Here is a 56,022-nt window from a genome sequence, read left to right as displayed (position 1 = left end):
TCTTCAGATGCGCCGACAGCACCGATGCGGCGATCGCCAGGTCGTACATCGACCCGCCTTTCGGCAGCGTGGCCGGCGACAGCCCGAGAGTGAGCCGCGACATCGGCCAGCTGTTGCCGCAGTTGGTGATCGCCGCCCGGACCCGGTCCCGCGACTCCTGCAGCGCCGCGTCGGGTAGGCCGACCAGATGCACCCCCGGCAGCCCCGAGGTGATGTCCGCTTCGATCTCCACCATGACGCCGTCGAGGCCGCGGATGGCCACCGAGTAGGCCCGTCCCAGCGCCATCAGCCGATACCTTTCAGATGCACCAGCTCCGGCTCCCGGCCGCCGAGACGTACACCGACCACGTCGATCCGCACATCGGGCCAGTGGGCGTTCTGCTCGGCCAGCCAAACACTGGCCAGCCGACGCAGGCGACGGGCCTTCTCGGGCGTCACCGCTTCCTCGATACCGCCGAACTCGGTCGTGGTGCGGGTCTTCACCTCGACGAAAACCACCGCACTGTGGTCCCTTTCGGTGGCGATGACGTCGAGCTCACCCCACCGGCAACGCCAGTTCCGGGCCAGGACCGTCATTCCGAGCGAGATCAGGTGATCGACCGCGAGTTGTTCACCGAGTGCTCCGATCTCGGCGCGGGTCATGCGTGGTGGTGTGTTCATGCCGTCACGGTGGCCGGAGCCACCGACAGATCACGGGACGAAGACCCCCGGATCCGGCGCCCGGAAGACAGTTATGCACAGTGCGCGATTCATCCACAGGACGGCCCGCGTGCTGACCGCCGGCGGCTTCAGCGCTGCGAAGCGGTGGGGTCCCACAGCCCGTGCGCCGAGGAATCTTCGACTTGCGTCTCGTAGATGGTCACCTTCATTTCGATGACGTCGAGGCAGTGCTGAAGGCTGGCGAGTTGCGCACGGACGTGGGCTTCATGTCGCCGTAGGAGCTCCAGGCGCTGGACTTCGTTACCTGGCCCTTGGCGTACCAGGGCGGCGAATTCGGCGAGCTGGGCAAGCGGCATTCCGGATTCGCGTAGTCGGACGCAGATCTCCAGCCAATCAATATCGGTTTGCGTGTAGCGGCGGCGGCCGGAGCTTGTTCGCGTGAGGTCACTGACGAGTAGGTTCTCGCGTTCATAGAACCTGAGGGTGTGGACACTCAGGCCGGTGCGTTCTGCCACTTGCCCGATCGTAAAAGTCTGTGTCATAAGAATATTCATCCCCAGAGGTTGACCTAGAGCGCACTCTAGATTCTAGCGTGGCGGCATGACTGCAACCACCACACAGCAACCGATCCTGTCTGGGTTTGGACATGAATCGACCAGCCAGGACGTCATGGCCGGCGTGGACCTCGCCGGCGCCGTCGCTGTCGTCACGGGCGGCTATTCAGGCCTGGGGTTGGAAACCACCACCCATCTGGTCCGGGCAGGAGCGCACGTCATTGTGCCGGCCCGTCGCGTGAACACCGCCGCTCGCGCCGTCGACCATCTCGGCGACGCCGTGACGGTGATCGACGCTGACCTTGCCGACCTCGATTCGGTGTCCAGGTGCGCGCAGCACATCCGCGATACATGGACTCAGATCGACCTGTTCATCGGTGCTGCCGGCATCATGGCCACTCCCCTGCGGCGGGTTGGTCAAGGCTGGGAGAGCCAGTTCGCCGTCAATCACCTCGGCCACTTCTCGTTGGTCGCGGAACTGTGGCCCGCGTTGGCGCGCGGAAGGGCCCGTGTGATTGCGTATTCGTCCGCCGGCCACCATATTTCGGATATCCGGTGGGATGATCCACATTTCACCACCGGCTATGACAAGTGGCAGGCCTACGGTCAGGCGAAAACGGCCAACATCCTGTTCGCATTGCACCTGGATTCACTCGCGGTGGGTACGGGCGTACGCGCGTTTTCTCTGCATCCGGGTTCCATCCTCACTCCATTGCAACGCCATCTCGAGTCGGCCGAAATGGTCGACCGCGGCTGGATCGACGAGCAGGGCAACGTCGCAGACCAAACGTTCAAGACCGTGTCCCAGGGCGCCGCAACCGGTCTTTGGGCGGCGACCAGCCCACAGCTGGCAGACCGGGGTGGTCTGTACCTCGAGGATTGCGACGTCGCAGGCCCGGCCGGCGCGGACGGTACCGGGCTGAAGTCCTACGCGATGGACCGCGACAAGGCAGCCGAACTGTGGGACCTCAGCGTGGCGCTGACGGGCCGTGACCTGAACTGACATCTGCCCTCGGCCGTCGTTGCGCAACCAGGCGACCATCGAGAGCGGTCCGAAAAGACTGATTACTGCCGAGGAACAATCAATTGCTGCCATCGCCCCATCTGCTGAAATACCGCCGGGCCCTGACCCGTTGAACCGAGCATCAAAGCTTCGGATACAAGGAGTTGGGGAAAATGAAGAAGCTCGGAATCGCCGCACTGGTGGCGAACGGACTGGCAGCAGCCGTCCTGGGTTTGGCCGCGCCGGCATCGGCGGACTACTCCCACCACGACTGGGTCAACGACATCCACCCGCGCGCCGAGGCGCCGCAGGTAGACAACAGCGTGCACCAGAGCCGCTGAGCGTCAGCAGGATTCGGGGCCCCTCACCGAGGGGCCCCGAATTTTTTTGCCCGCCGACCGTCAGTTCGGCGGGCACCGAAACACTTGCGGGGTACCGATGGACATATGGACACCGTCGACATCGACCGCTTTCCCGAGTTCGCGCAATTCGCCGCAGCCGTACAGCGGCGCAACCCCGAGACAGGCACCTGGTGTGAGGCCTGGACCGTGCGCGACATCGTCATCCATCAGACCGGCAACGCCGAAGAGCTCGCCCGGGTACTGGAGCGACACCTGGCCGGCGACCCCGTCGCGACCCGCGGTTTCGGGGAGCGCGAACGGCCGTACCGGGCGCTCAACGATGCCGACCTGTGGACGGCGTTCAACGACCGCATGACGCACCTCGGACGGGTCGCGGCTGCCGCGGAAGAGCTACCCGAGGACACCGATGTCGCGTGGACCGGCCGCACGATGAAGGTGCCCTGGTTCGCCGAGCACATGCGCGAGGAACTGGCACTGCACAGCTGGGACGTCACCGGAGACGACGCGCCCGCTCGCGCCCGGCTGGCGCAACCGTGGATGACCGACCACAGCGTCCACGCGGTAGGTGTGCCGTTGCTGCGGCGTGGCCGAGACATCCTGGCGCTGCACGGCAATGAGCGGGTGGAAGCACGAATCCGCGTGGCTGACGAGGACGATGTCGTGGTCACCGTCGACGCCGAGAACACGGCCATCACTCTGGCCCCGCCCGACGGAGCGGCGACCATCGAGACCGACGCGGCAACCCGCGTGCTGCTCCTGTGGGGACGCCGCCCGGCCGATCCCGGCCGGATCCGCAGCGCGGCAGGCCCACTCGAACTGGGCCGGTTGCGCACGCTGCTCAGCGGCTACTGAGCTACAGCAGCGCCGGCACCGCCGCGTCGATGAGGTACGGCCCCGGTGTGGCATAGCCCACGCGGAGCAGGTCGGCCAACTCCGCCGTGGTCGTCGCCTTGGCCGACGGCACGCCCATGGCCGCCGCCAGCGCCGCGAAATCCGTCGTCGGGCCCGAGAGGTCAAGCATCGCCGCGGCTTTCGGACCACTGGCCTCGGCCCCGACGCGCTGCAGCTCCATGCGCAGGATCGCGTAAGCGGCGTTGTTGAGGAGCACCGTCACCACATCGAGCTGCTCGTGCGCCATGGTCCACAACGCCGAAATCGTGTACATCGCACTGCCATCGGCCTGCAGACACAGCACCGGACGGTCCGGACACGCCACGGCGGCACCGACCGCACTCGGCAGGCCGAAGCCGATGGCCCCGCCGGTCAGAGTCAGCAGGTCGTGCCGCGGCGCGCTCATCGTCGCCTGCGGCAGCAGGAATCCGCTGGTGTTGGACTCGTCCACGATGATCGCGTCATCGGGCAGCGTCGCAGCCACCACCTCGACCCAGTTCTGCGTCGTCAGCGCCGAGTCCGACGGCAGCTCCGCCACTTTCAGCTCGGTCAGCACCGGCTCCGTACCCGGCGCCACCGCATCGGCCAGCTCTTCCAGACGTGCGACGACGTCGCCGCCCACGGTGTGGATCTGGCAGCCGCTGGGCACGAGATCACTCGCCTTGCCGGGGTACGCGAAGAACGACACCGGGGAGCGGGCGCCGGCCAGCACGAGGTGCTCGGTACCGGTCAGCTGGAACTGGGCAGCTTCGGCGAGATACGCCAGGCGTTCGAAGTTGGGCCGGCCGGCACCCCGTTCGAGCCGGGCCGGGAAGGTCTCGATCAACACCTTGGTCCCGGTGGCCGCGGCGATCCGGCTTGCGGCGCGAAGGCCGCGCTCCCGGCACGCGGCACTACCCAGCAACAGGACGGTGCCGGGGCCGAAGACCTCGGCACCGGCGTCGAGCAGCTGGTGCTCATCGGGGTCGACGCCCGCCTGGTAGTCGAACGTGGCAGGACCGACAGCCGGCTCCCCCACCGCGGGCTCGGCGCCCTCGGTCCACGAGACATCGGCCGGCAGGATCAGCGTGGCCACCTGTCCCTGCTGCGCGGCCTCGATCGCGGCCACCGCGTCGGTGGCGACGTCGGCCAGTTTCTCGCACCGCCGCACCCACCCCGATACCGTGCCGGCCATCGCATCGATATCGGATTCCAGTGGTGCGTCGTACTTCTTGTGGCCGAGCGCATGGTCGCCGACGACATTGACCACCGGCGAATAGGCCCGCCGTGCGTTGTGCAGGTTCGCGATGCCGTTGCCCAATCCCGGGCCCAGATGCAGGAGGGTGGCCGCCGGCTTCTCGGCCATGCGGGCATACCCATCCGCGGCTCCGGTGACCACGCCCTCGAAAAGGCAGAGCACACCACGCATCTCGGGCACCGAATCCAATGCCGCGACGAAGTGCATCTCGCTGGTTCCGGGGTTACCGAAGCAGACGTCGACGCCGGCGTCGACCAGCGTGCGGATCAGTGCCTGTGCGCCGTTCATCGTTCTCCTTCGCCGGGTTCCGTCGACAGCCTGCCGACGACGGTACTACCGGTCCGCGATCAGACCTTCCTGCACCAATGTCGCGACCCGGGTCCCGTCTGCCCCGACCAGACTCCCGGTGATCACACCGCGGCCTCGACCCGCGGCCGGCGATCGCGATTCCAGCAGATTCCAGCGGTCGGCCCGGATCGGGTGGTGGAACCAGATCGAGAAATCGGTGGTGCCGCTGCGGTGGGTGCGGGCCTGCATGGAATGCCCGTGGACCTGCAGCGCCGGGTCGATCCCGTAGAGGTCGGTGATGTAGCAGGCAATCATCATGTGCGGCAACTGTTCTGCCGGCATGGGCACCGTGGCCCGCCACCACATGCGGCGCACGAACTCGCCCGATGACCGGTCGTCGACGATCCGGATGTCGATCTCGTCCAGCGGCACCGCGGGCGCCGGCCCCGGCGGCCCGGTCAACGGCAGCAGCTCGGGATCCTCGGGCAGTGAACATGATTCATCGTGTTCCGGGCCGGCCAGGTCCACCGAGAAAGACACCGTCGCGACGGTCAGCAGCCGCCCAGCCTGGCAGGCCTCGACCCGCCGCGCCGCCGCCGTTCGTCCGTCGTACACCCGGACCACCGTGTAGTCCGTGGTCGCGCCGGCCTCGCCCCCACGCAGGTACTGCTGGTGCATGGCCGTCGGGCGCATCTCCGGATTCACGGTCTGACATGCGGCGGACAGACCCTGCGCCATCAGCAGGCCGCCGAAGGCCCGCTTGCCGTCCGGTCCGCCGGCCTTGCCCACCCAGGCGTCGTCCCCATCTCCGGGCGACACCCACAACAGACCGGGCAGCACCGTCATGCCACGGTCCCCGCCGCTTCGAGCCGGGCGACGTCGTCGGCGGTGAGCCCGAGCCGTTCGGTCAGCACGGCGGTGGTGTCGTCGCCGAGCGCCGGCGCGGGCCGCGCCGGCGGATACGCACCATCGATCCGCAGTGGCAGGCCCGGCGCCAGGTGGCGCCCGATACGAGGCTGGTCGAGTTCGGTGAACAGCGCGTTGTCGGTCACCTTGGGGCTCGCGGCGACCTCGCTGAAATCGCGGTAGCGCTCCCACAGGATCGACGTCGCACTCAGTGCTGCGGTGATCTGCTCGGCGGTGTGGCCGCAGAACCAGCCGGTGAACAGGCCGGTGAGTGCATCGCGGTGCAGGTAGCGCTGTCCCTCGTCGGCGAAGTCGGCGCCGAGCGATTCAGACAGCGCCGCAACAGCTTTCGTTGTGCCCGTGACCTCGACCAGGTCCCGGAAATGGCGTCCGGTCAGCGCGACGATCATGAAAGCGGCCCCGTCTGCACTGACGAACTGCTGCCCGTACTGCCCGAAGATCGAGTTGCCGATGCGTTCGCGGCTCACGCCGTTGACCATCACCTCGGTCAGGAAGCTGAGATTCCCGGCGGTCGCGAGGGCCACGTTCTCCAGCGGGATGCTGACCTGCTGGCCCTGGCCGCTGCCGTCGCGGTGGCGCAGCGCCGCCGTCACCGCCAGCGCCAGATAGAGGCCGCACGACACGTCCCAGGCTGCCAGCACGTGGTTCACCGGGGTCGGCAGCTCGGGCGGACCGGTGACGAGCGGAAAGCCCAGCCCGGCGTTGACGGTGTAGTCCACGGCCGTGCCGCCGTCGGCCCGGCCGGACACCTCGGCGTGGATCAGGTCGGGCCGCAGCGCGGAGAGGGTCTCGTACGAATGCCATTGCCGGCCCGCCACATTGGTGATGAAGACACCGGCGTCGACGATCAGCCGGGTGACCAGGTCCTGGCCTTCCGGTGAGCGCATGTCCACCGCGACGGATCGCTTGCCCTTGTTGAGGCCCGCCCAGTAGATGCTCTCGCCGCCGTCGGTCACCGGCCAGCGGTGGTAGTCGGCGGCGCCGCCGATGGGATCGATCCGGATGACCTCGGCACCCAGTTGCGTCAGCGTCATCCCCGCCAGGGGCACCGCGACGAAACTGGAGATTTCGACGATGCGCACGCCCGCCAGTGGACGCGCGGACTCTGGCACGGTCATCTGGACACCATAAAGGCCACCCGCAGCACAACCGGGCGCCCCCGGCCGCGGCGCGTCCCGCCGGACGGGAGGTGGTGGCGACCGCGTGACATCCGCACCGTAATTTGGAACGCATGACTGAGCTGAAGGAAGTCCAGACCGAGCGCGGAACGCTGCGTTATTACGACGAGGGCAGTGGGCCTGTAGTGCTGTTTCTGCACGGTTCCGGCCCGGGCGTGACGGGCTGGCGGAACTTCCGCGGCATCCTGCCGACGTTCGCGGCGCACTTCCGCTGCCTGATCCTCGAGTTCCCCGGCTTCGGCGTCAGCGACGACTTCGGTGGCCACCCGATGATCGACGCCCAGTCCGCGGTGGTGCCCTTCCTCGACGCACTCGGAATCGAGAAGGTGGACATCGTCGGCAACTCGATGGGCGGCGGCGTCGGCATCAACTTCGCCATCAACAACCCCGACCGCATCGGCAAGCTCGTCACCATCGGCGGTATCGGCACCAACATCTTCAGCCCCGGCCCGAGCGAGGGCATCCGGCTGCTGCAGGAGTTCACCGAGGACCCGACCCGGCAACGGCTGATCGACTGGCTCCACTCGATGGTCTACGACGAGAAGATCGTCACCGAGGAACTCATCGAAGAGCGCTTGAAGCTGGCCTCCGATCCCGAGACGCTCGAGTCGGCGCGCCGGATGTACGGCAAGGCCGCCTTCAAGATGATGATGAAGTTCATGCGGTCGGCCGACGCACCGCCGCAGCCCTGGGCCCAGATGCACAAGGTGAAGGCGCCGACGCTGTTGACGTGGGGCCGCGACGACCGCGTCAGCCCGCTGGACATGGCGCTCATCCCGATGCGCACCATCTCCAACGCCGAGCTGCACGTGTTCCCGAACTGCGGACACTGGGCGATGATCGAGGCCAAGGAGGCGTTCGAGAGCACGGTGCTGGGCTTCCTGCAGCGCTGATCGTCTTCACGGGCGGCCGCGTCCGCACACCGGTTCGATGGTGTGCGGTACGCGGCCGCTCGTCTGCATCGAGGCCACCGGAATATATTGCCCGGCTTACCAATTGACCGGCATGCAACATCGACCGCCACTGCCGGACCAGCGGGTCTCGTTGTGTCCCAACTTGATTGCCGACCCACGGCGCGCGGAGACAACCGTCACACGCCGAAATTCGTACCAATCCGCCGATTTCACGCGCCGCGCGCAGCACGCACCCTAGGATCAGGCCCATGAATCGCTTGTCCGGTGCCGACGCCACCTTCTGGTTCGCGGAGACCAACAGCTGGCATATGCATGTCGCCGCCTCGTCGATCTACGACCCCACCGACGCACCGGATTTCAGCTTCGAGTCGGTGAAGGCGCTCATCGCGGCGCGTTTGCCGGAGATGCCGCAATTGCGATGGCGGGTGACCGGCGCACCGCTCGGCCTCGACCGGCCGTGGTTCGTCGAAGACGAGGAACTCGACCTCGATTTCCACGTCCGCCACATCGCGGTCCCCGCACCCGGCGGCCGCCGCGAACTCGACCAGTTGGTGGGGCGGCTGATGTCCTACAAGCTGGACCGGTCCCGGCCGCTGTGGGAGCTCTGGTTCATCGAGGGCGTCGAGGGCGGCCGGGTCGCCGTGCTGATGAAGATGCACCACGCCATCATCGACGGCGTCTCGGGAGCCGGGCTCGGTGAGATTCTGCTCGATATCACGCCCACCCCGCGGCCGCCGGCGGCCGAGCCGAGCAGGTCACTGGTCGGCGTCAAGGCACCCGGGATCGAATTGCAGGCCCTGGGCGGCCTGATCAACATCGGCATCAAGACGCCCTATCGCGTCGTGCGTTTCCTCGAGCAGACGGTGCGCCAGCAGATTGCGGCGCTCGGCGTCGCCAACAAGCCGCCCGGCTACTTCGACGCACCGCACACGCGGTTCAACGGCCCGATCTCACCGCACCGGCGGGTCAGCAATTCCGGCGTGTCGCTGGAGCGCGTAAAGGCGGTCAAGGAAGCGTTCGGCGTGAAGGTGAACGACGTCGTGCTGGCGCTCGTCTCGAGTGCCATGCGCACGTATCTGGAGGACCGCGGCGAGCTGCCCGACAAGTCGCTCATCGCGCAGGTTCCGGTGTCCACCCGGACCGAGAGCTCCAGCGACCAGGTCGGCAATCAGGTGAGCGCGATGTCGGTGTCCCTGGCCTCCGACATCGTCGACCCCGCCGAACGCATCAAGGCCATCTACGCGAGCTCCCAGAGCGCCAAGGAGATGGCGAAAGCGCTTACCGCACACCAGATCATGGGCTTGACCGACACCACCCCACCCGGCCTGGTGGCCCTGGCCGCCCGGGCGTACACGGCGAGCAAGCTCGGCGGCACCCTCAAGCCGATGAACCTCGTCGTGTCCAACGTGCCCGGACCGCCCGTGCCGCTGTACATGGCCGGCGCCGTCCTCGAACAGATGATGCCGATGGGTCCCCTGGTGATGGACGTCGGGCTCAACGTCACCTGCTTCAGCTACCGCGACCGCAGCGATTTCGGCTTCGTCACCACTCCCGAGATGGCCAACGACATCGACGCCATGGCCGACGCCATCGAGCCGGCGCTAGTGGAGCTCGAGATCGCGGCCGGGCTCGTCGAGCCATGACCGCGCACCGTCATATGCCAGGCTGGGCACTTCGCGGGTGGGCATCCGAGTCAGTGGGCGAAGTCGACGAATTCATCCGCCGACGGTCCTGAGAAGTCCTATTCCGAGCGCCGGTCAATCATTTCGATCAGCGCCTCGATCGCGCGATCCACGCGACGTCGGTCACCCGTCAGCAGAAGATCGACCTGAAGACCACGCATCTGCGCCAGCACCAGGGTCGCAAGGGTGTCCGCCTCTTTGGGCGAACAGCCGGTCCGCACCAGCTGTGCCGCAATGATGTTGAGCCAATCATGGATGCTCGCCTGCGCCAGCTCAGCAACGCGGCCGCCCTCTCGGGTTGCCCGACCCACCACCTCGAAGAGAAGAACGAACTGCCGCTGCTCAGCCGGGTCGCAAAGCCGTTTCCACGTCGTGCGCAACAGCCGCGACGCCGTCTGGTCAGGATGCATCTGGTCATCACCGGACAGCTGATCGACGAAGTCCGCCCTGATCTTTGCGATGACCTGTAGCAGTAGGTCTTCCTTCGACACGAAGTGCCGCAGCAACGTGGCATGGGTGATCCCCAGGACGCGTGCCATGTCACGCAGTGACAGGTCAGTGATTCCGTTATCGAGCACGTACTCGGTGGCGGCGGCCAGTAGTTCAGGCCGCCGATGCTGGTAACGGAGCGTACGTCCGTCCACTCGACCTTCGCTCGCCTGCATTCCGGGCCCCACTTTCAGATAGGCGTACCAAGTGGTTGTACTAACCAGTTGGTACGCCTATATTAGGCGCACCGCCGCGACATGAGAGGTTGACATGGCCGACCACACTCCGTCCTCGTTCGTTGAACTGGGCTTGTTCACCGGAATTCCACAACACGAAAACTTTTCCCGGATCCCCGAACTGCTTCCCACCAGCAAGATGTCCCCCTCCTCGACCCCACACGACTGGCCCGTGGGCGATCCCCTCGAATTGCCGAAGTCGTACGCGCTCAACGGAGAATGCAAGTCGACAGAGGACTTCCTGGCGCAAACGGACACTGCCGCACTATTGGTTCTGCGCGACGGCGCCATCTCCCACGAGTGGTACGGGCTGACCGGCGGCCCGAACGTTCCGTGGATTTCGATGTCTGTGGCCAAGAGCGTCATCTCGGCACTTGTCGGCATAGCGGTCGAGGACAGGCACATTGCGGGTATCGATCGGCCCATCAGCGACTACATTCGCGTCGCCCCGGGCTCTGCGTATGACGGCGTCTCGATCAAGGATGTCCTCCAGATGTCTTCGGGTGCGCGGTGGAACGAGGACTACAACGACGCGGGGTCCGACATCTTCCGATTGGCGGCCGCGATGGGCGAAGGTGGAACGCTCGAGGAGTTCGTCGCAACCATGGCCCGTGACATCGAACCAGGACACGTCTGCCGCTACAACTCCGGCGATACGCAGGCTCTCGGAGCGCTACTCGTCGGTGCGACGGGCCGTTCCATCACCGACTATATGCAGGAGAAGCTCGTCGAGCCCTTGGGAATCAGCTCACCCGCGTACTGGTTGGTCGACTCGACCGGCATGGAGGTTGCATTCGGCGGCCTCGTCATGACTGCGCGCGACTACGCGAAATTCGGTGAGCTGTATCGCAATGGCGGCCGCTGGCGGGGTCAGCAATTGGTTCCTCAGTCATGGGTGGACGCGTCGCTGGCGGCTGATGCCGAACATCTTCTACCGGGGCGTCCGATCATCGGCAGCCATCCGCTCGACCTGGGTTACGGCTACCAATGGTGGCTGCCCGCCGTGGATTCGGGCGAGTTCAGCGCCATCGGCGTGTACAACCAGTTCATCTACGTCGACCCAGGCATGAAGACGGTGATCGTGAAACTGTCGGCGAACCGCAGGTACGGCACCAGCGACGACGAAATCACCAACCGCGAACTCGAGACGGTCGCCTTCCTCCGCACGCTGGTCGGTCAACCAGCCCGCTGAGCCGCATCGCGCGCCGGACCAGGAGTGGCCGATCATCGTTGCATCGCAGCAGAGTTCGTTTTCTGCACGTTCGAGGCGGGTCAGGCCTTCTGCGTCAGCCCGGCGTCGACGACCAGTTGCGTGCCGGTGATGTACCGGGCCTCATCGGACGCCAGGAACACCACCGCGTTGCTGATGTCCTCGGGCTCCACCCACGGCACCGGCAAGAGGTTGCGTGCGGCAAGGACTTCCGCGACGTCCTCGGCGGTCGGGTTCTCCAGATCGGGCCGGATGCGCTTGAAGGTCTCCGGGTTCAGCACCATCGGGGTGCCGACCGCGCCAGGGTGCACGGTGTTGACCCGAATCCGCTTGGGCCCCAGCTCGTTCGCCAGAGTGCGGGCCAGACCCACCACCGCATGCTTGGTGGACGTGTACCCCGCGGTGTTCGCGGTGCCGCGAAGTCCGTTGGTGGAACTGATGATCACCACGGATCCGCCGGCCGGGCCGAAATGCGGGATCGCGGCCTTGACGGTGTGCCACACCCCGGTCAGGTTGACGCCGATGACGCGCTGCCAGTCCTCGGCGGTCACTTCCCACGACGGCGCCGACGCCGAATGGATGCCGGCGTTGGCGACCACGACATCCAGCCGGCCGAACTCCCAGGCCCCTTCGTCGACCGCGGCCTGCACCTCGTCGAACGACGACACGTCGGCCACAGCCGTGAAACAGCGCTGACCGCGCTGCTTCACGGCGTCGGCGAGGTCGGCCAAATCGGCTGCCGCACCGGCGACGTCGAGAGCGATGATGTCGGCGCCCTCGTCGGCGAACCGCTCGCAGTGGGTCCGGCCGGTGCCGCGGGCGGCACCGGTGACGAGGGCGACCTTGTTCAGCAGCCCCGACATCAGCCGGCCTTGGTCAGTTCGAATCCCTTGTACCCCGCGGCCGCAACCTCGGCGCAGATGTCGTTGTAGGCGGCGAAGCCGCCGATGAACAACATGAAAACCCGTGGCTTACCGGGCACATTCGCGCCCATGTACCAGGAGTTCGCCTTCGGGAACAGCGTCTGGTCGGCGCGGCGCACCAGTTCGGCGCCCCATTCGTCGACCGCGTCCGTGGTGGCCTCGATGGCCGCATAGCCGTTCTTGCCGACATACTCGATCGCGTCGGCGATCCAGTTCACGTGCGCTTCGGCGTGCAGCACCATGTTGGCCAGCACGGCCGGCGCGCCGGGTCCGTTCACCAGGAACATGTTCGGGAAGCCGTCGACCCCCAGGCCCAGGTAGGTGCGCGGCCCGTCGACCCAGTTCTGCTTGAGCTTCTCACCACCGCGGCCGGTGATGTCGATACGCCCCAGCGCGCCGGTGAGCGCGTCGAACCCGGTGGCGAAGATGATGGCGTCCAGGTCGAACCGGGCCTCGGTGGTCGTGATGCCGGTGGCGTCGATCTGCTCGATCGGCGTCTTCTTCACGCTGACCAGCTTCACGTGCGGCTGGTTGAACGTCTGGAAGTAGTTGGTATCGGTGCAGATTCGCTTGGCGCCGATCGGGTGGTCGTTCGGGATCAGCATGTCGGCGACCTCGGGGTCGTCGATCACCGCGCGGACCTTCTCGTCGTAGAACTTCTTGGCCTCGGCGTTGGCCACCGGGTCGACCATCTGGTCCAGGAAGGTCTTGCTGAACAGCACACCGCCCAGCTGCCAACGCTTTTCGAACTCGGCGCGGCGCTCCTCCGCCGACAGCTCCATGGTGCGCTTGGGGTGCGCCATGTGCGGCGAACCGCCGCCGCTGCGCCACGACAGCGCGCGGCGCTCGTCGTAGTTGGCCTTGACCTCGGCTTCGCGTTCGGGCGTCAGCGGCTCGTTACCGGCCGGCACGGAGAAGTTCGGAGTGCGTTGGAAGACAACGAGTTCGGCAGCTTGAGCGGCCACGATCGGCGTGGTCTGGATGCCCGACGAACCGGTGCCGATGAGGCCGACGCGCTTGCCGGTGAAGTCGACGCCCTCGTGCGGCCAGTTCGCGGTGTGGTAGGTCTCGCCGGCGAAGGTCTCGACGCCCGGGATGTTCGGCAGCAGCGGATCGGACAGCGCGCCGGTGGCCATGACGCAGAACTGCGCGTCCACCGTCTCACCGGTGTCGGTGGTGACGGTCCAGCGCAGCGTCTCTTCGTTCAAGGTCGCCGACACCACGCGGGTGTTGAGCCGGATATCGCGGCGCAGATCGAACCGGTCGGCGACATGGTTGATGTACGTGAGGATTTCGGCCTGGGTGGCGTACTTCTCGGTCCAGGTCCACTCCTGCTGCAGATCCTTGTCGAACGAGTAGCAGTAGTCGATGCTCTCCACGTCGCACCGGGCACCGGGGTACCGGTTGTAGAACCACGTGCCGCCCACGTCCGAGGCCGCCTCGAACACCACGACCGAATGGCCTTCCGACCGCAGCTTGTGCAGTGCGTAAAGACCGGCGAACCCGGCACCCACTACTACGACGTCAACCTGTTCTGCGCTGCTCATAGTGCGAAGTTAGCCGTCCGCCGCACAACCCAGTACGAGGCGTCCCGGTGAACGGACGACCCGATATTCAGGGCACAGTCAAGTCGGATTGCGCCGGACCGCCGGGCACGATCGTGGCGCCCGATGCAACCGTTCCGGAGCCTGGCCCCCACTCGCCGTGCCCGTACGGGCCGGGCCCCAGACAGTCCGGATCCACACCGTGGGGTCCCCAACATCCGGGCGGCTCCGCGACCAGCGACTGCAACCCGCCCGGCGCGCCTGCAATCTGGGCCACAGGAATGGCCACGGTGCCGGCGAACACCAGTGTGGCGGCGACGAAGATGCTCGGTCCGACCACTTGCTTCCAATGACATGTCCGTCCGTACATCGCGCTGCCTCGGCTCTGTGTGTCGTCAACCTTCGCGCTCGATGATCCGCTGTCTCCGGCCGGCCAGGTAGAGCCCATCGGTCCGCCGGCAAGAGCCTTAGGTCCCGTCCTGCGGCAACGCAGGAGTGTGATGGGACAACCAGATCCACGTCGCTGCAGGATTTTCGCCCGCTGACCGGGAAGCGCCTCCCGGTGCGCTGCGGGTGCGGTAAACCATTGATTAGCCCATCACAGGAGTTAGGAAAACGACCATGACCCAGCGGGTTATCGACAGACTCGGTGACATCGCCGACCAGCTTCGCGAACAAGCCTGGGAGGCAGAGAAGTTGGGCCAGCTGCCCGACGAGACCGTGAAGCTGATGAAGGCGGCCGGCAACATCAAGCTGCTGCAGCCCAAGGAATATGACGGCCTGGAGGTGCACCCCCGCGAGTTCGCCGAGACCGTGATGGCGACCGCCGCGCTGGACCCGGCCGCCGGCTGGATCAACGGTGTCGTCGGTGTGCACCCGTACCAACTCGCTTATGCCGACCCGAAGGTCGCCGCCGAGATCTGGGGATCGGACACCGACACCTGGGTCGCCTCGCCGTACGCGCCGCAGGGCGTGGCCCGGCCTGTCGATGGTGGCTACATCTTCAACGGCCGCTGGCAGTTCAGCTCGGGCACCGACCACTGTGAGTGGATTTTCCTGGGCGCCATGCTCGGTGACGCCGAGGGCAAGCCCGTCATGCCGCCGCAGATGCTGCACATGATCCTGCCCCGCAGCGACTACGAGATCGTCCAGGACTCCTGGAACGTGGTGGGCCTGCGCGGCACCGGCTCCAAGGACGTGATCGTCAAGGACGCCTTCGTCCCCACCTACCGCACCATGGACGCCACCAAGGTGATGGACGGCCGGGCGCAGATCGAGGCCGGCATGACCTCGCCGCTGTACCTGATGCCGTGGTCGACCATGTTCCCGCTCGGCATCTCGTCGGCCGTGATCGGCATCGCCGAAGGCGCCCTGGCCGCCGCGCTCGACTACCAGCGCGAGCGCGTCAACTCCAGTGGCGTGGCCATCAAGGACGACCCGTACGTCATGTACGCCATCGGTGAGGCCGCCGCCGACATCAACGCCGCCCGCCAGGAGCTGCTGGCCAACGTCGACCGGATCTACGACATGGTCGCCGCCGGCAAGGAGGTGTCCTTCGAGGACCGCGCCGCCGGCCGGCGCACCCAGATCCGGTCGGTGTGGCGCGCGGTGTCCGCGGTCGACGAGATCTTCGCCCGCTGCGGCGGCAACGCGACCCGCATGGACAAGCCGCTGCAGCGCTACTGGCGTGACGCACACGTCGGCCAGGCCCACGCCATCCACGTCCCCGGCACCACCTACCACGCGTCGGCACTCAGCAGCCTGGGTGTGGATCCGCAGGGCCCGCTGCGAGGCATGATCTGACGTGAGTGACCTGAAGAGCCTGGGCTATGTGAAGGTCCAGACCGTCGACATCGAACGCTGGCGCCAATTCGCCTTCGACGTACTGGGTTTCGCGAAAGGCAGCGGTCCCGATCCCGACGCGCTGTACCTGCGGATGGACGAGCGCACCGCGCGCATCATCGTGGTGCCGGGCGATGCCGACCGCATCGTCACCGTGGGCTGGGAGGTCCGCGACGGCGCCGCTCTGCGCCGGGTGCAGGCGACCCTCGACGGCGCCGGTGTGCCGTGGAAGCAGCTGTCGCTGGACGAGGCCGACGCCCGTCGCGTCGACGAGGTAATCGCCTTCGTCGACCCGGCCGGCAACGATGTCGAGGTGTTCCACGGCGCGGTGCTGGACCACAGCCCCGTCGTCACGCCGTTCGGCGCCCGCTTCGTCACCGAGGGTCTGGGCCTCGGCCACGTGGTGCTGCCGGCGCAGGACGCCAAGGGCCTGTTCACGTTCTACACCGAGGTGCTGGGCTTCCTGCCCCGCGGCGCCTTCCGGGTGCCCGCTCCCCCGGAGTTCGGCCCCCTGCGCGTGCAGTTCCTGGGCATCAACGAGCGGCACCACAGCCTCGCGATCTGCCCGGCCGCGACGCTGCGTGACCCGAAGCTGATTCACCTCATGGTCGAGGTCGACACGCTCGACGCCGTCGGGCAGGCGCTCGACCGCGTGAACCGCGACGGCTTCCAGCTGTCCTCCACGCTGGGCCGGCACACCAACGACAAGATGGTGTCGTTCTACGTGCGTTCACCCGGAGACTGGGACATCGAGTTCGGCACCGAGGGCATGAAGGTCGACGAACGGTATTACACGGCAGAGGAAATCACCGCCGACAGCTACTGGGGCCATGAGTGGATGGGCGTGCCGCCTCGGGCGATGCTGCCATGAGCGCCGATCTCAAACCGGTTCCGGCATCGTCGATCACCGCGTGGGATGACGAGGCCGACGTCGTGGTCGTCGGCTACGGCATCGCCGGCGCGGCCGCGGCCGTGGCGGCCTCGGCGGCGGGCGCCGACGTTCTTGTCGTCGAACGCACTGGCGGCTGGGGCGGCGCCGCCGCCATGGCCGGTGGATTCATCTACCTCGGCGGTGGCACCGATCTCCAAAAAGCCTGCGGTTTCGATGATTCCGTGGAGAACATGGCCGCCTTCCTGAAGGTGGCAATGGGTCCCGGCGCGGACACCGAACGGATCGACGACTACTGCGCGGGCAGTGTCGCCCACTACGACTGGCTCGTGAGCTGCGGCGTGCCGTTCAAGCCGGTGTTCTGGGGTGAGCCGGGCTGGGAGCCACCGAACGACGAGGGCCTGATGTTCACGGGCGGCGAAAACGCCTTCCCGTACAACACCATTGCCTCCCCCGCGCCGCGCGGTCACGTGCCGCAGATGACCGACAAGGTCGCCGGTGAGCGCAGTGGCGGCTACATGTTGATGAAGCCGCTCGTGGAAACGGCCACCGCGCAGGGCGTCCGGTCGGTGTACGACACCGAGGTGCAGTCATTGATCACCGAGGCCGACGGCCGGGTGGTCGGCATCGTCGCGCGCCGGTACAGCGACACCGTGGCGATCAAGGCGCGCCGCGGCGTGGTGCTGGCCTCGGGCAGCTTCGCCTACAGCGACGCGATGGTCGCCCAGTACGCACCCCGCATCGCGGGCCGTCCGGCGGCGAGCATCGAGCAGCACGACGGCCGGGCGATCCGGATGGCACAGGCGCTCGGCGCCGACCTCGCGCACATGGATGCCACCGAGGTGGCGTTCTTCTGCGACCCTCAGCAGTTGGTCCGCGGCGTGCTCGTCAACGGCCTGGGCCAGCGCTACATCGCCGAGGACACCTACGCGGGACGCATCGGCCAGCAGACGCTGTACTACCAGGACAACACGGCCTACCTCATCATCGACGGTGACGCGATGGACGAGGCCATGGCCGCCACCTCGGCGACACCGTTCCTGCGCCGCCCGGCAACGTGGGTGTGCGAGACCGTCGCCGAGCTCGAAGCCGAGATCGGCCTGCCCGCCGGCGTCCTGCAGCACACCGTGGCCTACTACAACGAGCACGCCGCGAACGGTGCGGACCCACTGCTGCACAAGAAGCCGCAGTGGCTGCGCCCGATCGGGTCCCCGGTCGGTGTGATCGACCTGCGTAACAGCACCGGCGGGTTCACCCTCGGCGGCCTGCTGACCACGTTGGACGGCCGCGTACTGCACGTCGGCGGTGAGCCGATTCCGGGGCTGTTCGCGGCCGGCCGGTGCTCAGCGGGCCTGTCTGCCTGGGGTTATGCGAGCGGCGTGTCCCTGGGCGACGGCAGCTTCTACGGGCGCCGCGCCGGGAGGTCCGCGGCGCAGAACTGAGCCCGCCCGGCGTGTCGCCACCCCGCGTGTCGCCGCCGGAATGACCACGAGCTCGTGTCCCAAATCTGGGCCATGAGCTGCAAAATTGGCACACGAGGCGTCCCTTGCCAACCCGGCTCGGGGCGCCTCGTCGTGCATATATTCTGCCGCGCTCCGAGGAAATGTGTGACAAGCCCCACCGCCGTGTGATACAAACAGGCATATTCCTAATAGGAATATCGACACGGAGCAACGGAGCTTGGAGGCCGACATGACAGCAACAGTCGAATCCACCACCCCCAGCGCGGTCATCGACCGGGTATCGCTGGTCCTCGACGCGTTCGACGGCCCCGGCCGCCTGACCCTGGCGCAGATCGTGCGCCGCACGGGCCTGCCCCGTTCCTCCGCGCACCGGATGCTGGAGCGTCTGGTGCAGCTGCGCTGGCTGCGCCGCAACGGCCGGGACTACGAACTCGGGATGCGTCTGGTCGAGCTCGGCTCGCTGGCCGTGCATCAGGACCGCATGCACCGCGCCGCCGGCCCGCTGTTGCACGAGCTGCACCGCGCCACCGGCCTCGTCGTGCACCTCGCGGTGCTCGACGGCGGTGACGTCGTCTACCTGGAGAAGGTCGGCAACGGCATGATGACGGTGCTGCCGTCGCGGGTGGGCGGCCGCCAGCCGGCGCACTGTACCGCCGTCGGCAAGGCGATCCTGGCCTACAACCAGGACGCCGAGGTCGACCTCATGAGCCGCAAGACCAAGTACTCGATCGCCAACCGTGCCCAGCTCGCCACCGAACTGGCCAAGGTCCGCGCCCACGGCGTCGCCTTCGAGCGCGAGGAGTCGGTGCCCGGATTCGGTTGTGTCGCAGCGCCGATCGGCCGCCAGGGTGAGGCCGTCGCCGCCGTCTCGGTGTGTGGTCCAATGAACCGCATGGCCTTCGAACAGCTGACCGCGCCGGTGCGCATGACCGCCATGGGCATCTGGCGCAACGCCGAGGATTCCCGGGTCGCGCCGACGCTGCAGCCGATGCGGCCGCTGCGCATGGGCCCGGCGTTGCAGTACGCATGAGCCTGGACCCCCAGATCGCCGGCCTCCTCGAGGCACTCAACAGCGGCTTCCCCGACCTGCCGAACATGACCGGGGCGCAGGCGCGCGCCGCTATTCGCGCGCGATTCGTCGCACCCGCCGAACCCGAGGCGGTCGCCTCCGTCACCAACACGGAGGTCGACGGCATCGGGGTCCGGGTCTACCGCCCCGCGGCTGACGGCCCGCTTCCGATCTTCGTCTTCGCACACGGCGGCGGCTTCGTCTTCTGCGATCTGGATTCGCACGACGGCCTCTGCCGCAGCTTCGCGAATTCGATTCCCGCCGTGGTCGTTTCGGTCGACTACCGGCTGGCGCCGGAACATCGGTGGCCGGCCGCCGCCGAAGACGTCTACACCGTGACCCAGTGGGCCGCCGCCCATGCCGCCGAACTCGGCGGCGACCCGGCGAAGCTCGTCGTCGGCGGCGACAGCGCCGGCGGCAACCTCGCCGCCGTCACCGCGCTCATGACCCGCGACCGCGGCGGTGCACCGCTGGCCGCGCAGGTACTGCTGTACCCGGTGCTGACCGCCGATTTCACCTACGGCTCGTACCACGAGTTCCGCACCGGCTACTACAACACCACGGCCGCCATGCAGTGGTATTGGGACCAGTACGTGCCCAACACGACCGACCGCGAAAACCCTTATGCGGCACCGCTGTCCGCATCCGTCGAGGACGTCGCCCCGGCCGTGCTCGTCGTCACGGGCTACGACCCGATGCGGGATGAGGCCCTCGCCTACGCCGAAGCGCTGCGCGAGGCCGAGGTACCGGTGACCGAGCTGTACTACGGCGCCATCCACGGTTTCCTGACCATGCCGGTGCTCGACATCGCGCACCGTGCCCGTCGTGACGTGGCCGACGCAGTGACCAAGTTGCTCGCCGACTAGACGGCGCTTCCCCAACCAATCGAGGAGTTCATCATCGGCACCTACGCTGTGACCGGTTCGGCATCCGGCATGGGATACCAGGCGGCGAAGCAGTTGCGCGATCAGGGCCATACGGTGATCGGCGTCGACCTCAAGGACGCCGATGTCATCGCGGACCTGTCGACCGCCGACGGCCGGCGTACCGCCGCCACGCGGGTGCTCGAACTGTCCGAGGGCACGCTCGACGGTGCCGTGCTGGCCGCCGGGATCGGACCCGGTGCCGGCGCTGACCGCGCGCGCCTGATCGCCCAGATCAACTACCTCGGCACCGTCGACCTGCTGACGGCGTGGCGGCCCGCACTGGCGGCCGCCGGTAACGCGAAAGTCGTTGCGCTGGGCAGCAACTCCAGCACGACGGTGCCCGCGGTCCCCCGCCGCGCCATCCGCGCACTGCTGGCCGGCGACGCCGACCGCGCAGCCCGCGCCGTGCGGTTCTTCGGCGGCGGCGCCTCCGCGCTCATGTACGCCGCGTCCAAGATCGCCGTGGCCCGCTGGGTCCGGCAGACCGCGGTGACGGCTGACTGGGCCGGCCGCGGCATCCGGCTGAATGTACTGGCGCCCGGGGCCATCATGACGCCGCTGCTGCAGGCGCAGCTCGATTCGCCGCGCGAGGGCAAGGCCGTGCGCGCCTTCCCGATCCCGACCGGCAACTTCGGCGATCCCGTGCACCTCGCCAACTGGATCGTCTTCATGCTGTCGGACTCCGCCGACTTCCTGTGCGGCAGTGTCATTTTCGTCGACGGCGGCACCGATGCCTACTTCCGGCCCGACGGCTGGCCCAAAGGTGTCCCCCTGCGCGGCATTCCGCGGTATGTGTGGCGGCATCGCCGCTTCGCCAAGACCCGCTGACCGCCCACCGGCCTACCCCTGGGCGCGGATTGCCTTGGGGCTCATGCCGTAACGGCGCTTGATCGCGGTGCTCAGCGCGAAGGCGGTGCCGTAGCCCACGCGGCCGGCGACGGCTTCGATGGTGGCATCGGAACCGCGCAGCAGGTCGACGGCCAGCGCCAGGCGAATCTCGGTGAGGAGCGCCATCGGCGGCTCGCCGACGAGTTGGGTGAACCGCCGCGCCAGGGCCGCCCGGGACAGCCCGACCTCGGCGGCCAGCGACCCCACGGTCCAGGGATGCGCCGGATTGTTCTCGATGAGCCGAAGCGCCGTGCCCACCTGAGGATCTCGATACGCGCGATACCAGGTCGGTGCCTCGGCACGGGAGAACCAGCTGCGCAGAGCGGCGATCGTCAGCAGATCGAGCATCCGGTCCAGCACCGCGCCCTGGGCCGGCTCATCGCGCGCCATCTCGTCGAGCAGCAGATCGACCAGCATGGTGTTGACCTCGCCCTGCCGCACCACCACCAGCGGTGGCAGCGCGGTCAGCAGCCTGCGGCAGACCGCACCCACTTCTTCGTAGGCGCCGGTGATCAACAGGGTCTGCGCGTCAGGTCGGGTGCCCCAGCTCCGGATCCCCAGACTCAGTGCCTCACACAGTGGTTCACCATCGATGGTCGTGGTGACCTGCCCCGGGTGCACGACGACTTCGGGCGCGGTCGCCGCGTCATCGGCGACGGTGTAGCAGTCGGGCCCGCGGCAGATCGCGATGTCGCCCGCTTCGAGTCGCCGGCCGACGGCACCATCCGGGATGACGGTCGCCGACCCGCGGGCGACCACCACGATGGTGAGCGGCGCGCGGTCCTGCACGCGCAGCGACCACGGCGGGTCGAGCAATACCGTCAGCTCATGACATTCACCAAGCTCCCCCAGCCCCTCGGCACGACGGCGCTCATCGTCGCGCTGTTGTCCTCCGGGCTGCTCGCGGGCCTCTACTACGCATACGCGGTGTCGGTGCTGCCCGCACTCGGCGCGTTCGACGACCGGACCTTCATCGACGTCATGAACAAGATCAACGTCGTCATCGTCAATCCGCCGTTCCTGCTGACCTTCCTCGGGTCGGTCGGCTTCACCGCCCTGGCCGGGGCGTTCTACGTCAAGCCCGGCGCCCGCCCGGTGCTGATCTGGATCGGCATCGGCCTGGCCCTCAACCTCGCCAGTCTCGCCGTCACATCAGTGGTCAACGTGCCACTCAACGACAAGCTCGCCACCGCGGCCGGCTCGACCAGTGCCGCCGATCTCGCGTCACTGCGCCAGCAGTTCGAGTCGTCGTGGGTGCGCTGGAACATTATCCGCGCAGTGGCCAACACCGCCGCCACCGCCGTCCTGGGTTGGGCGCTCGCCGTGCCGGTCCGCGGTTGACGCGGGATTAACGCACGGTGACCACAACCATGGGCCGGCGCACCGAACTGCGGCATCGTCGCGTCAGTGGTGAGTTCAGAGATCAAGGCCAGTGATGCGCAGCTGGCGAAAGGCCTGCGGCGCAGGCATTTGAACCTGATCGCCCTCGGCGGAGTGATCGGCGCGGGGCTCTTCGTCGGCGGCGTCGTGATCGGCAGCGCCGGGCCCGCGGCCATCGTGTCGTTCCTGATCGCCGGCATCATCACCCTGCTGATCATGCGGATGCTCGCCGAGATGGCGGTGGCGCAACCGGTGGTCGGCTCGTTCTACGTCTACGCCAGGCAGGCGCTCGGGCGCCGTGGCGGTTTCGTCACCGGCTGGATGTACTGGTACTTCTTCGTCATCGTGGTCGCGGTCGAAGCCGTTGCGGGCGGCCGCATCCTGCATCTCTGGCTGCCCGCGGTGCCGTTGTGGGTGCTCAGCCTCGGTCTGATGCTGGCCCTCACCGCAAGCAACCTGGTCTCGGCGCGCTCGTTCGGCGAGTTCGAGTACTGGTTCTCGTCGGTGAAAGTCATTGCCATCGTGGTGTTCCTGGGCATGGGCGCGCTGTGGATCACCGGACTGTGGCCGCACTCCACACCCGGCCTGGCCAACCTGATCGACCACGGCGGCTTCGCGCCGCTGGGCTGGGGCGCGGTCCTGGCGGCCGTCGTACCGTGCGTCGCGTTCTACACGGGCGCCGAGATCGTCACCATCGCCGCCGCCGAATCCGACGAACCCGAGCGGGCGGTGACGCGGGCGATGAAGTCGATCGTCTTCCGCATCATCGGGTTCTACGTCGGCTCGATCCTCGTGGTAGTGGCCATCCAGCCCTGGAACACCAAGAGCGTCAGCATCAGTCCCTACGCCTCGGTGCTCACCGTTCTGGGCATCCCGGGCGTCGCGACGATCATGAACTTCATCGTGCTCACGGCGGTGTTGTCCTGCCTCAACTCCGCGCTGTACACGACGTCGCGAATGCTGTTCGCGCTCACCACCTCTGGTGACGCGCCCCGGTTCTTCACCAAGCTGTCCCCGAGCGGCGTCCCGCGCCGTGCGATCCTGCTGGGCACCGCCGTCGGCTACGCATCGGTCGCCGCGACCTACGTGTGGGGCGACGTGGTGTTCAACTTCCTGATCAACTCCTACGGCGCCGTCGCCCTGTTCGTCTACCTGATCATCGCGATATCGCAGGTCGTCCTGCGCCGCCGCATCGAGCGGACGCGGCCCGGCACGTTGAAGCTGACGATGTGGCTGTTCCCGTGGCTGAGCTACGCCACCATCGCGCTCATGGCGACCGTCATCCTGGCGATGGCGTTCCTCCCCGACACCCGCTCGCAGTTCCTGATGAGCGGTGTCACCCTGGCCGTCATCCTCGTTTCGTTCGAGGTGGTCCGACGGCGCAACACCCCTGACGCCGAGCCCGCGACCCCGGCGCCGACGAGCGTCGACAGTCGTGTTCCCGCCGACGCGATCGAGAACTGAACCGGATCACTGCCCTGCCGACAGGATGCTGATCGCGATGTCGGTGGCCGGGCCGATGACGGTCTCGATGTCCAGATCGTCTTCGGCGGTCTGCGCGGCAAGCTCGCGCACGCCGGCCAGCAGCATCACGGCCTTGGGCCCGGTGATGGGCGGCAGCCCGGCCCGCTGAAATCCCGGGTTGGCGGCGAGTTCGCCGAGCAGAGCGGCGAGTTCGGCGAAGTTTCGCCGCTGAATCGGACGGGCGGCCGCGCCCAACGCGGGCAGGTCGCGTATCCAGCTCAGCGAAATCGCCGGGCGCGCCGTGAGATGCGCGATGTAGGCCGTGAACATCTGCCGAATCTGATTGTGCCAGTGCGCATCTGAATCGACGGCCGCCCGGATGTCGGCGACCAGATCATCGGTCACCGAGGCCAGCAGCGCCAGGTAGCACTCCTGCTTGTTCGCGAAGTGCAGGTAGAAGGTGGTCTTGGAGGCCTGCGCCTTGCGCACGATGTCGACGACGGACGTCGCGGCGTAGCCGCGTTCGCCAATCAATGCCGCGAGCGCGTCGACGAATCGCTGACGGGCGTCGTCGTCCTCGGTGTTGCGCATCCCAGTACGTTATCGTACTGCGCCCTGACGTGCGAGTACGACCTCGTACTCACAGACGGGGAAACCATGATTCGTGCGATCCGAAGCCGCAGACGCGGCACCGCCGCCCGGTTGGCATCGGCCGCGGCGCTGGCGCTGCTGGCCGTCGTCGGCGCACCGCCGGCACCGGCGTCCGCCGTGGCGATCACCCGGTGCCCGTGGCGCGCCACCACCGTCGCAAGTGGGTTGGGCTCCCTGGAAAACCTCGCGTTCGACGGCGCGGGCACCATGCTCGTCTCACGCACCGTCGGCAGTTCCGGGCAGCTGTACCGCCTCACCCCCGACGGCAAGGGCAGCACCTTCGTACCGAATGTTGCTGCGCCGGGAAGCATCACCGTCGCCGACGGGGCGGCATACTTCACCACCGGCAACAGCTTTCTCTCCGGAGTCTTCGGCGCGAAGGACGGCGGCATCGCCCGCGTGGATCTCGGCAGCGGCGTGCTGACGACGGTCGCGACCAAACTCACCATGCCCAACGGCATGGTCCGATTGCCCGACGGTTCGTTCGTCGTCTCCCGCAACATCGGCTGGACCACCGGGCTGACCAGGATCAGTGCCGACGGCACCCGCGAAAGCCGCCTCGCACCCTCGGTGACCATGGCCAATGGCCTGACATACGACACCGCGCACCACACCGTCATCGCCTCGATGGACCTGCAACCCGTCAGCACCCTGGCCATCGTGGACGTCACCGACCCCAGCCACATCCGAACCGTCAACCTGGGCCTGTTCGGGCTGTTCGGATTCCCCGATGACCTCACGGTCGGTCCGGACGGCCTCATCTACCTGGCGATGGACGGCGGCGACATCGTCCGCATCGATCCCGAACGCCACGCCGCGTGCATCCTGGCCTCTGGCATGTTCGGCAGTACCTCGGTGCGCTTCGGCGCGGGCCCGGGCTGGGACCCGCAGGCGCTGTACAGCACCGACCTCTTCGGCACCGTCCGCAAGCTGACGCCGACCGCGGGCTGAGAAGACATCCCGGTGACCGGACCACAGCCGTCCAGCCGGACACCGGTGCCGCAAGAATCCTTCGGCAACGAAAGGACTTGCAGCATGGATAGATTCAGCGACCGCCGGGTCATCGTGACCGGCGCCGGGTCCGGCATCGGACAGGCCACCGTGGCCCGTCTGCTCGACGAGGGCGGCACCATCGTCGCGTGCGACATCTCCGCCGAAGGCCTGGCCCGTACCAAGGAAGCCGCCGAAAAGGCCGGCACCGCAGCGCGTCTCACCACCACGGTGCTCGACATCTCGTCCGAAGCGGACGTCATCAAGGGCGTCGACGCCGCCATCGCCGACATGGGCGGCCTGGACGTGCTGGTCAACGTCGCCGCGATCGAGACGTGCTCACACACCCACGAGATCACGCTGGCGGACTGGAACCGCATCATCGCGGTCAACCTCACCGGCACCTTCCTCATGACCCGCCAGGCACTGCCCGCGCTGCTGGCATCGGGGCGCGGGGTGGTCATCAACTTCACCTCGACCTCGGCGAGCTATGCCCACCCCTATATGGCGGCCTACTCCGCCAGCAAGGGCGGCATCCTGAGCTTCACCCACTCACTGGCGCTCGAATACGCCAAGCAGGGACTGCGCGCGGTGAACATCCAGCCCGGCGGTGTCTCCACCCCGCTGGCGAACGGCACGTTCGCCAAGATGCCGGAAGGCACCGACTACGGGCTGTGGACCAAGCAGGTCCCGATGCTCAACACCGGCAACGACGCGAACCTGGGTGATCCCAGCGCGGTCGCCGCGGTGGTCGCCATGGCGGCTTCCGATGACGGCGCGTTCCTCACCGGCACCGAGATCCGGATCGACGGCGGCGCGCACTGCTGACGCGCCACGAACTTCCGCGGGTGCTCAGCGGACGACCACGTCGCTGGGCACCCGCGGATCACCAAGCATCGCCCGGTGCGACGGCGGCGTGCGCCCGTCGACGTCGGTGATGCCGTAGCGCTGGGCTTCTTCCGCGGCGATCACGGTCTGCCCGCTGATGCCGTCCAGGTCCGGGTCCTGATACAGCGCGTTGATCACATGCCCGATGAACTCCGGCGTCTCGAAATTACCGGCGGCCTTGGCCAGCGTCTCGGCGTCGAACGCCTGCTTGAACTTGTCGGTGAGCAGGATGCCCATCCAGATCGACAACGTCGACACCCCCGTGCCGTGGAAGTCGACGGCCATGTCGGCGGCCATCTTGTCCACGCCGGCCTTCTGCGCGCCGTAGGCCGGGCCGTGCATGTAACACACCCCGCCCGGCGACGACGTGAACGCGATCAGGCCACGGCCCCGTGCCACCAGCAGCGGGGCGGCGTGCCACGACGCCACATACGCCGACCGCAGACCGACGTCGAGCACGTCACCGAGGCCGATCGGCTTCTCCCAGAACGGCTTCGGGTCGACGAGGTTGTCGTGCACCACGGCGGCGTTGTTGACCAGCAGATCGAGCTGTCCGGCCTCGTCGGCCACCCGCGCGAACAACGCGGCCACGGCGTCGTCGTCGCGGTGATCCACCGGCACGGCGATACCGCCGTCGCCGGGATCGGTGACGGTACGGCCCGTCAGGTACACCGTCCACCCGTCGGCCACCAACGCCGCGGCAATACCCTTGCCGGCGCCCCGGCTGGCACCGGTGACGACCGCGACCCGCTTGTCTGAGCTCATGCGGCTATGGTGCCACGCCCAGTTCGTCCTCAACGACGTGCACGACACCGGCCGCCACCGCATCCGCGATGGACTCCTTCAACTGGCCGCACGCCAGGAAGATCCGGCCCGGCAGACACTCGGCCCGCCGGCGCTCCTCGCACCGCGCAGCCGACTCGCGCGTCCACTGCACGCTGGTCTGCTGCCAGCTGCCCTTGCGCGCCAACACCTCTGCGCCACAGGCACGGCAGGCCACCGGCACCATCGGCATATCGGCCAGCCGGATGTCGGGCCGCGCGGTCATCAGACCGACTCCGCGGCCCGTGCTGCTGCGATGTTGGCTTCCATCTCCTTGGTCCACGCCTCACGCGGGACGGTGGTGTCCAGTTCGTATTCGAAACGGTCGGTCATCTCCGGCACCACATCCGCGACGTCGACGTAGAACTGCTCGTACCACCGGCGCAGCTGGTAGACCGGGCCGTCCTCCTCGACCAGGAGCGGATTGTCGATGCGCGCCTTGTTCTTCCAGATCTGCACGTCCTGCTCGAAGCCCTGCTTCACCCAGTCACCGAGCGCGTGCGCCGTCGCCACGGCCGCCTCCTCGGGCAGGCCCGCCATCTTCTTCACGATGATTCCGTACTGCAGCACAAAGGAATTCGAGTCGATCGGGTAATGACAGTTGATCAGGATGGTCTTGTGGTCGGCGTCCGGGTAGTGGTACGTCAGGTCATCGATCATGAAAGACGGCCCGTAGTACGACGCCACCGACGTCGAGCCGAGCATCTTCGCACCTTCGGTGCCCTGCATGTCCTCGCGACCACCGCCGTTCATGTACTGCGTCGCGACCTGGCCCTCGAAGATGTTCTTGAAGTGCGACGGCACCGCGCCGTGGATGTAGAAGAAGTGCGCCATGTCGACGACGTTGTCGATGATCTCGCGGCAGTTGACGTTGACAACCGTTGTGTACCAATGCCAATCGGTCCACTCATCGCTGCCCGCCTGCTCGATGCGCGGGATGTAGTTCTCCGCCGGCGGCGCGCTGCCCTCGGGGTCGTTCCAGATGAACAGCATCCCGTCCTGCTCGAGGGTCTCCCACTTCGCGGTACGTGCCAGCCGCGGGGTGCGCTTGGCATACGGCACCAACTTGCATTTACCGTCGCCGCCCCAGCGCCAGTCGTGGAACGGGCAGGCGATCTCATTGCCCTTCACAGTGCCCTGGCTCAGGTCACCACCCATGTGGCGGCAGTAGCTGTCCAGCACGTTGAGCCGGCCGTCCGCGCCGCGGAACACGACGAGCTTCTGCCCGAAGGCCTTGATCGAGTGCGGTTTGCCGTCACCGAGGTCCTTGGTCAGGCCAAGGCAGTGCCAGCCACGGGCGAACCGGGTCGGCGCTTCACCGGCTTCGATCTGGCGAACATCGACATCCTCCACCGACATCTGATGACCATCCTCACATTGAAAACTGGGCTGCAGTTTGATGTTTCAGGTCTAACAGCAACGGGGTGCGCAATGCACGCGTTCTCCCGCTGGCAGGGACGCCCGAGGCCGGAAATCGGTCTGTCGCAATACGCTTGGCGGCCGTGACGACATCTGCCGCGGCCACGATTCCGGCCGGCCTCGACATCACCGACACCACCGTCGATCTGCTGGTGATCGGTTCCGGTACCGGCCTGGCCGCCGCGCTGAGCGGTCATGAATCGGGGCTGAACGTCCTGGTTGTCGAGAAGGCCTCCGACATCGGCGGGTCCACCGCCCGCTCGGGTGGCGCCCTGTGGCTGCCGACGACTCCCCTGCTGACCGACAAGGGCACCGCCGACACCGCCGACCGCGCCGCGACGTACCTCGACGCCGTCGTCGACGGCACCGCACCGGCGGCCCGCTCGGCGGGCTTCCTGCAGCACGTCAACGCGACCGTCGACATGCTGGGCCGCACCACCCCGATGCGGCTGTTCTGGGCCCGCGAGTACTCCGACTACCACCCCGAGCGACCGGGCGGCCGCGCCACCGGGCGCACCTGCGAATGCCGCCCGCTCGACGCCGGCGTGCTGGGCGCCTACCGGGACCGGCTGCGCGGCGGTGTCATGGAGGTCAAGGTCCCGATGCCGACGACCGGCGCGGACTACAAATGGATGAACCTGATGGCGCGGGTGCCGCGAAAAGGCTTGCCGCTCATCGCCAAACGGCTCGCGCAGGGCGTCGGCGGCAAGCTGCTGGGACGCGAGTACATCGCCGGTGGCCAGGCGCTGGCGGCCGGGCTGTTCGCCGGTGTGTTGCGCGCCGGCATCCCCATCTGGACCGACACATCGCTGGTCCGGCTGACCGGCGACGGTCAGCGCGTCACCGGCGCGGTGCTGTCGCACGGCGGCGGTGAGGTCACCGTCACCGCGACGCGCGGTGTGGTGCTGGCGGCCGGTGGCTTCGATCACGACATGGCGATGCGCCACAAGTACCAGTCCGATTCGCTCGGCGACCACGAGAGCCTCGGCGCCGATTCCAACACCGGTGAGGCCATCCGCGCGGCCACCGACCTCGGTGCCGCCACGGCGTTGATGGACCAGGCCTGGTGGTTCCCGGCCGTCGCGTCCGCGAACGGCCGCCCGCCCGCCGTGCTGCTGGCCGAGCGCTCGCTGCCCGGCTCACTCATCGTCGATCAGGACGGCAAGCGCTTCGCCAACGAGTCGACCGACTACATGTCGTTCGGCCAGCGCGTGCTCGAACTCGAGCGGGCCGGCACGCCCGTCGAGTCGATGTGGATCGTGTTCGACCAGAAGTACCGCAACAGCTACGTCTTCGCCGCCGGCTCGTTCCCGCGGATGCCGCTGCCCAAGTCCTGGTACCGGGCCGGTATCGCCGCCAAGGCCACCAACTTCGCCGATCTGGCAGCCCAGATGGGAGTCCCGGCCGCCGATTTCGAGCGGACCATGACGCGATTCAACGAGAGCGCGGCCGCCGGCATCGATCCCGATTTCGAACGTGGTCTGAGCGCCTACGACCGCTACTACGGCGATCCGACGGTGACGCCCAACCCGAACCTGCGCCCGCTGGTCAAGGGCCCGTTCTACGCGGTGAAGATGACGCTGAGCGACCTCGGCACCTGCGGTGGCGTGGTGGCCGACGAGCGCGGCCGGGTCCGCCGGGAGGACGGCGGCGTCATCGAAGGCCTGTACGCGCTGGGGAACACCGCGGCCAACGCCTTCGGCGCCGTCTACCCGGGCGCGGGCGCGACCATCGCGCAGGGCCTGGTGTACGGCTACATCGCCGGACGGGATGCCGCCGGGAAGTTGTAGAGCTCAGAGCCCGCCGAGGTCGTCGGGTACGTCGACGGCGTACGCCTGGAGCACCTCGAGCGGCACGACCTCGAGCGTCCGCTCGTGTGTGGAGGCGAGCACCACCGGTGCCGCGTATCCGTCGTTGTGCGCCCGCAGCCAGTTCACCGCGGTCACGCACCAGCGGTCGCCGGGCGACAGGCCCGGGAAGCGGTACTCCGGCATCGGCGTGGACAGGTCGTTGCCTATCGAACGCTGGTGCGCCAGGAACTCCCCGGTCACGACGGCGCAGATGGTGTGCCGGCCGGCGTCCTCGGGCCCGGTCGAGCAGCAGCCGTCACGGTAGAAGCCCGTCAGCGGTTCGGTGCCACACGGTTCCAGCGGAGCACCGAGCACATTGCGATCTGCCACCGGTCAATCCTTCCTTACCTTGCTCGCGGTGAAAAGGCTTGCCCCGCACTCGATGTCCGCACCGGAGGTGACCGCGGCCGACAAGGTCACGTTCTCCGGCACCCGTTCGTCCATCACCACCACCGCGACAATGGGATTGAGCCCCCTGGCCTCGACCGCGGGCACGTCGTAGCCGATGACGACCTGCCCCGCGGTGACGTCGTCACCCTGACTGACATGAGCCGTGAAACCGTCACCGTTGAGCGTGACGGTGTCCAGGCCGAGGTGCACGAGAACGCCCACGTTGTCCGCGGTCAGGACGACGTAGGCGTGCGGCATGAGTTTCAGGAGTCTGCCGGTGACCGGGGCGACGGCCTCGATCACCCCGCGCGGCGGGTCGATCGCGGCGCCGTAGCCGACCATGCCCGCCGAGAACACGGGGTCCGGGACGTCCTCGAGCCGAACCGCGCGCCCCGCGACCGGGGCGAGAACTGACGTCTGACTCACTGGCGCATCTCCTCTGTTCGTGCGCTCCCACAATACGAGCGCCGCCGAACGAGCTCTCACGGACGCAGGTTCTCGTCTAAGCTGCCGCAAAGCTCTCGCGCCGAGTGGCGTTTCTGCGGCAGAGAAGGGTCTCGCACATGAACGGCACAGCGAAAATCTCAGGTGCACAGGAAAAGTCGGACCTGCGCATCCCCGGCTTCGCTCAGCTGCAACGGCTCGGCAAGAGCCTCATGCTGCCGATCGCCGTGCTGCCCGCGGCGGGAATCCTCCTCCGGCTGGGCCAGGACGACCTGCTGGGCAAGATCAAGGCCCCCGTCATCGGGCCGTTCGTCCACGCGATGAGCGCTGCCGGCGACGCACTGTTCACCAACCTCCCGCTGCTGTTCGCCGTCGGCGTGGCCATCGGGTTCGCCAGGAAGGCCGACGGCTCGACAGCGCTGGCCGCCGTCGTCGGCTACCTCGTGGTGCAGTCGGTGTTCAAGACCATGTCGCCCGTCGTGCTGGCCGGCGAGGTCGACAAGGCAGGCGCCCAGGCCCAGATCAACTACAGCGTGTTCGCGGGAATCGTGGTCGGCCTGCTCACCGCGTGGCTCTTCGACCGCTACCACACCATCCAATTACCCGCGTACCTCGGGTTTTTCGGGGGCAGGCGGTTCGTCCCCATCGTGGTGTCGATCGCCTGCCTGTTCCTCGCGTTCGCGATGAGCTACTGCTATCCGCTGTTCGACGCGGGCCTGACCGGCCTGGGCAGGTTCATCGGCGGTTCTGGGGCCTTCGGCGCCTTCGTCTACGGATTCGCCAACCGCATGCTGATCCCCCTGGGCCTGCACCACATCCCGAATTCCTACGTGTGGTTCCTCTACGGTGACTACCAGACTCCCGACGGCCACGTCGTCACGGGTGAACTCACACGCTTCGCCTCGGGCGACCCGACCGCGGGCATCCTCACATCGGGGTTCTACCCGGTGCTCATGTTCGGATTGCCGGCCGCCGCCCTGGCGATGATCCACGTTGCCGACAAGAAACAGCGGAAGGTCGCCGTCGGCATCCTGTCGGCCGCGGCGCTGACGGCGCTGCTGACCGGGGTCACCGAGCCGCTCGAATTCTCGTTCATGTTCGTGGCGTTCCCGCTGTACGTCATCCACGCCGTGCTGACCGGGCTGTCGTTGGCGATCGCGTACCTACTCGACATCCACCTCGGCTTCTCCTTCTCCGCGGGACTGGCCGACCTCCTCCTCTACGGCACCGCCCCGGCCGCGAAGAACATCCCGCTGCTCATCGGCATGGGTGTCGTCTTCTTCGTCGTCTACTACGTGCTGTTCCGGTTCGCCATCACGAAGTGGAATCTGCGGACCCCGGGCCGGGAGCCGGATACCGAATTCGAAGCCGAGGAGCAGGCGAATCTCGGCGAAGGCGCGGACTCGAGGCCGGAGCAGGTGATCGCGGCCTTCGGTGGGCGGGGCAACCTCGTCGCCGTCGACGCGTGCATCACGCGGCTGCGCATCGAGGTCGCCGACACGAGCAAGGTCGATCAGGACCGGCTGAAGAGTCTCGGCGCCGCGGGCGTCATCGAGGTCGGCAACAGTGTCCAAGCGGTTTTCGGCACCGACTCCGAAGCCCTCAAGAACGACATCGCCGCGATCCTCTAGACGTCGTGGCGGCCCTGAACCTCGCGCTCGACCTCACGCCACAGGCCCGGCATCGAACGCGGCATGCCCGCAACGCCTTTCGCCGCGGTCTGTAGCACCGCGTCGGCGTCGTCGATGTCCTTCATCAGTTCGAGCGCCAGTTCCCGCTCGGCGGCGTAGTACTTGGCCGCCCAGCGCAGCGCGATCACCGAATACGCCCACACCGGCTGGGCCTTGGCGCCGTCGGAGTCCTCGGCGGCCTGCCGCTCCATGGCCTCGCAGTAGGCGACGTGCTGCTCGAGCAGCTCCCGCAGCCGGGTCGGGTTGCTCAGGTGGCCGAACGTAACCCGCAGCAGCACACTGTGTTTGAGCACCGGCGGGTCGACGGGAGCGTTGTTGGTCCAGTCGGTCACGGCAGCCATGCCGGACTCGGTGATCTTGTACAGACGGCGCGTGCGCAGGCCTTCGTCCTGCTCGACGCGGGACTCGAGATAGCCAAGTCCCTCAAGCTTTTTCAGCTCGGTGTAGATCTGGCTGTACGACGGGCTCCAGTAGTAGAAACCGACGCTCCAGTCGATCCACTTCTTGATGTCGTAGCCGCTGAGTTCCTCTTCGTACGACAACATGCCCAGCAGCGTCCAACTCGTCGCCGCCAGCGACGGTTTGCTCTGCGGCTTGCTTGCCATCTGTTTAGCCTAACAATCTATTGCCGCAAAGGCCCCAGTCATGACCGCCTGTCGGGACAGTCATTTACCACCCGCCGGCGGGGCTACGGCGGCCACATACCGGCGTACCACCAGCTCTTCGGCCTTTTCGTCGGCCAATGGCCAGCACAGCAACGACAGCACGACCCGCACGATCCAGTCCGCGAGCAGCGGATCCGTGATGCCCGTCAGCTCGGCCGCCGCCTGTGAGAGCCGGGGCGAGTCGAAGTCGACGAGGGCTCCGGCACGCACCACACCCGAGGCCAGCGGGTCCGCCCGGACCACCCGCAGGGACGTCAGCACGGCCGCCGCGATCCGCTCGGGCCCGGTCTGCCCGGCCACCGCCTGTGCGATCTCCTGCCCGACCCGCATGACCGCACGCGCCAGCACCCCGTCGCGCAGCGCCTGTTTGCCGCCGACGTGCCGGTACACCGTGGCGCGCGAACAGCCCACGCTGGCGGCGACCTCGTCGATGTTCAACCGGTCCAGGCCTCGGGCCGCGGCGCTCGCGGCCGCGGCGGCATAGATGCGTTCGATGCCCGCGTCGCGGCGGTCGGCGCCGATCAGCCAATCCATCCGCCTGATACTAATCTATTGATTTGTCTCATAGCGAGACGAAATTTCTCAATCCGTCTGCATCACCGCAGCTCGCAGACCGTGCGTGAGACAGCCGAATTCCGGCCTTGACATGCCGTTACGCGAGCCCAAAACTCAAGGCGTGCAACTAGTTTCAGATCTGCTCAGCCCGTCCACGCTGGACGATCCGTATGACTGTTATGCGCAGCTCCGCCTGGCCGGTCCGGTACACCGCGTGCCCGGCACCGACTTCTATCTGGCCACCAACTGGGATGCCGTACAGGAAGCCGTCGGCCGCCCGGAGGACTTCTCCTCCAACCTGACCGCCACCCTGGTGAATGCCGGAGCGCAGACCGGGACGGTTCGGCCCGGAACCTTCGACATGGGAGCCGTCGACACCGCCGGACATGTCCTCGCCACCGGTGACGACCCGCGTCATGCGCACGAACGCAAACTGGTGCTACCGGCGTTGGTGGCCAAGAGGATTCGGGCCCTCGAGCCGGCGATCGCCGACATCGCCCGGCAGCTGTGGCACGACGCGGCGGCGGACGGCCGCATCGAGTGGATGTCCGCCATCGGCGACCGCCTGCCGATGACGTTGGTCGCCAGGCTCATCGGCCTGCCCGACGGCGATGTGCCGCAGCTGGTGCAGTGGGGCTACGGCAGCACCGAACTGCTCAGCGGCGTCTTCGACCTCGAGCACATCGGCACCGCGGTCGAGACATCGGCACAACTCGCCGGCTACCTGTACGCCAAATTCGCTGAAGCACAGGAGAATCCGGGCGACAACCTGCTGGGTGACCTCACCCGTGCGGTGGCCCAGAACACCGTCACGGCCGAGGTGGCGGTGCTGATGCTGCTGCAATTGGTCGGCGCCGGCGGCGAGTCCACCGCCGGGCTGATGGGCAACGCCGCGCGGCTCCTCGCCACCCACCCCGACGTCCAGGAACAGGTGCGCCGTGACCCGCAACTGGTCCCCGCGCTCCTGGAGGAGACGCTGCGACTGGAGTCGCCGTTTCGCAACCATCACCGGCACATCCGGCGGGACACCACGCTGGCGGGTGTTCCGCTGCCCAAAGACGGTCACCTGCTCCTGCTCTGGGGGTCGGCAAACCGCGACCCGGCGGCCTTCGACGACCCCGACCGGCTGCAACTGGGCCGGCCGAACCTGCGCAATCACCTGGCGTTCGGGAAGGGCCTGCATTTCTGCGTCGGCGCGGCGCTGGCCCGCACCGAGGCGCGCATCGGGATCACCACGCTGCTCGAGGCCACCAACTGGTTCGAACTCGCCGGCGCCGAATGGGTGCCGAGCCTCATGGTCCGCCGGCACCTACGACTGGAGCTGCGCTACCGCTGACCGTCGCCGGTGGCGCCGCCGGCGTCGTCCCGCACCATCCGCACCGACACATGCGGCAGCCGCTGCCCCGGCTTGCGGCTGAAGCTGTACTCCCACGACAGTCCACCCCACAGCTGCCAGCCACGGCGACGCGAGATCAGGCACAGTCCGGCCCCGACCGCGGTGCCCACCAGGACGCCGGTCTGCGCCAGCCCGAGGTTCCAGAACGCGGCCACCACCGCGCTGGCCGCGAGCGCGCTCGTCGCGTACAGCGTGTTGCCACCGAAAATCTGCGGTACCCGGTGCGTCGTGAGATCCCGCAATGCGCCGCCGCCGACCGCCGTGATGGTGCCCAGCAGCAGGGCCGGCACCCAGCCGAGCCCCAGCGCCAACGTCTTCTGCGCACCGGCGGTCGCCCAACAACCGAGGGCCAGCGCGTCCACGTAGGGAAACACCGCCTGCCAGCCGCGACCGCCGATCGGCATCAGGAACGCGATCGCCGCGCCGATCACCGCGCACAGCGCGTAGCGAAAGTCCGTGAGCGCCACCGGCGGTCCGTGCTGCAGCAGGGTGTCGCGGATGATGCCGCCGCCCAGCCCGGACAGCAGTGCCAGCGTCAGGAAACCGATCGGATCCATGCGCTCGTCGCGGGCGACGATGCCGCCCAGGATCGCGTTGGTCAGGACACCGGCCAGGTCGATGACGGCGAACAGCTCGCCGAGGGTCGGCACGGGCTATTCGGGCAGGCGCAGCTCGGGCTTCTCGACCTCTTCGATGTTGACATCTTTGAAGGTGATGACCCGGACCTGCTTGACGAACCGCGCCGGCCGGTACATGTCCCAGACCCAGGCGTCGGCCAGACGCAGCTCGAAGTAGACCTCTCCGTCGGCGTTGCGCGGGATCAGCTCGACGCTGTTGGCCAGATAGAACCGCCGCTCCGTCTCGACGACGTAACTGAACTGCCCGACGATGTCCTTGTACTCGCGGTACAGCGAGAGCTCCATCTCGGTTTCATACTTCTCGAGATCCTCGGCACTCATCGGCACAGACTCATCAGTTCAGCGGTCCTTCGGTTTACTCGGTGTTGCAGGGCCATGTCTTGTTCGGATCGGCGGCCGGTTCCCATTTTCCCCTACCCGGATCGGCAGCGCTGCCCTATCGCCGGGTTGGCAGCGAGCTTGCGCACATTGGCGAACGAGAATCTGTGTTCGGGGCAGGGTCCCAGTTCGGCCAGCGCCGCGGTGTGGGCAGCGGTGCTGTACCCCTTGTGTACCGCAAACCCGTAGCCCGGGTGCACGGTGTCCATCTCGACCATCAGGCGGTCGCGGCTCACCTTGGCCAGCACGCTGGCGGCGGCGATACAGGCCGCCGCGGCGTCCCCGCTGACCACCGGCAGCGACGGCACCGACAGGCCCGGCACCCGGAACCCGTCGGAGAGCACGTAGCCCGGCCGCACGGACAGGCCCGCGACCGCGCGGCGCATGCCCTCGATGTTGGCGATGTGCACCCCGCGCCGGTCGACCTCGACCGACGGGATGAACACCACGTGGTACGCGAGCGCGTAACGCCGGATCAACGGGAACAGCCGTTCCCGTTCGGCTTCGTTCAGCTTCTTCGAATCATCAAGGGCGGCCAGGCTTTCCAGCCGATTCGGGCCCAGCACACAGGCCGCCACGACGAGCGGGCCGGCGCAGGCCCCACGGCCGACCTCGTCGACCCCGGCCACCGGGCCGAGGCCACCGCGGTACAGCGCCGACTCCAGCGTGCGCAGGCCCGCGGACTTGCGGATCACCGTGCGAGGCGGCCAAACGGACACCGAAGAACCTTATTGACCGGTCTGCGGATTGACCGTGACGACACCACCCCAGCGCGACGGCGGCCACGCGATGAACCGGGCCTTGCCGATCACGTTGGCGACGGGCACGGTACCCGCGGTCGGGTCACCGGTGCACATCAGCGCGTTGATGGCGTCCGCCGGTGTGTTCGTGCAGTGCGCGCGCGAGTCCGCCGAGTGGGTGCGGTTGTCGCCCATCACCCAGAGCCGACCGTCCGGCACCTTCACCGGGCCGAACTCGTTGCCCAGGCACGGATCTGTCGCCGGGTCGACCATCATGGTCGCCGGGTCCAGGTACGGCTCCTTGAGCTTCTTGCCGTCGACCGTCAGTCCCGTCGAGTTGCGGCACTGCACGGTCTGACCACCCACGGCGATGACGCGCTTCACCAGATCGTTCTCATCGGGCGGCACGAAGCCGACGACCGAGAGCGCATTCTGAATCCAGCGCATCGTCGGATTGTCCGAACGGATCGACTTGTAGCTGATGTTCCAGTTCGGCGGGCCCTTGAAGACCACCACGTCGCCCGGCTCCGGCGAGCTGAACCGGTAGGTCAGCTTGTCCACCATGATGCGGTCGCCGACGCAGCCGCTGCAGCCGTGCAGCGTGGGCTCCATGGATTCCGACGGAATCAGGTACGGCCGCGCGACGAACGTCAGCACGAGGTAATACAGCAGCACCGCAGTGACGACGAGGACGACGCCCTCACGCAGCGCGGCCAGCTTCGACTTCGGCTTCTCGTCGGCATCTTCGGCCTTGCGGGCCTCGTCTGCCTTGACCGAGTCGGCGGTCGCTGTCGTGTCGGCGTCGTCCGTCGCCGGACTGTCCGGAGTGGTGCTGTCTTCGCTTGGGCCGGTCACGGCACCAGGCTAATCAGCTCGGCGGAAGAGTCGCCGAACAAGCTCAGCGCTTTTCCTTGATCTTGGCCTTCTTGCCACGGAGCTCGCGCAGGTAGTACAGCTTGGCGCGACGGACGTCACCGCGGGTGACGACGTCGATGTGGTCGATGTTCGGCGAGTGCACCGGGAAGGTCCGCTCGACGCCGACGCCGTAGCTCTCCTTGCGGACGGTGAAGGTCTCACCGATGCCGCCACCCTGACGACGGATCACGACGCCCTTGAACACCTGGATGCGGTGCTTGTTGCCCTCGATGACCTTGACGTGCACATTGAGGGTGTCGCCGGGGTTGAAGGCCGGGATGTCGTCGCGCAGCGACGCCTGGTCGACGAAGTCCAGCGTTTTCATCGGTGACACTTCCTTGCTAACTCGCGGGCTACAGCCGCCGGACACCATGCGGCGCGACGGAAAAGCCATTCTCTTTACGGACGTTGGTCGGATGCCGTAGCGGGCGGGGACACATCCGAAACAGACGCCGACCCCGCGCCCAGCGCAGACAACTGCTCAATTGTGCCAGACAGCCGCCGGGTGACGAAATCGTGACCCCCGCCAGGCCGGTGCAGCCGACATCACACGCGGCACCGTCACAGTCGTCACACCCAACACACGTTTACCGGTTACGCTGATCAATCAGATTTTATCCACCGTGATCTGAGGAGACCCATGCGCCCGCAGCACGTGAAGCTGCTGACCATCACCGCTGCCGCGGCAACGGTGATGCTCACAGCTGGTTGCGAGGCCAAGGTCTACGGGGCGCCGCCGCCGAACCGGATCGCGCTGACCGTCGTACCGGTCGTCACCGCCCTGGAGATGCCGGAGGCCCCGGCCACCGAGCCCGCCGCTGCCCTGGCGGGCCTCGATGCCCGCGAACGGACCGCCACCAGTGATGCGGCGGCGGCCGGCGCGTCGATGAGCGCCGCGGTTCTCGATCGCAACACCGGCCAGCTGATCGCCGCCGGCAACAAGTCCGCCATGCCCATCGCGTCGGTGGCCAAGTTGTTCATCGCCGACGATCTGCTGCTGCAGGAGGCGAAGGGCCAGATCGAGCTCACCGCGGCCGACCGTCAGTCGCTGGACACCATGCTGCGCTCGTCGGACGACTCCGCGGCGGAGGTGTTCTGGAATCGCAGCGGCGGCAACAGCGTCGTCAGCCGCGTCGCGGCCCGCTACGGGCTGACCGGGACCTCGGTGCCCTACGACGGCAAGTGGTGGAACACCATGAGCACCACCACCGACCTGGTGCACTACTACGACCAGTTGCTGAACGGCTCCGGCGGGCTCCCGCCCGAGCGGGCCAGCATCATCCTGGCCAACCTGGCCGCGTCCACGCCCACCGGCGCCGACGGCTACCCGCAGCGCTTCGGCATCCCGGACGGTCTGTACGGCGAACCGGTCGCGGTGAAGCAGGGCTGGATGCCGGATTGGGGCGGCAACAACTGGATGCACATGTCCACCGGCGTGATCGGCGCCGACCGGCGCTACGTCATGGCGATCGGCTCACTGCAGCCCACCGATGACGCCACGGCACGCGCGACCATCACCAACGCCGTGAAGACGATGTTCCCGGGCGGGCGGATCAACTAGCCGGGCTAGTCGGGCAACAGGTCCGGCCGGCGCTCGCGCGTCCGCTGCAGACCCTGTTCGCGGCGCCAGGCGGCGACCTTGGCGTGGTCGCCCGACAACAGCACCGGGGGCACCTCGAGGTCACGCCAGACCGGCGGCCGCGTGTAACTCGGCCCCTCCAGCACTCCCCCGACGTGCGCCGAATGCGAATCATCCTGGTGTGACGCCGGATTGCCCAGGACGTCGGGCAGCAACCGCACCACGGCCTCGATCATGACCAGCGCCGCGGACTCACCGCCGGGCAGCACGTAGTCACCGATCGAAACCTCTTCGACCCGCATGCGCCGGGCGGCGTCGTCGGCGACCCGCTGGTCGATGCCCTCGTAGCGGCCGCACGCGAACACCAGGTGCTTCTCGCCGGTCCAGCGGTGCGCGTGTTCCTGTGTGAACAGCCGGCCCGCCGGCGTCGGGACCACCAAAACCGTTTCCGGCGTGCAGATTTCGTCGAGGGCGGCACCCCAGACCGGCGCCTTCATCACCATGCCGGGCCCGCCGCCGTACGGCGAATCGTCGACCGACTTGTGGACGTCATGCGTCCAGTTCCGCAGGTCGTGCACACCGAGTTGGACGGTGCCGTTGGCGATCGCCTTGCCCGGCAGGGACTGCTGCAGCGCGTCGAGATACGCCGGGAAGATGGTGACGACGTCGATCCGCATGGGTATCAATCCAACTCGAGCAGGCCGTCGGGCGGATCGATCTCCACCAGACCGTCGGCCAGCGACACCGTCGGCACCATCGCGGTGACGAACGGCACCAGCACCTCGGCACCGGATTCCGTTCGGATGGACAGCAATTCGCCGCCCGGGGTGTGCAGCACCTCGGTCACCACACCCACGTCGACACCGTCGACGGTGCGGACCTTGAGGCCCTCGAGCTGGTGATCGTAGAACTCGTCGGGCTCGTCGATGGGCGGCAGGCTGGCGGAGTCCACCAGGAACAGCGTGCCGCGCAACGCATCTGCCGCATTGCGATCGTTCACACCGGCCAGCCTCACCAGCAGCCGCCCGCCGTGCTCACGAACGGCGTCGATCACATAGGTACGTTCGGCGCGCTCGATGCTACGCGCACCGGGCTTGCCACGCAGCGATGATCCCGGCGAGAAACGCTCGCCGGGATCATCGGTACGTACTTCGACGACAACCTCGCCGCTGATGCCGTGCGCCTTGACGACGCGGCCGACCACGAGGTCCATATTTACTGGTCGGTGTCCACCACGTCGACGCGGATGCCCCGGCCGCCGATGCCGGCGACCAGTGTCCGCAGCGCGGTGGCCGTGCGGCCGCCGCGCCCGATGACCTTGCCCAGGTCATCGGGGTGCACGTGCACCTCGACGGTACGACCGCGGCGGCTGGTCACCATGTCGACCCGGACATCGTCGGGGTTGTCGACGATCCCGCGGACCAGGTGCTCTACGGCGTCGACGACGACGCTGCTCATTCGGCGGGCGCTTCGGCCTCGGCCTCAGTGGCCTCGGCAGCCTCGGTCTCGGCGGCAGCCTCAGCCGCTTCTTCCTTCTTGTCCTTGCGCTTCTTCAGCGTGACGGCCTCGCCACCGGGGGCGGCGTCGGCGTTCGCCAGCGCGGCGTTGAACAGGTCCAGCTTGGACGGCTTGGGCTCCTTGACCTTCAGGGTGCCCTCGGCGCCCGGCAGGCCCTTGAACTTCTGCCAGTCACCGGTGATCTTCAGCAGGGCGGCGACCGGCTCGGTCGGCTGTGCGCCGACGCCCAGCCAGTACTGCGCGCGCTCCGAATCGATCTCGATCAGGCTCGGCTCTTCCTTCGGGTGGTACCGGCCGATGACCTCGATGGCGCGGCCGTCGCGGCGGGTGCGCGCGTCGGCGACGATGATGCGGTACTGGGGGTTGCGGATCTTGCCAAGCCGGGTGAGCTTGATCTTGACAGCCATGTTCTGCACTTCTCCTGATGATTGCCACGCTGCAATTCAGCGACTCGGGCGGATTGCCCGGTCCGGTCTTGCCTCACGTGTGTGACCGCCGCGCGGCGCATTGAACGGGTCGCGGACAGACAGCCGACCATTCTGCCAGAGCAGCCGCGACCGGCCCAAATCCCGTGAACGGCGACTCAGACCACCCGGTCGAAACACTTAGTCTCGACGCGGCGGGTCATACGCCAGCCCTCGGCGGTGCGGACGAACTCGTCCTCGTACCAGAGGCCGCAGAACAGCACCTGGGGCTGTGCGTCGGCGTCCGCCGCGGGCAGCACCATCGGGTTGAAACAGATGGTGCGTGACTTCGCGGTGTCGCCGGTGATGGTGACGTCGAAGTTGCCGAGCATGTGCGCATAGGCCGGGAAATTCGGCAGCACCTGCGCCAGCCATTCCTTGACCTCGGGGAAATGCCCGTCGATGCCGCCCATCGCGCGGTAGTCGATGTAGGCATCCGGCGTGAAAACCTTTGCCAGATCATCGAATTGGCGGGTATCGATGGCCGTCGAGTACGCGATCAACAGCTGTTGGATTTCCAGACGGTCCGAGATCTCTTCCAGACTCAGCATGAACCGATTGAACACCACCAGTAGGCTGCTGGCTCCATGGGAAGGTTCGCAACCGCCGTCATGGCGACCCTGACGCTCGTATTCCTCGGCGCGCCGCCGGTTGCGGCCGCTGACCCCGACATCCAGCCGGTCGGCACGGTACAGATCCCGGCAGGGCCGGCCCCGGCGTGGATCGTCGCCGACATGGACTCGGGCCAGATTCTCGCCGGACAGGACATCGACCTGCGGCATCCGCCCGCCAGCACCATCAAGACGCTGCTGGCGCTGACCGCGCTCAGTGAACTGCCGAACCTGGACGCGACCGTGGCCGGCACCGTCGCCGACACCCAGGTGGAGTGCAACTGCGCCGGTATCGTCCCCGGCCACGTGTACACCGCGCGCCAACTGCTGGACGCGGTGCTGCTCGCCTCGGGCAACGACGCCGCCAACGCCCTGGCCGACATGATCGGCGGCTACGACGTCGCCGTCGCGAAGATGAACGCCAAGGCCGCCGCCATCGGCGCCGTCGACACCCACGCCGCCACCCCGTCGGGCCTCGACGGCGCGGGCGGTTCGGGCTGGACCACTCCCCGGGACCTGGCCATCATCTTCCGGGCCGCGATGGCCAATCCGTACTTCGCGCAGATCACCGCGCAGCCCGCCGCGACGTTCCCCGGCAAGAACGGCAACGAGCAGATCGTCAACGAGAACCAGCTGCTGCAGCGGTATCCGGGCGCCATCGGCGGCAAGACCGGGTTCACCAACGCCGCCAAGAAGACCTACGTGGGCGCCGCCGACCGCGGCGGCCGCCGCTTGGTCATCGCGATGATGTACGGCATGGTGCGCGAGGGCGGGCCGACCTACTGGGATCAGGCCTCGCAGTTGCTCGATTGGGGCTTCGCGCAGGACCGCTCGGTCAGCGTCGGCTCTCTGTAGACCGAACCAACCGAGACCCGACCGGAATCTCGGCGCGAGCTGATCGCAGCCTGGGTTCCGTAGCGTCGGCGCTCGTGCGCAAACTGTTCACGGCGACCGCGCTGGCCCTCGGCACACTACTGGTGACGCCGATCGCCACACCGTCCGCGACGGCCGAACCCACCGGGCAACCCACGGGCGCACAGGCATTCGCCAACGGCCCGGCCAAAGCCTGGCTGGTCGCCGACCTCGATACCGGCCAGGTGCTGGCGTCGCAGGATCCGGGCGGCTCGTACGCGCCGGCCAGCACCATCAAGCCGCTGTTGGCCATGGTCGTCCTGGACAACCTGCGCCCGGACGCGCTGGGACGGGCCAACGAGTCGCACACCAAGGTCGAGTGCTCGTGCGTCGGGCTCAAACCCGGCCAGGTGTACTCGGTCCGCCAGCTCCTCGATGCCCTGCTCATGGTGTCGGGCAACGACGCCGCGAACATGCTGGCCGACATGCTCGGCGGCCAGCGCGTCACGGTGGCGGCCATGAATCGCAAGGCCGCGGCGCTCGGCGCCCGCAGCACCCGCGCCGGCTCACCGTCCGGACTCGACGGTCCCGGCTGGGAATCGCTGACCACGCCGCGCGACCTCGGGGTGATCTACCGGGCGGCGCTGACCTACCCGGTGATCGCCGAGATTTTCCGGCAGACGTCGGCGCAGTTTCCCGGCAAGACCCTGACCAGTCAGAACGAGCTGTTGACGGGGTACCCCGGCGATTTCGCCGGCAAGACGGGCTACACGGACCGGGCCCGCAAGACGTACGTCGGCGCCGCGCAGCGCGGGAACCACCGGTTGGTCGTGGTGCAGATGTACGGCACCGGCAATCTCTACCCGCAGGCGAGACAGTTGTTCGACTGGGGCTTCAGCCACTACACCTGAGTCAGTAGACCCGGCCGCGCAAGATCACCAGGTCGGGATGGTCGAGGACGCCCGGGAGTCGCGGATCGTCGGCGTAGCAGACGAGATCGGCCGAGGCGCCGTGCTCCAAGCCGGTGCGCTGCAACCACTTTCGTGCGTTCCAGCTTGCCGCGCCCAACGCGTCCGTCGGGCTCAGGCCCACCCGGCCCAGGGCGGCGACCTCGTCGGCGATGCGGCCGTGGGCGATCATCCCGCCGGCGTCGGTGCCCGCGTAGATGGGTACGCCGGCCTCGTGCGCGGCGCCGACGCGCTGCGGGCACGTCGCGTAGAGATCGCGCATGTGTTTGGCGTATGCCGGGAATTTGGTCGCCTTCTCCGCGATCCCGGGGAAGTTCTCGATGTTGATCAGGGTCGGCACCAGCGCCGTGCCGTGGGCCAGCATCAGCTCGATGATGTCGTCGGTGATCCCGGTGCCGTGCTCGATGCAGTCGATACCGGCGTTGATCAGCCCCGGCAACGCTTCCTCACCGAACACATGCGCCGTGACGCGCGCACCGTTGGCGTGGGCGGCGTCGATGGCTTCTTTGAGGATGTCGTCGGACCACAGCGGCGCCAGGTCGCCCACTCCCCGATCGATCCAGTCGCCGACCAGCTTCACCCAGCCGTCACCGCGCCGGGCCTGCTCGGCGACGTACTGCGGCAGCTGCGATTCGTCCTCGATGTCGATCGGCAACCCGGGCAGGTAGCGCTTGGGCCGGGCCAGATGCCGTCCCGCGCGGATGATCCGCGGCAGGTCGTCGCGGTCGTCGAAGTCGCGGGTGTCGACCGGAGACCCGGCGTCGCGCAGCAGCAGCGCACCGGCCTGGCGCTCGGTCTCGGCCTGGCGCTCGGCCTCGTCGAGTTCGACGGGGCCACCCGGACCGATGCCGACGTGGCAGTGCGCGTCGACCAGCCCGGGGATGATCCAGCCACCGTCGAAGATGGTGTCGGCGTTCGCGATCGGCTCGGCCGAGAGCACGCCCTGATGTATCCACCACTGCACCTCGTCGCCGTCGGGCAGTCCCCGACCGCGAATGTGCAGCGCCCGCACGGCGGCTACTTCTTCGGGAACTTCAGCTGTGACAGGTCGAAGTCGGCGAGGCCCGGCGGCAACTCGTTGAGCCCCTGCGGCATGTTCGACAGGTCCGGGAAACCGCCCGGCAGCGCGCTCGGGTCCAGACCGAACGGGTTGGCGGCCGCCTTCGGCGCCGTCGGGCCGCGTCCGCCCTTGCGGCCCTTGCCGGCCTGCTTGTTCTTGCCCTTGGCGGCCTTGCGAGAGCTCTTGCGGCCGAACGGCATTCCCATTTGGCCGGCCATCTGCGACATCATCTTGCGGGCCTCGAAGAAGCGGTCGACCAGCTGATTGACCTCGGCCACCGTGACACCGGATCCATTGGCGATGCGCAGGCGCCGGGAGGCGTTGATGATCTTCGGGTCGGACCGCTCGGCGGGGGTCATGCCGCGGATGATGGCCTGGATGCGGTCCAGGTGGCTGTCGTCGACGGCCGCCAGGGCGTCCTTCATCTGACCGGCACCGGGCAGCATGCCCAGCAGGTTCCCGATGGGACCCATCTTGCGGATCATCAGCATCTGCTCGAGGAAGTCCTCGAGCGTCAGTTCACCGGAGCCGATCTTGGCGGCGGCCTCTTCGGCCTTCTTCTGGTCGAAGACCTGCTCGGCCTGCTCGATCAGGGTGAGGACGTCGCCCATGCCCAGGATGCGGGACGCCATGCGGTCCGGGTGGAAGACGTCGAAGTCCTCGAGCTTCTCGCCGGCCGACGCGAACAGGATCGGCGCGCCGGTGACCTCGCGCACGGACAGCGCGGCACCACCACGGGCGTCGCCGTCGAGCTTGGTCAGCACGACACCGGTGAAGCCCACGCCTTCGCGGAAGGCGTTGGCGGTGGTGACGGCGTCCTGACCGATCATCGCGTCGAGGACGAACAGCGTCTCGTCAGGCTTGACGGCGTCGCGGATCGCGGCGGCCTGGGCCATCAGTTCCTCGTCGATACCGAGGCGGCCGGCGGTGTCGACGATCACGACGTCGAAGTGCTTGGCCCTGGCCTCGGCCAGACCCGCGGCGGCGACCGACACCGGGTCGCCGGTGGTCATCTGGTCGATGGTCACGCCGTCGGGCGAGACTCCCGGGTGCGGTGCGAAGACGCTGACGCCAGCCCGCTCACCGACGATCTGCAGCTGGTTGACGGCGCCGGGGCGCTGCAGGTCACACGCGACCAGCAGCGGCGTATGTCCTTGATCCTTGAGCCATTTCGACAGCTTGCCGGCGAGGGTCGTCTTACCGGAACCCTGCAGACCGGCCAGCATGATGACCGTCGGCGGGGTCTTGGCGAACGCCAGCTGGCGCGTCTCACCACCGAGGATGCCGATGAGCTCCTCGTTGACGATCTTGACGGCCTGCTGCGCCGGGTTCAGCGCACCGGAAACCTCGGCGCCCTTGGCGCGTTCCTTGATCCGGCCGATGAACTCGCGCGTGACCGGCAACGACACGTCGGCCTCGAGCAGGGCCAGGCGGATTTCGCGGGCGGTGGCGTCGATATCGGCGTCGGTCAGCCGGCCCTTGCCGCGCAGACCCGACAGCGCACCGGTCAACCGGTCGGACAGGGATTCAAACACGGGGTTAAGCCTAACTGCAGCGCCCGTCGCCGGTACTTCGGCACCACCGTCCCCTTGACACGGCGATACCCGGGCGCGCAGTATTTCATCACATGATGAATTCATTGTTTGATGAATTAATGAGGAGCCTGAAATGACCACCATGAACAGCGCGGACATCGTCGTTGTCGGTGCCGGCCCGACCGGTCTGGCGTTGGCGTGCGAACTGGCGATGCGCGGCGTCGCGGTTCAGTTGCTCGAACGACGCCGTGACATCCCGAACATCACCCGGGCCTTCGGCGTGCATGCGCGGACGCTGGAACTGCTGGACGCCCGCGGCCTGGCCGACGAACTCGTGCAGCGCGGGCTCCCCGTCCAGAGCGTGAGTCCCGTCCCGGGCGCCGCGATCAACCTGCGGGAATTGCCCACCCGCTACCCCATGGTGCTGATGGCACCGCAGAGCCTGACCGAACGGGTGCTGACCGCGCGCGCCATCGAACTCGGCGTCGAAATCCGTTACGGCGCCGAAGTCGCCGGTCTGACGCAGGACGACGACGGCGTCACCGTGCGCCTCGCCGATCACAGCACGGTGCGTGCCGGCTACCTCGTGGGCTGCGACGGTGCCCACAGCGCGGTGCGCACGATGCTGGGCATCGGGTTCGCCGGCAAGCAGTACCAGACCCACATCCTGCTGGCAGACGTTCAGCTGACGAACCCGCCGGCCGGCGGGCTGGCCGCCGCGAACAGCCCCGACGGCGTCGTGCTGCTGGTCCCGTTCGGCGACGGCTGGTTCCGCGCCATCGCCTGGGACCGCACCCGGGAAGACGTGCCGCTCGGCGAACCCGTACCGCTTTCCGAGATCACGGGCTCACTGCGCCGCATCGCGAAAACGGACTTCGGCGTCAGCGAGATGCGCTGGAGCACCCGGTTCCTGTCCGAGCGACGCCAGGCCGACCGCTACCGCGTCGGCCGCTGCTTCATCGCCGGCGATGCGGCGCACGTCCACTCGCCGCTGGGCGCACAGGGCATGAACACCGGCATCCAGGATGCGATGAACCTGGGCTGGAAGCTGGCGTCGGCCGTCAAGGGCACCGCGCCGGCGTGGCTCCTGGACAGTTACCAGAGTGAACGCCATGCCGTCGGCGCCAACGTGCTCAAACTGACCGATGCGTTCAATCAGCTGGTCCTGGGCCGCAGCCTGCCGCGGCGAGTCCTGCGGCGCATCGCGATCACCGCGCTCCTGAGCACCGGGCCCACCAGGCGTGCCATGGGCGGCCGCCTCAGCGGAATCGCCATCAGTTATCCCCGCAAGCGCGACGATCACCGTTTGGTCGGGCGCCGCATGCCGGACATCGCGTGCGCGGACACCCGGGTCTACGAACTACTGCGTGACGGCCGATTCCTACTGCTGACCAAGGGCGGTCTGACGCTCGACCGCACCGACGTCACCTGCGCGGTCACCGGCGATGACCAATTGCCGCCCGCCGTGCTGATCCGGCCCGACGGTTACGTCGCGTGGGCCGGCGAGGCCACCGACGCCCCGGCCGCCGTCCGGAAGTGGTGCGGCAGCGCGGAACTCGCTAACTCACCTCGGCAGTGATCACGGCAGGCTTGACCGGCGCGGGCGCGGGCAACACCGCATACAGATCCTGTTCGAACGCTGCCCGGGCCTCGGTGGCCGTGAAGTCCTCCGGCACCACCAGACCGAACGCGTCGACGACGGTGGCGCCCAGCGTCGTCACCTTGGCCCAGGCCACATCTGCGCCCTTGCGCTCGATGACAGCGGCCAGGCGGGCGAGCAGGCCGGGCCGGTCGGCGCTGCGGATCTGCACGACCAACTCGTCGTCCGAGGACCCCTCGAACCACCGCACGCGGGGCGGCGCGACCGTGTGGTAGCCGGGCACCGCCGCCGGGACGTCGCCGGCGCGCCGGGTCGGGGCCGGAGTTTCCTCGTCCCGCTGCTCGAGCGCGGCGATCACGTCGAGATCGCCGTCGAGCGCCAGGATGAACTGCTGACGCAGCAGTTCCGCGGCCGGCGGGGAGCCGAAGTGTGGCGACACCACGAAGGTGTTGATCGCCAGTCCCTCATGGCTGTTGACCGACGCCGAATGCACCCGCAGCGAGTGCAGGGCCAGCACCCCGGCGGCTTTCGACAGCAGACCGCGCCGATCCGGGGCGAGCATCGTGACGTTGAACAGGTGCGCACTGTCCGCCGCGGTGAGTTCGACGTGGACACCGCTCTGGCTGGCCCGCGAAAGCAGTTGCGGATCAATGGGATCGGGGTGCGGCAGGTCCTCCCCCGCCATCATCAGCCGGCATCGCCGGACCAGATCGCCGATCAGGGAGGCCTTCCAGTCACCCCACACGCCGGGACCCGTGGCGAGCGAATCCGCCTCGGCCAGCGCGTGCAGCAATTCCAGCAGCAGTCCATCGCCACCGAGCGCGTCGACCACCGATGCAATGGTGTTGGGGTCCTGCAGATCTCGACGAGTCGCCGTTTCCGGCAACAGCAGGTGGTAGCGCACCATCTTGACCAGCACCTCGATATCGGCCGGCCACAAGCCCAGCCGGATGCCGATCTGGTTGGCCAGTTCGGCACCGATCACACTGTGGTCGCCGCCCCGGCCCTTGCCGATGTCGTGCAGCAGCGCACCCAGCACCAGCAGATCGGGCCGGTCCACGCGGGTGGTGAAAGCGCTTGCCCGGGAGACGGTTTCGATCAGATGCCGGTCGACGGTCCAGATGTGCACGACATCACGTGGCGGCAGGTCGCGGATCGCGCCCCACTCCGGGAACAACCGGCCCCACAGCCCGGTCCGGTCCAGGGCCTCCACGGTGGCGACCGCACCCGGCCCGGCGGCCAGCATCACGAGCAGGTCGTTGAGCGCTTCTTTCGGCCACGGCGCCCGCAATTCGGGCGCCGATTCGGCCAGCCGCGCCAAGGTCGATCCCGCGATGGGCAGTCCGTTGGTGGCTGCCGCGGCGGCCACTCGCAGGATCAGGCCCGGGTCGCGCTGCGGTTTGGCGTCGCGGGCCAGGATGACCTCGCCGCCGAATTCCAGTACGCCCTCGTCCAGCGGTCGCCGGACGGGTCGTTTGAGTGCCGCAAAGCCTCTGCGCGGCAAGGCATTCCCCGCGGTCCGCACGCCGGCGTCCACGTAGAAGCTGATGGTGCGGGCGGCATCGCTGATCATGCGGGCCAGGTCGAAGCGGTCACCGATGCCCAGTGCGGCGCCGACCTCGTCGGCGTACTGGGCCAGCACCATCTCACGGCCCTTGTGCGAGACGCGATGGAGCTCGGTGCGCACGTTGAGCAGTGCGAGATGCGCGTCGCCCAGCGTGCCGATCGGCGACGCCACGGACCGACTCGGGTAGACGTCGGCCAACTGCGCCATGGCCAGTGCGTTGAGCAGCTGCACGTCGCGCAGCCCACCGCGGCCGTTCTTCAGATCCGGTTCGGCGCGGTGCGCGATCTGACCGGAACGTTCCCACCGCGCCGCGGCGTGTTCGATCAATTCGGTGAAGCGGGAGGTGATCCCGGTCCGCCATTGCCTCCGGGCGCCGCCGACCAACAGGGACGACAGATCCGAATCGCCCGCGATGTGCCGGGCGTCGAGCATGGCCAGCCCGGCGGAGACGTCGCCGGCCGCGGTCTTGAGTGCCTGCGGCACCGTCCGGACGCTGTGGTCGAGGTGAATGTTGGCGTCCCACAACGGGTACCAGAGCGCCTCGGCAACCTCGGTGACGGCGGCCTGCGGCAGGTCGTCGTGCAGCAGCATCAAATCCAGGTCCGAGTACGGCAGCATCTCCCGGCGCCCGAGACCACCGGTCGCCACGATGGCGAAGCCACTGGTCTCGGTGATACCGATCTCGGTTGCCTTTGCGGCAAGCCAGAATTCGTACAGATCAACCAGCGCCTCGCGCAACGCCACCGAATCGAGGCGGCGCGCGCCGCCGCCCAGCAACTGCTCGACAGCAGCACTCAGGTCGCTGGCCGGACGGGTTGACCCCGCTGCCGAAGCAGACGACACCGAAGTATCGTCGGCTCCGGCAGCGGAATCTGGTGTCTGCATTGTCATCTGGTGGTCAGCCGACGTCAGATGGCGTCGCTGCCCCGCTCACCCGTACGGACGCGCACCACGGTCTCGACAGAGGTGACCCACACCTTGCCGTCACCGATCTTGCCCGTCCGCGCGGCCTGCACGATGACATCCACGACCTTGTCGACCGATGCGTCGTCGACGATGACCTCGACCCGCACCTTGGGCACGAAGTCCACCGAGTACTCAGCACCGCGGTAGACCTCGGTGTGGCCCTTCTGGCGGCCGTAGCCCTGCACCTCGCTGACGGTCATCCCGAGGATTCCCAATTGCTCCAGACCGGTCTTGACGTCTTCGAGCGTGAACGGCTTGACGATCGCCGTGATCAACTTCATTTGATCAATTCCTTCCAAATAACCGCGGTACTCGTGGATGTCACCGTAAATCCTTCCCGATCACGCGAATTCATAAGCGGTTTCCGCGTGTTCGGCCTCGTCGATACCGTTGGCCTCGTCCTCCTTGTCGAGGCGAAGGCCGATGGTGTACTTGACGATCAAGGCCAAGATAGCGGTAACGATCGCCGAGTAGCCAAGGACCGCGAACGCGCCGACGGCCTGACGCCACAGCTGGTCGAACCCGCCACCGTAGAACAGACCCGCCACAGCGGCCGGAGCCTCCTTGGTGGCCACCAGGCCGACCATCAGGGTGCCGAACAGACCACCGACCAGGTGAACGCCCACGACGTCGAGCGCGTCGTCGAAGCCCAGCTTGAACTTCAGGCCCACCGCGAGAGCACAGACCACACCGGCGCCCGCGCCGATCGCCAGCGCGCCGATGACATTGACCGACGAGCAGGACGGGGTGATGGCCACCAGGCCGGCCACGATGCCCGACGCCGCGCCGAGGGAGGTGGCGTGGCCGTCACGAATCTTTTCCGTCAGCAGCCAGAACAGCATCGCGGCGGCGGTCGCCACGGTGGTGGTGATGAATGTCGAGGCGGCGACACCGTCAGAGGTCAGTGCCGAGCCGGCGTTGAAGCCGTACCAACCGAACCACAGCAGGCCGGCGCCCAGCATGACGAACGGCAGGTTGTGCGGACGCATCGGAGTGGTGGGCCAGCCCGAGCGCTTGCCCAGGATGATGGCCAGCACCAGGCCCGCGGTACCGGAGTTGATGTGCACCGCGGTACCACCGGCGAAGTCGATTGCCTTGAGCTGGTTCGCGATCCAGCCACCGTGCGTGGCCGTGATGCCGTCGAAGGCGAAGACCCAGTGCGCGACCGGGAAGTAGACGAAGGTGGCCCACAGGCCGGCGAACAGCAGCCAGCCGCCGAACTTGAGACGGTCGGCGACCGCGCCCGAGATCAGGGCGACGGTGATGATGGCGAACATCAGCTGGAACGCCACGAACACCAGCTGCGGGATGGTCCCGGCGAGCGGAATCTGCACCGCCGCAGTGGTTCCCGCGGGCAGGTGCGCAACGAGCGAGTTGCCGCCGATGAGTCCCTTGAGTCCCCAGTACTGGGTGGGATCCCCGACGAAGCTCCACTTGTCATTGCCGAACGCCATCGAGTAGCCGTACAGCACCCACAACACCGTGACGACACCCATGGCGCTGATGCTCATCATGATCATGTTGAGCACGCCCTTACGGCGCACCATGCCGCCGTAGAAGAACGCCAGACCCGGTGTCATCAACAGCACGAGCGCTGAACTCACCAGCATCCATGCGGTATCACCGGTGTCCGGCGTGCCCAAGATAGGGAATCCATCCACTGGCCGCTTCCTCCTTAACCCATGTCACAGGCAGACGCCGATGACCTAGGCCAGAACTTTGCGCATCGGTTGTTTCGCCGACGGCGCGCGGGCGTTTCACGTATGTGAACGGATCGACCAGTTACGTTTCGGCGCGGTTAATGCCCTCTTCGCAGGCCCTGGCCTGCTCTGTGAGTTCCTGGCCGGCGGACACAAAACTGCCCTATTCCGGGTGGAATAGGGCAGTTTTGCGTTCCCGAAGCGAATGGCGGCGACTAGCCCAGGAGCGCGTCGACGAAGGCGGCGGGCTCGAACGGCGCCAGGTCGTCCGGACCCTCACCGAGGCCGACGAGCTTGACCGGTACGCCGAGCTCCTGCTGTACCCGGAACACGATGCCGCCCTTGGCGGTGCCGTCGAGTTTGGTCAGCACCACGCCGGTGATGTCGACCACCTCGGCGAAGACCCGGGCCTGCGGCAGGCTGTTCTGGCCGATGGTCGCGTCCAGCACGAGCAGCACCTCGTCGACCTTGGCGCGCTTCTCGACGACGCGCTTGACCTTGCCCAGTTCGTCCATCAGACCGGTCTTGGTGTGCAGCCGGCCCGCCGTGTCCACCACGACGACGTCAGCGCCCGCTGCGATGCCCTTGTCGACGGCGTCGAAGGCAACCGAGGCCGGATCCGCGCCCTCGGGGCCACGCACGATGTCGGCGCCGACGCGGGCACCCCAGCTCTGCAGCTGGTCGGCCGCCGCGGCACGGAAGGTGTCCGCCGCGCCGAGCACGACGCGACGCCCGTCCGCGACCAGCACGCGGGCCAGCTTGCCGACCGTGGTGGTCTTGCCGGCGCCGTTGACACCGACGACGAGCAACACCGACGGCTTGTCGGCGTGCGGCAGCGCCTTGATGGACCGGTCCAGATCGGTCCGCAGTTCCTTGATCAGCACCTCGCGCAGCACGGCGCGGGCGTCGGCCTCGGTGCGCACGTTGGCCTCTGCCATGCGGCTGCGCAGCGCGGTGACGACCGATTCGGTGGCGACCGGGCCCAGATCGGCGATGAGGAGGGTGTCTTCGATGGTCTCCCACGAGTCCTCGTCGAGGTCGCCACCGCCCAGCAGGCCCAGCATGCTGCGCCCCAGCGTGGTCTGCGACTTGGCCAGGCGGCCACGCAGGCGCTCCAGCCGGCCGGCGGTCGGTGCGATCTCATCGCGCGGCGCAACCTCGGGTGCGGGCTCGGGCTCGGGAGCTGCCTCGGGTTCCGGCGCTGCCTCGGGTTCGGGCGCGGCGGTCGGCTCGGGCTCGGCCACCACTTCCGGCTCAGCGACCGCTTCCGGTGCCTCGGCGACCACTTCCGGCTCGGTCACGACCTCCGGCTCGGGCAGCTGGACGTCGGCGATGGTGCGCTTGCGCGAGTCTCGCGGAATCTCGGCGTCGTCGCCGACGGTCGGCAGCTTCTCCGCGGTGTCCGAACTACTGAACGTGATGCCTGATGACGCCGTGTAGCCGCCAGACCGGTCCAGCTTCGGCGTCTCCTCCGGCGCGGACAGCGAAATCCTGCTGCGCCGGTAGCGGACGAATCCGACCACCAGAGCGGTGACAACGAGAACAGCAACGATCGCTATCGCGATCCAGAGACCTTCCGACACCGTGCCATTCTGTCAGCCGCACCAAGTTCTGCCGCGGGTGGCAGACGTCCTCCCGGCCGGTGCAGATCGGCACAACGATCGTCTCGGGCGGCGACGCCAATCGATCTGGGTGCTCACCGTGGTGGTGGGATGTCGTTTTCAGCGGGTTGGCGTTGCTCGGTGGGTACCGGTGCCGCCGCGGCTTGGGCGGCTTCTGCGGCTTCGCGTTCTTGGCGTTCTTTACGCCGGCGGGCGAAGGCTTCTTGGGCAGCTTCGCGCTCGTCGATGTCGGCTTGGTTGAGGGCACGTTCGTAGGCGATCTGCTGAGCCTGGTTCTGGGCGCGGGTGCGGCGCCGGATGGGCATCATCACACCCCGGCCGGGGGCCGGTGGGGTGTCCAGATCGGTGTCCTGTGGTGGTGGGTTCGGCAGTGGGGTGTCGGTGACCGTGCGGGGAAACAGGATTCGGCTTTCGGGCACGCTGATGTAGGTGTGGCCGGTGGGTGCGGTCCACACAATCGTCCCGTCAGGCTGTTGACGGTCCTGCCACCCGTCCGGGCCGCCGTAGAAGGTTTTGAGTAGGTGGTGTTTGCGGCATTTCGGGCTCAGGTTGCCCGGATGTGTCGGCCCGACCGGCCACGGGATGGTGTGGTCGATATCGGAGGCGGTGGCGGGCTGATCGCAGCCCGGGAACATGCACGTCATGGCCCGCACCCGCACGAACTCATCCATCGCCGCCGACGGCCGATACCGCGGCACCTCATCCAGATCCGCAGCCGAGGCGACGGTGCGCACTTTCGCGCCGCGAGCCACCAGGTCCGCCAGCACCGCCGGGGGCACTACACCGCCGCCGAGGACATAGCCGACGGGTGTGCGCACCGGCGCGGGGGGTTTGGTGGAAGTCGGGATCGGCGGGTGCGCCGCATGGGCTTCAGGGGTGGGCGCCGCGTCGCCGGCCGGTTCGAACCCAGCAGGGATCGGGTTTTCGGCGGGCCGCGAATCGGCCGCCGGTGCAGGCGCGGGCTCGGGCTCAGGTTCAGCTGTGAAGAAATGCTCGGGCTCGGGCTCGGGTGTGAACACCGGCTCAGGTGCAGGCTGGTTTGGCGCCGGAGTCGGGGGCGCGGCCGGGTCCCCACTGAGCAGTGGATCCGCCACCGGCGTCGGCAGCTGATCGGTGAGCACATGAATCACCACCGCCGCCGCCCGCGCATCAGGCCCCGCCGCCGGACAATCCGGATTGCCACACTGGCACACCAACCGATCCCCACGAGCCGCCAACACCCCCAACGCGTCAGCCCGCCGCTGCCCGAACGTCCGCGGATCGTCCTCACACACCTGCCGGGCCATCTCGTCCAGCACCCGATCCAACAGATCGGCATCGGTGGCCAACAGCGCACCCCAGATCGACGCCACCCCGGTCTCATCATCGGGCTTGCCCACCCCGACCCCACGCCGGCGCGCAGCCGAGCGCACCTTGATCACCGCAGCCGGGTCGAACTTCTGCACCCAACCATCGATCTTGCGTTCAATCTTCTTGCGCGACAACCCCGCCCACTCCGACAACGCCCCCGCCAACGCAACATCGATCAC

Annotated in this window: 58 protein-coding genes (1 of these 58 only partly in view); 23 read left to right on the top strand and 35 right to left on the bottom strand. The window is 67.7% G+C overall.

Annotated elements, in window-relative coordinates; genetic code table 11:
- The 3 genes from ACJH6H_RS11750 to ACJH6H_RS11740 form a co-directional block, all read right to left on the bottom strand.
- A protein-coding gene (locus ACJH6H_RS11750) for a YifB family Mg chelatase-like AAA ATPase (RefSeq protein WP_212811861.1) crosses the window boundary here: on the bottom strand, positions 1-286 show its 5' end (the start). The gene continues 1,223 nt to the left of window position 1, outside the view; only the first 286 of its 1,509 coding nucleotides appear in the window; its start codon is at positions 284-286; the stop codon falls past the left edge of the window.
- Positions 286-642, bottom strand: a complete 357-nt coding sequence (locus ACJH6H_RS11745) for a YraN family protein (RefSeq protein WP_064859396.1) — start codon at positions 640-642, stop codon at positions 286-288. The genes ACJH6H_RS11750 and ACJH6H_RS11745 overlap by 1 nt, the downstream gene beginning before the upstream one ends.
- Before the next feature lie 146 nt (positions 643-788).
- Complete coding sequence (locus ACJH6H_RS11740; RefSeq protein ID WP_371824539.1) at positions 789-1,175, bottom strand: MerR family transcriptional regulator; 387 nt, start codon at positions 1,173-1,175, stop codon at positions 789-791.
- Positions 1,176-1,260: 85 nt separating this feature from the next.
- Here ACJH6H_RS11740 and ACJH6H_RS11735 point away from each other — a divergent pair, with 85 nt between their 5' ends.
- From ACJH6H_RS11735 to ACJH6H_RS11725, 3 genes are all read left to right on the top strand, one after another.
- Entirely contained in the window at positions 1,261-2,217 is a 957-nt protein-coding gene (locus ACJH6H_RS11735; RefSeq protein ID WP_212811862.1) for an oxidoreductase, read from the top strand.
- 173 nt (positions 2,218-2,390) lie between these two features.
- Entirely contained in the window at positions 2,391-2,558 is a 168-nt protein-coding gene (locus tag ACJH6H_RS11730) for a hypothetical protein (protein ID WP_165605545.1), read from the top strand.
- A 105-nt stretch (positions 2,559-2,663) separates the two neighbouring features.
- On the top strand, positions 2,664-3,431 hold the full coding sequence (locus tag ACJH6H_RS11725; RefSeq protein ID WP_212811863.1) for a maleylpyruvate isomerase N-terminal domain-containing protein: 768 nt from the start codon (positions 2,664-2,666) through the stop codon (positions 3,429-3,431).
- A gap of 1 nt (position 3,432) precedes the next feature.
- Here the strand turns inward: ACJH6H_RS11725 and ACJH6H_RS11720 are convergent, their stop codons facing one another.
- The 3 genes from ACJH6H_RS11720 to ACJH6H_RS11710 are packed head-to-tail and all read right to left on the bottom strand — an operon-like array spanning position 3,433 to position 7,040.
- On the bottom strand, positions 3,433-4,995 hold the full coding sequence (locus tag ACJH6H_RS11720; protein WP_212811864.1) for an acetolactate synthase large subunit: 1,563 nt from the start codon (positions 4,993-4,995) through the stop codon (positions 3,433-3,435).
- Positions 4,996-5,040: 45 nt separating this feature from the next.
- On the bottom strand, positions 5,041-5,841 hold the full coding sequence (locus ACJH6H_RS11715) for an acyl-CoA thioesterase (protein WP_406774904.1): 801 nt from the start codon (positions 5,839-5,841) through the stop codon (positions 5,041-5,043).
- A complete protein-coding gene (locus tag ACJH6H_RS11710; protein WP_406774903.1) occupies positions 5,838-7,040 on the bottom strand; it encodes a CoA transferase in 1,203 nt (400 codons plus the stop codon). The genes ACJH6H_RS11715 and ACJH6H_RS11710 overlap by 4 nt, the downstream gene beginning before the upstream one ends.
- Before the next feature lie 113 nt (positions 7,041-7,153).
- Here ACJH6H_RS11710 and ACJH6H_RS11705 point away from each other — a divergent pair, with 113 nt between their 5' ends.
- Both ACJH6H_RS11705 and ACJH6H_RS11700 read left to right on the top strand, forming a co-directional pair.
- A complete protein-coding gene (locus ACJH6H_RS11705; protein ID WP_212811867.1) occupies positions 7,154-7,993 on the top strand; it encodes an alpha/beta fold hydrolase in 840 nt (279 codons plus the stop codon).
- Between the two features lie 269 nt (positions 7,994-8,262).
- Positions 8,263-9,657 (top strand): WS/DGAT/MGAT family O-acyltransferase, encoded by a 1,395-nt coding sequence (locus tag ACJH6H_RS11700; RefSeq protein ID WP_406774902.1) that lies wholly within the window; start codon positions 8,263-8,265, stop codon positions 9,655-9,657.
- A 98-nt stretch (positions 9,658-9,755) separates the two neighbouring features.
- On the opposite strand, the gene ACJH6H_RS11695 is transcribed toward ACJH6H_RS11700, so the two are convergent.
- Complete coding sequence (locus tag ACJH6H_RS11695; RefSeq protein ID WP_406774901.1) at positions 9,756-10,340, bottom strand: TetR/AcrR family transcriptional regulator; 585 nt, start codon at positions 10,338-10,340, stop codon at positions 9,756-9,758.
- Positions 10,341-10,455: 115 nt separating this feature from the next.
- On the opposite strand from ACJH6H_RS11695, the gene ACJH6H_RS11690 reads away from it, so the two are divergent.
- Positions 10,456-11,613, top strand: coding sequence for a serine hydrolase domain-containing protein (locus tag ACJH6H_RS11690; RefSeq protein ID WP_406774900.1), 1,158 nt, complete (start codon positions 10,456-10,458; stop codon positions 11,611-11,613).
- Positions 11,614-11,693: 80 nt separating this feature from the next.
- Here ACJH6H_RS11690 and ACJH6H_RS11685 read toward each other — a convergent pair whose 3' ends face one another.
- Complete coding sequence (locus ACJH6H_RS11685) at positions 11,694-12,494, bottom strand: mycofactocin-coupled SDR family oxidoreductase (RefSeq protein WP_212811869.1); 801 nt, start codon at positions 12,492-12,494, stop codon at positions 11,694-11,696.
- Entirely contained in the window at positions 12,494-14,101 is a 1,608-nt protein-coding gene (locus tag ACJH6H_RS11680) for a flavin-containing monooxygenase (protein ID WP_406774899.1), read from the bottom strand. The genes ACJH6H_RS11685 and ACJH6H_RS11680 overlap by 1 nt, the downstream gene beginning before the upstream one ends.
- A 618-nt stretch (positions 14,102-14,719) precedes the next feature.
- Here ACJH6H_RS11680 and ACJH6H_RS11675 point away from each other — a divergent pair.
- The 6 genes from ACJH6H_RS11675 (at position 14,720) to ACJH6H_RS11650 (ending at position 21,115) form a co-directional block, all read left to right on the top strand.
- Positions 14,720-15,901 carry an acyl-CoA dehydrogenase family protein gene (locus ACJH6H_RS11675; protein ID WP_212811871.1) on the top strand — a complete coding sequence of 394 codons (1,182 nt, stop codon included), beginning with the start codon at positions 14,720-14,722 and terminating at the stop codon, positions 15,899-15,901.
- A 1-nt stretch (position 15,902) separates the two neighbouring features.
- Positions 15,903-16,811: a biphenyl-2,3-diol 1,2-dioxygenase gene (bphC, locus tag ACJH6H_RS11670; protein ID WP_406774898.1), complete on the top strand. Its 909-nt coding sequence runs from the start codon at positions 15,903-15,905 to the stop codon at positions 16,809-16,811.
- On the top strand, positions 16,808-18,271 hold the full coding sequence (locus ACJH6H_RS11665) for an FAD-dependent oxidoreductase (RefSeq protein WP_406774897.1): 1,464 nt from the start codon (positions 16,808-16,810) through the stop codon (positions 18,269-18,271). The genes bphC and ACJH6H_RS11665 overlap by 4 nt, the downstream gene beginning before the upstream one ends.
- A gap of 250 nt (positions 18,272-18,521) precedes the next feature.
- The gene (locus ACJH6H_RS11660) at positions 18,522-19,322 is read left to right on the top strand and encodes an IclR family transcriptional regulator (RefSeq protein WP_212811874.1); all 801 of its coding nucleotides are present in this window, start codon (positions 18,522-18,524) and stop codon (positions 19,320-19,322) included.
- Positions 19,319-20,227, top strand: a complete 909-nt coding sequence (locus ACJH6H_RS11655) for an alpha/beta hydrolase (protein WP_406774896.1) — start codon at positions 19,319-19,321, stop codon at positions 20,225-20,227. Before ACJH6H_RS11660 ends, ACJH6H_RS11655 begins: the two co-directional genes overlap by 4 nt.
- Before the next feature lie 33 nt (positions 20,228-20,260).
- A complete protein-coding gene (locus ACJH6H_RS11650; protein ID WP_406774962.1) occupies positions 20,261-21,115 on the top strand; it encodes an SDR family oxidoreductase in 855 nt (284 codons plus the stop codon).
- A 12-nt stretch (positions 21,116-21,127) separates the two neighbouring features.
- On the opposite strand, the gene ACJH6H_RS11645 is transcribed toward ACJH6H_RS11650, so the two are convergent.
- Positions 21,128-22,000, bottom strand: a complete 873-nt coding sequence (locus tag ACJH6H_RS11645; RefSeq protein ID WP_406774961.1) for a cupin domain-containing protein — start codon at positions 21,998-22,000, stop codon at positions 21,128-21,130.
- Positions 22,001-22,003: 3 nt separating this feature from the next.
- Here ACJH6H_RS11645 and ACJH6H_RS11640 point away from each other — a divergent pair, with 3 nt between their 5' ends.
- Positions 22,004-22,516 carry a DUF1772 domain-containing protein gene (locus ACJH6H_RS11640; RefSeq protein ID WP_406774895.1) on the top strand — a complete coding sequence of 171 codons (513 nt, stop codon included), beginning with the start codon at positions 22,004-22,006 and terminating at the stop codon, positions 22,514-22,516.
- Between the two features lie 69 nt (positions 22,517-22,585).
- Positions 22,586-24,019 (top strand): amino acid permease, encoded by a 1,434-nt coding sequence (locus tag ACJH6H_RS11635; protein ID WP_406774960.1) that lies wholly within the window; start codon positions 22,586-22,588, stop codon positions 24,017-24,019.
- 6 nt (positions 24,020-24,025) lie between these two features.
- On the opposite strand, the gene ACJH6H_RS11630 is transcribed toward ACJH6H_RS11635, so the two are convergent.
- On the bottom strand, positions 24,026-24,610 hold the full coding sequence (locus ACJH6H_RS11630; RefSeq protein ID WP_406774894.1) for a TetR/AcrR family transcriptional regulator: 585 nt from the start codon (positions 24,608-24,610) through the stop codon (positions 24,026-24,028).
- 66 nt (positions 24,611-24,676) lie between these two features.
- On the opposite strand from ACJH6H_RS11630, the gene ACJH6H_RS11625 reads away from it, so the two are divergent.
- Complete coding sequence (locus tag ACJH6H_RS11625) at positions 24,677-25,621, top strand: hypothetical protein (protein ID WP_346415768.1); 945 nt, start codon at positions 24,677-24,679, stop codon at positions 25,619-25,621.
- 84 nt (positions 25,622-25,705) lie between these two features.
- Positions 25,706-26,488 (top strand): SDR family NAD(P)-dependent oxidoreductase, encoded by a 783-nt coding sequence (locus ACJH6H_RS11620; protein WP_212811879.1) that lies wholly within the window; start codon positions 25,706-25,708, stop codon positions 26,486-26,488.
- Positions 26,489-26,512: 24 nt separating this feature from the next.
- Here ACJH6H_RS11620 and ACJH6H_RS11615 read toward each other — a convergent pair whose 3' ends face one another.
- From ACJH6H_RS11615 to ACJH6H_RS11605, 3 genes are read right to left on the bottom strand one after another with little or no spacing between them, the layout of a single operon-like run.
- A complete protein-coding gene (locus ACJH6H_RS11615; RefSeq protein WP_318985989.1) occupies positions 26,513-27,313 on the bottom strand; it encodes an SDR family NAD(P)-dependent oxidoreductase in 801 nt (266 codons plus the stop codon).
- A 4-nt stretch (positions 27,314-27,317) separates the two neighbouring features.
- On the bottom strand, positions 27,318-27,596 hold the full coding sequence (locus ACJH6H_RS11610) for a ferredoxin (protein ID WP_212811881.1): 279 nt from the start codon (positions 27,594-27,596) through the stop codon (positions 27,318-27,320).
- Positions 27,596-28,729: a Rieske 2Fe-2S domain-containing protein gene (locus ACJH6H_RS11605; protein WP_212811882.1), complete on the bottom strand. Its 1,134-nt coding sequence runs from the start codon at positions 28,727-28,729 to the stop codon at positions 27,596-27,598. The genes ACJH6H_RS11610 and ACJH6H_RS11605 overlap by 1 nt, the downstream gene beginning before the upstream one ends.
- A gap of 143 nt (positions 28,730-28,872) precedes the next feature.
- Here ACJH6H_RS11605 and ACJH6H_RS11600 point away from each other — a divergent pair, with 143 nt between their 5' ends.
- Positions 28,873-30,579 carry a 3-ketosteroid-delta-1-dehydrogenase gene (locus ACJH6H_RS11600; protein ID WP_406774893.1) on the top strand — a complete coding sequence of 569 codons (1,707 nt, stop codon included), beginning with the start codon at positions 28,873-28,875 and terminating at the stop codon, positions 30,577-30,579.
- Between the two features lie 3 nt (positions 30,580-30,582).
- On the opposite strand, the gene ACJH6H_RS11595 is transcribed toward ACJH6H_RS11600, so the two are convergent.
- Entirely contained in the window at positions 30,583-30,969 is a 387-nt protein-coding gene (locus ACJH6H_RS11595) for a DUF2237 family protein (RefSeq protein ID WP_029118411.1), read from the bottom strand.
- Between the two features lie 3 nt (positions 30,970-30,972).
- A complete protein-coding gene (locus ACJH6H_RS11590; protein WP_406774892.1) occupies positions 30,973-31,455 on the bottom strand; it encodes a PTS glucose transporter subunit IIA in 483 nt (160 codons plus the stop codon).
- 137 nt (positions 31,456-31,592) lie between these two features.
- On the opposite strand from ACJH6H_RS11590, the gene ACJH6H_RS11585 reads away from it, so the two are divergent.
- On the top strand, positions 31,593-33,104 hold the full coding sequence (locus ACJH6H_RS11585) for a PTS transporter subunit EIIC (RefSeq protein WP_212811885.1): 1,512 nt from the start codon (positions 31,593-31,595) through the stop codon (positions 33,102-33,104).
- Here the strand turns inward: ACJH6H_RS11585 and ACJH6H_RS11580 are convergent.
- Positions 33,101-33,769 (bottom strand): PadR family transcriptional regulator, encoded by a 669-nt coding sequence (locus ACJH6H_RS11580; RefSeq protein ID WP_020103763.1) that lies wholly within the window; start codon positions 33,767-33,769, stop codon positions 33,101-33,103. The genes ACJH6H_RS11585 and ACJH6H_RS11580 overlap by 4 nt on opposite strands.
- Positions 33,770-33,829: 60 nt before the next feature.
- Positions 33,830-34,363, bottom strand: a complete 534-nt coding sequence (locus tag ACJH6H_RS11575; RefSeq protein WP_212811886.1) for a TetR/AcrR family transcriptional regulator — start codon at positions 34,361-34,363, stop codon at positions 33,830-33,832.
- A 142-nt stretch (positions 34,364-34,505) separates the two neighbouring features.
- Between ACJH6H_RS11575 and ACJH6H_RS11570 the strand changes: the two genes are divergently transcribed.
- The gene (locus ACJH6H_RS11570) at positions 34,506-35,720 is read left to right on the top strand and encodes a cytochrome P450 (RefSeq protein WP_212811887.1); all 1,215 of its coding nucleotides are present in this window, start codon (positions 34,506-34,508) and stop codon (positions 35,718-35,720) included.
- Here the strand turns inward: ACJH6H_RS11570 and ACJH6H_RS11565 are convergent.
- The 5 genes from ACJH6H_RS11565 to rplS form a co-directional block, all read right to left on the bottom strand.
- Entirely contained in the window at positions 35,711-36,430 is a 720-nt protein-coding gene (locus ACJH6H_RS11565) for a trimeric intracellular cation channel family protein (RefSeq protein ID WP_244872588.1), read from the bottom strand. The two genes, ACJH6H_RS11570 and ACJH6H_RS11565, sit on opposite strands and share 10 nt — an antisense overlap.
- 3 nt (positions 36,431-36,433) lie before the next feature.
- The gene (locus ACJH6H_RS11560; protein ID WP_003893809.1) at positions 36,434-36,739 is read right to left on the bottom strand and encodes a DUF2469 domain-containing protein; all 306 of its coding nucleotides are present in this window, start codon (positions 36,737-36,739) and stop codon (positions 36,434-36,436) included.
- Between the two features lie 92 nt (positions 36,740-36,831).
- Positions 36,832-37,515 carry a ribonuclease HII gene (locus ACJH6H_RS11555; RefSeq protein ID WP_212811888.1) on the bottom strand — a complete coding sequence of 228 codons (684 nt, stop codon included), beginning with the start codon at positions 37,513-37,515 and terminating at the stop codon, positions 36,832-36,834.
- 9 nt (positions 37,516-37,524) lie between these two features.
- Entirely contained in the window at positions 37,525-38,391 is an 867-nt protein-coding gene (gene lepB / locus ACJH6H_RS11550; protein WP_212811889.1) for a signal peptidase I, read from the bottom strand.
- A 43-nt stretch (positions 38,392-38,434) separates the two neighbouring features.
- A complete protein-coding gene (gene rplS, locus ACJH6H_RS11545) occupies positions 38,435-38,776 on the bottom strand; it encodes a 50S ribosomal protein L19 (RefSeq protein ID WP_020103768.1) in 342 nt (113 codons plus the stop codon).
- 315 nt (positions 38,777-39,091) lie between these two features.
- On the opposite strand from rplS, the gene ACJH6H_RS11540 reads away from it, so the two are divergent.
- Entirely contained in the window at positions 39,092-40,012 is a 921-nt protein-coding gene (locus tag ACJH6H_RS11540; RefSeq protein WP_212811890.1) for a serine hydrolase, read from the top strand.
- Between the two features lie 5 nt (positions 40,013-40,017).
- Here ACJH6H_RS11540 and trmD read toward each other — a convergent pair whose 3' ends face one another.
- The 5 genes from trmD to ACJH6H_RS11515 form a co-directional block, all read right to left on the bottom strand.
- Positions 40,018-40,707 carry a tRNA (guanosine(37)-N1)-methyltransferase TrmD gene (gene trmD, locus ACJH6H_RS11535; RefSeq protein WP_212811891.1) on the bottom strand — a complete coding sequence of 230 codons (690 nt, stop codon included), beginning with the start codon at positions 40,705-40,707 and terminating at the stop codon, positions 40,018-40,020.
- A 5-nt stretch (positions 40,708-40,712) separates the two neighbouring features.
- Positions 40,713-41,243, bottom strand: coding sequence for a ribosome maturation factor RimM (rimM, locus tag ACJH6H_RS11530; protein ID WP_212811892.1), 531 nt, complete (start codon positions 41,241-41,243; stop codon positions 40,713-40,715).
- A 2-nt stretch (positions 41,244-41,245) separates the two neighbouring features.
- Positions 41,246-41,488 (bottom strand): RNA-binding protein, encoded by a 243-nt coding sequence (locus ACJH6H_RS11525; RefSeq protein WP_003881089.1) that lies wholly within the window; start codon positions 41,486-41,488, stop codon positions 41,246-41,248.
- The gene (rpsP, locus tag ACJH6H_RS11520) at positions 41,485-41,955 is read right to left on the bottom strand and encodes a 30S ribosomal protein S16 (RefSeq protein WP_029105754.1); all 471 of its coding nucleotides are present in this window, start codon (positions 41,953-41,955) and stop codon (positions 41,485-41,487) included. The genes ACJH6H_RS11525 and rpsP overlap by 4 nt, the downstream gene beginning before the upstream one ends.
- 176 nt (positions 41,956-42,131) lie before the next feature.
- Positions 42,132-42,563, bottom strand: a complete 432-nt coding sequence (locus tag ACJH6H_RS11515; protein WP_064979066.1) for a nuclear transport factor 2 family protein — start codon at positions 42,561-42,563, stop codon at positions 42,132-42,134.
- 36 nt (positions 42,564-42,599) lie between these two features.
- Here ACJH6H_RS11515 and ACJH6H_RS11510 point away from each other — a divergent pair, with 36 nt between their 5' ends.
- Both ACJH6H_RS11510 and ACJH6H_RS11505 read left to right on the top strand, forming a co-directional pair.
- Positions 42,600-43,478 (top strand): D-alanyl-D-alanine carboxypeptidase family protein, encoded by an 879-nt coding sequence (locus ACJH6H_RS11510; protein WP_212811893.1) that lies wholly within the window; start codon positions 42,600-42,602, stop codon positions 43,476-43,478.
- 74 nt (positions 43,479-43,552) lie between these two features.
- A complete protein-coding gene (locus tag ACJH6H_RS11505; protein WP_212811894.1) occupies positions 43,553-44,386 on the top strand; it encodes a D-alanyl-D-alanine carboxypeptidase family protein in 834 nt (277 codons plus the stop codon).
- 1 nt (position 44,387) lies between these two features.
- On the opposite strand, the gene ACJH6H_RS11500 is transcribed toward ACJH6H_RS11505, so the two are convergent.
- Together ACJH6H_RS11500 and ffh are read right to left on the bottom strand one after the other, a co-directional pair.
- Entirely contained in the window at positions 44,388-45,455 is a 1,068-nt protein-coding gene (locus ACJH6H_RS11500; RefSeq protein WP_212811895.1) for an amidohydrolase family protein, read from the bottom strand.
- 5 nt (positions 45,456-45,460) lie between these two features.
- Positions 45,461-47,038, bottom strand: coding sequence for a signal recognition particle protein (ffh, locus tag ACJH6H_RS11495; protein ID WP_212811896.1), 1,578 nt, complete (start codon positions 47,036-47,038; stop codon positions 45,461-45,463).
- A 133-nt stretch (positions 47,039-47,171) separates the two neighbouring features.
- Here ffh and ACJH6H_RS11490 point away from each other — a divergent pair, with 133 nt between their 5' ends.
- Positions 47,172-48,617 carry an FAD-dependent monooxygenase gene (locus ACJH6H_RS11490; protein WP_212811897.1) on the top strand — a complete coding sequence of 482 codons (1,446 nt, stop codon included), beginning with the start codon at positions 47,172-47,174 and terminating at the stop codon, positions 48,615-48,617.
- Here the strand turns inward: ACJH6H_RS11490 and ACJH6H_RS11485 are convergent.
- The 5 genes from ACJH6H_RS11485 to ACJH6H_RS11465 all read right to left on the bottom strand — a co-directional run.
- Positions 48,598-51,090, bottom strand: coding sequence for a [protein-PII] uridylyltransferase (locus ACJH6H_RS11485; protein WP_406774891.1), 2,493 nt, complete (start codon positions 51,088-51,090; stop codon positions 48,598-48,600). The two genes, ACJH6H_RS11490 and ACJH6H_RS11485, sit on opposite strands and share 20 nt — an antisense overlap.
- 23 nt (positions 51,091-51,113) lie before the next feature.
- Positions 51,114-51,452, bottom strand: a complete 339-nt coding sequence (locus ACJH6H_RS11480) for a P-II family nitrogen regulator (protein WP_212811899.1) — start codon at positions 51,450-51,452, stop codon at positions 51,114-51,116.
- 60 nt (positions 51,453-51,512) lie between these two features.
- Positions 51,513-52,832 (bottom strand): ammonium transporter, encoded by a 1,320-nt coding sequence (locus tag ACJH6H_RS11475; RefSeq protein WP_212811900.1) that lies wholly within the window; start codon positions 52,830-52,832, stop codon positions 51,513-51,515.
- Between the two features lie 254 nt (positions 52,833-53,086).
- The gene (ftsY, locus tag ACJH6H_RS11470) at positions 53,087-54,454 is read right to left on the bottom strand and encodes a signal recognition particle-docking protein FtsY (protein WP_212811901.1); all 1,368 of its coding nucleotides are present in this window, start codon (positions 54,452-54,454) and stop codon (positions 53,087-53,089) included.
- A gap of 113 nt (positions 54,455-54,567) precedes the next feature.
- The coding region (locus tag ACJH6H_RS11465) for a DUF222 domain-containing protein (RefSeq protein ID WP_406774890.1) at positions 54,568-56,022 on the bottom strand (1,455 nt) is incomplete at its 5' end.

It is taken from the genome of Mycobacterium sp. SMC-21 (assembly GCF_045310825.1).
Taxonomy (GTDB): Bacteria; Actinomycetota; Actinomycetes; order Mycobacteriales; family Mycobacteriaceae; genus Mycobacterium.
Note: the sequence above shows the minus strand (reverse complement) of the source record. Positions and strands in the feature narration are given on the sequence as shown.

What these genes read in the sequence shown, in the direction of transcription:
- ACJH6H_RS11665 (WP_406774897.1), top strand. Translation starts at nt 16,808, where the DNA reads ATGAGCGCCGATCTCAAACCGGTTCCGGCATCGTCGATCACCGCGTGG.
- ACJH6H_RS11560 (WP_003893809.1), bottom strand. Translation starts at nt 36,739, where the DNA reads ATGAGTGCCGAGGATCTCGAGAAGTATGAAACCGAGATGGAGCTCTCG.
- ACJH6H_RS11730 (WP_165605545.1), top strand. Translation starts at nt 2,391, where the DNA reads ATGAAGAAGCTCGGAATCGCCGCACTGGTGGCGAACGGACTGGCAGCA.
- ACJH6H_RS11540 (WP_212811890.1), top strand. Translation starts at nt 39,092, where the DNA reads ATGCGCCCGCAGCACGTGAAGCTGCTGACCATCACCGCTGCCGCGGCA.
- ACJH6H_RS11525 (WP_003881089.1), bottom strand. Translation starts at nt 41,488, where the DNA reads ATGAGCAGCGTCGTCGTCGACGCCGTAGAGCACCTGGTCCGCGGGATC.
- ACJH6H_RS11490 (WP_212811897.1), top strand. Translation starts at nt 47,172, where the DNA reads ATGACCACCATGAACAGCGCGGACATCGTCGTTGTCGGTGCCGGCCCG.
- ACJH6H_RS11605 (WP_212811882.1), bottom strand. Translation starts at nt 28,729, where the DNA reads ATGTCGGTGGAGGATGTCGATGTTCGCCAGATCGAAGCCGGTGAAGCG.
- ACJH6H_RS11690 (WP_406774900.1), top strand. Translation starts at nt 10,456, where the DNA reads ATGGCCGACCACACTCCGTCCTCGTTCGTTGAACTGGGCTTGTTCACC.
- ACJH6H_RS11515 (WP_064979066.1), bottom strand. Translation starts at nt 42,563, where the DNA reads ATGCTGAGTCTGGAAGAGATCTCGGACCGTCTGGAAATCCAACAGCTG.
- ACJH6H_RS11685 (WP_212811869.1), bottom strand. Translation starts at nt 12,494, where the DNA reads ATGTCGGGGCTGCTGAACAAGGTCGCCCTCGTCACCGGTGCCGCCCGC.
- ACJH6H_RS11655 (WP_406774896.1), top strand. Translation starts at nt 19,319, where the DNA reads ATGAGCCTGGACCCCCAGATCGCCGGCCTCCTCGAGGCACTCAACAGC.
- ACJH6H_RS11660 (WP_212811874.1), top strand. Translation starts at nt 18,522, where the DNA reads ATGACAGCAACAGTCGAATCCACCACCCCCAGCGCGGTCATCGACCGG.
- ACJH6H_RS11715 (WP_406774904.1), bottom strand. Translation starts at nt 5,841, where the DNA reads ATGACGGTGCTGCCCGGTCTGTTGTGGGTGTCGCCCGGAGATGGGGAC.
- ACJH6H_RS11735 (WP_212811862.1), top strand. Translation starts at nt 1,261, where the DNA reads ATGACTGCAACCACCACACAGCAACCGATCCTGTCTGGGTTTGGACAT.
- ACJH6H_RS11745 (WP_064859396.1), bottom strand. Translation starts at nt 642, where the DNA reads ATGACCCGCGCCGAGATCGGAGCACTCGGTGAACAACTCGCGGTCGAT.
- ACJH6H_RS11625 (WP_346415768.1), top strand. Translation starts at nt 24,677, where the DNA reads ATGATTCGTGCGATCCGAAGCCGCAGACGCGGCACCGCCGCCCGGTTG.
- ACJH6H_RS11575 (WP_212811886.1), bottom strand. Translation starts at nt 34,363, where the DNA reads ATGGATTGGCTGATCGGCGCCGACCGCCGCGACGCGGGCATCGAACGC.
- trmD (WP_212811891.1), bottom strand. Translation starts at nt 40,707, where the DNA reads ATGCGGATCGACGTCGTCACCATCTTCCCGGCGTATCTCGACGCGCTG.
- ACJH6H_RS11480 (WP_212811899.1), bottom strand. Translation starts at nt 51,452, where the DNA reads ATGAAGTTGATCACGGCGATCGTCAAGCCGTTCACGCTCGAAGACGTC.
- ACJH6H_RS11640 (WP_406774895.1), top strand. Translation starts at nt 22,004, where the DNA reads ATGACATTCACCAAGCTCCCCCAGCCCCTCGGCACGACGGCGCTCATC.
- ACJH6H_RS11710 (WP_406774903.1), bottom strand. Translation starts at nt 7,040, where the DNA reads ATGACCGTGCCAGAGTCCGCGCGTCCACTGGCGGGCGTGCGCATCGTC.
- rplS (WP_020103768.1), bottom strand. Translation starts at nt 38,776, where the DNA reads ATGAAAACGCTGGACTTCGTCGACCAGGCGTCGCTGCGCGACGACATC.
- ACJH6H_RS11630 (WP_406774894.1), bottom strand. Translation starts at nt 24,610, where the DNA reads ATGCGCAACACCGAGGACGACGACGCCCGTCAGCGATTCGTCGACGCG.
- ACJH6H_RS11620 (WP_212811879.1), top strand. Translation starts at nt 25,706, where the DNA reads ATGGATAGATTCAGCGACCGCCGGGTCATCGTGACCGGCGCCGGGTCC.
- ACJH6H_RS11675 (WP_212811871.1), top strand. Translation starts at nt 14,720, where the DNA reads ATGACCCAGCGGGTTATCGACAGACTCGGTGACATCGCCGACCAGCTT.
- ACJH6H_RS11700 (WP_406774902.1), top strand. Translation starts at nt 8,263, where the DNA reads ATGAATCGCTTGTCCGGTGCCGACGCCACCTTCTGGTTCGCGGAGACC.
- ACJH6H_RS11725 (WP_212811863.1), top strand. Translation starts at nt 2,664, where the DNA reads ATGGACACCGTCGACATCGACCGCTTTCCCGAGTTCGCGCAATTCGCC.
- ACJH6H_RS11485 (WP_406774891.1), bottom strand. Translation starts at nt 51,090, where the DNA reads ATGCAGACACCAGATTCCGCTGCCGGAGCCGACGATACTTCGGTGTCG.
- rimM (WP_212811892.1), bottom strand. Translation starts at nt 41,243, where the DNA reads ATGGACCTCGTGGTCGGCCGCGTCGTCAAGGCGCACGGCATCAGCGGC.
- ACJH6H_RS11510 (WP_212811893.1), top strand. Translation starts at nt 42,600, where the DNA reads ATGGGAAGGTTCGCAACCGCCGTCATGGCGACCCTGACGCTCGTATTC.
- ACJH6H_RS11585 (WP_212811885.1), top strand. Translation starts at nt 31,593, where the DNA reads ATGAACGGCACAGCGAAAATCTCAGGTGCACAGGAAAAGTCGGACCTG.
- rpsP (WP_029105754.1), bottom strand. Translation starts at nt 41,955, where the DNA reads ATGGCTGTCAAGATCAAGCTCACCCGGCTTGGCAAGATCCGCAACCCC.
- ACJH6H_RS11705 (WP_212811867.1), top strand. Translation starts at nt 7,154, where the DNA reads ATGACTGAGCTGAAGGAAGTCCAGACCGAGCGCGGAACGCTGCGTTAT.
- ACJH6H_RS11610 (WP_212811881.1), bottom strand. Translation starts at nt 27,596, where the DNA reads ATGACCGCGCGGCCCGACATCCGGCTGGCCGATATGCCGATGGTGCCG.
- ACJH6H_RS11680 (WP_406774899.1), bottom strand. Translation starts at nt 14,101, where the DNA reads ATGAGCAGCGCAGAACAGGTTGACGTCGTAGTAGTGGGTGCCGGGTTC.
- ACJH6H_RS11615 (WP_318985989.1), bottom strand. Translation starts at nt 27,313, where the DNA reads ATGAGCTCAGACAAGCGGGTCGCGGTCGTCACCGGTGCCAGCCGGGGC.
- ACJH6H_RS11580 (WP_020103763.1), bottom strand. Translation starts at nt 33,769, where the DNA reads ATGGCAAGCAAGCCGCAGAGCAAACCGTCGCTGGCGGCGACGAGTTGG.
- ACJH6H_RS11720 (WP_212811864.1), bottom strand. Translation starts at nt 4,995, where the DNA reads ATGAACGGCGCACAGGCACTGATCCGCACGCTGGTCGACGCCGGCGTC.